The sequence below is a fragment of the Pasteurella oralis genome (assembly GCF_002850605.1).
Classification (GTDB): domain Bacteria; phylum Pseudomonadota; class Gammaproteobacteria; order Enterobacterales; family Pasteurellaceae; genus Pasteurella; species Pasteurella oralis.
Genome location: NZ_NXGB01000005.1, coordinates 1 through 57,671, shown reverse-complemented (window position 1 = coordinate 57,671; position 57,671 = coordinate 1). Strand labels below are relative to the sequence as shown.

The window sequence follows — 57,671 nt, the reverse complement described above, 5'->3', positions numbered from 1 at the left end:
AAGTTTATACGTTACAAGGACAAAATATCAATTTAGCCATGGTCAATGCTGGTATGGCATGGGTATATGAAAAATACAATACCAAGCCAATTTATTTACAAGCGCAACATAAAGCTAAACAACAAAATTTAGGCCTTTGGCAAGAACACCACCCCATTCCACCAGCACAATGGCGTAATAAACAAAAGAGAATATCACAATGACATTTAATTCAACGGCATTTCAGCAACATTTTCCTTATTTGCAACAAATTGATGCGGTCACTTATTTAGACAGCGCAGCAACTTCGTTAAAGCCGCATGTCTTGATCGATGCTACAGTAGATTTCTATCAATCGGCTGGTTCAGTGCATCGTAGTCAATATGATGAAAAACAGACCGCACTTTATGAACAAGCTCGTGAGCAAGTAAAAAAGCTTGTCAATGCAGAATCTTCTTCTGCTATCATTTGGACTTCAGGCACTACCCAAGCAATTAATCTAGTTGCACAAGGGCTTGCTGCCCAATTTACCACACAAGATGAAATCATTATCAGTGAAGCAGATCATCATGCTAGCTTTGTAACTTGGCATCAAATTGCACAAAAGTGCGGTGCAAAATTACGTATTTTACCACTCACAGAACAGTGGCTGATTGATGAAACTGCACTGCTCAATGCATTAAATAGCCATACGAAATTAGTCGCCCTAAATTTTGTGTCCAATGTCACGGGGACACAACAGCCTATTCAAAAATTGATTCAACTTATCCGCCAACATAGTCGTGCTCTTGTGTTAGTTGATGCAGCTCAAGCAATTAGCCATATTAAAATTGATCTAGCAACATTAGATGCAGATTTCCTAGCCTTCTCAGCACACAAACTTTACGGGCCAAATGGGTTAGGAGTATTAACAGGTAAATTAAGCGCGCTTGAGCAACTTCAACCTTATCAATATGGCGGTAAAATGGTCGATCGTGTATCAAAACAACAAATTACGTTTACTGAATTACCTTATCGACTAGAAGCAGGTACACCGAATATTGCCGCTGTCATTGGTTTTAATGCGGTCCTCACATGGTTACAACAGTGGGATTTTATACAAGCCGAACAATATACAGTTCAGCTAGCGAAACAATGTAAAGCACGTTTAATGCATTATCCAAACTGCCAATTGTTTCACTCCGCACAACCAAGTTCAATTGTCTGTTTTATTTTTAACAATGTTGCAACTATTGATTTAGCTACTTTATTAGCTGAACAAAATATCGCCTTGCGCGCAGGAGAGCATTGTGCACAACCTTACTTAGCGCGTTTGGGACAATCATCTACTTTACGTTTATCTTTTGCACCTTATAATCAGCAAACTGATTTAGATATTTTTTTCAACGCGTTAGATAACGCCTTAGACTTATTAGCTTAAATGATCAAACAACAATTAATACATAGTAAAACTTGGGAAGAACGTTACCGTTTAATTATTCAAGCGGGAAAAAATCTTGCTCCGCCCACAGAGCAGCAATTAGCTCAAATGCAGTTTATTTCAGGTTGTGAAGCTAAAGTGTGGTTTCAAATTTTTGAAAAAAACGACCGCACTTTTCATTTTGCGGCGTTTAGCGAAGCGCGTATTATCAATGGATTACTGTGGATTTTATTACAAGAGATCAATGGTAAAACCGCTATACAGCTACAACAGTTTGATTTACAAGCCTATTTTTCAGCGCTAGGTATTGCACAACGTTTAAGTTCAACAAGATTGAATGGACTAAAACAAATCGAAAATCAATTACACCAACTAAAAAATACGGTTTAATTTGTGCTAACAGCATAGATTAAATTTCATAGCATAAATAACTAATCGGTCCCAGTGAATATTCACTAATGGAAAGCCTCCTTACTACATGAACTCTTAAAATAAGCAGTTTATCTCACTATCATTTGAAACCAGTTTCCATTGTTAGCTCACTTGCATTACTTTCTTCTTTCAATGGCAAACAATGCACTATAATGAGTAGTCAAATTTGTCTCACAAAAAAGGGCAGACCCTTGTCTGCCCTATAATCATCATTATGATATAAATTTAAACTTCATGTTATAACACAAAAAATTAATCTTTTAACTGCTTAATCTTGCTAATTACATTGGTTGTCGAACATCCATTTTCAAAGTTAAGCACGCGTACATCCCCACCATTTGCCCACACTTCTTTACTACCAGCAATGTCTTCTGGTTTATAGTCACCACCTTTCACTAATAAATCAGGCAATACTTCAGCAATTAAACGTTGAGGTGTATCTTCATTAAATTCTACTAGCCAATCTACAGAGGCTAAACCCGCGAGTACTGCCATACGGGCAGATAAATCATTAATTGGGCGAGTTTCACCTTTTAAGCGTTTAACTGACGCATCGCTATTTACTGCAACAATTAAACGATCACCTAATTTACGTGCATTTTCTAAATAAGAAACATGACCTGGATGTAAAATATCAAAACAACCATTAGTCATCACTATTTTTTCGCCACGGGCCTTTGCTTGTGCAACAACCGCTTTCAATTCCGTTTCACTCATAATACCAAACCCTGTATTTGAACGCCCATGAATCGCATTTTCTAATTCCACAGTAGATACTGTTGATGTCCCTAATTTGCCAACGACAATACCTGCTGCCACATTTGCTAAATAACAAGCTTCCTCAAAAGTACGCCCATCTGCTAATGCCGTCGCTAATACACTAATTACAGTATCACCCGCCCCTGTCACATCAAATACTTCTTTTGCTTCTGTAGCTAAATGGAACGCAGGTTGATTTGGTCGTAATAATGTCATCCCTTTTTCTGAACGAGTGACTAATAACGCCGTTAGCTCAAAATCCGCTATTAGTTTTAACCCTTTTTCAATAATCTCATCTTCAGAATGGCAAGCACCAACAACAGCTTCAAACTCTGACATATTTGGCGTTAATAATGTTGCACCACGATAACGTTCAAAATCTGTCCCTTTAGGATCAATCAGGACAGGAACCTTGGCTTGACGTGCAATTTGAATCATTTGTTGGACTTGATTTAATGTCCCTTTACCATAATCAGACAATACTAAAGCACCATAATGTTTAACCGCATTCTTAAGTTTTTCAAGCAATACATCGCTCGTCACATTTTGGAAATCTTCTTCAAAGTCTAAACGTAATAGTTGCTGATGACGTGATAAGATACGAAGCTTAGTAATGGTTGGATGTGTATTTAATTGAACAAAATCACAATCAATACGATTATTAGCTAATAAATGCGTTAATGCACTACCAGCTTCATCTTGTCCAGTTAGACCTAATAATTGTACAGGCACATTTAACGCTGCAATATTCATCGCCACGTTAGCAGCTCCCCCTGCACGTTCTTCATTTTCCTGCACACGAACTACAGGTACCGGCGCTTCAGGCGAAATACGATTAGTTGCGCCAAACCAATAGCGATCAAGCATTACATCACCTAATACTAGCACTTTGGCATTATGAAATTCTGCTGAATATTGAAACATTTGATTTCTCTCTATGTGAAAAAATTTTGTTAATTTTAGCATAGGAAAACAACTATTTCCCCTTTAAATTCCATTAAATAATATGAGATTTTTTATAAGATGACTTTCCTAATTAGGCGAGAACTAGTAATATGCATGCCCTATTTATGTGATAATTTGTCATACTACGGAAGATTCGAGTAATATGTTTTTTCATACTCAATTTCTCACTCAAGATACTAAAACGATTTTATGGTGAACAACAAACTCCCTACATTTCAGCAAGCATTTTTAAAACCAAAACACTGGGGATTTTGGCTTGGCGTTGGTCTCTGGCGCTTAATTTTATTGCTACCTTACCCGATTTTACTCAAAATTGGGCATGCTCTCGGCTGGCTATTGACCAAACTAAATGTTGGAAAACGTAGGACTAATATCGCTCGTCGTAATTTACAACTTTGCTTTCCACATTATTCATCAACACAAATAGAACATATTCTAACGGAAAACTTAAAAGCGACAGGCATGGCAATTATCGAAACAGGTATGGCGTGGTTCTGGTCTGATGCACGTATTAAAAAGTGGTCAAAAATTGAAGGATTAGAATATTTAAAACAATATCAACAAGATGGTATTATCCTCGTTGGTGTTCATTTCCTTACTTTGGAATTAGGAGCAAGAATTATAGGCTTACATCAACCAGGTATTGGTGTTTATCGTCCAAATGATAATCCATTGATGGACTGGTTACAGGTACGTGGGCGGCTACGTTCTAATAAAGACATGCTCGATCGTAAAGATCTGCGTGGTATGATTAAAGCAATTCGGCATGGTGAAATTATCTGGTATGCACCAGATCATGATTATGGACGTAAAAATGCGGTATTCGTGCCTTTTTTTGCCGTACCTGACGCAGCCACAACAACAGGCAGTTACTATTTATTAAAATCATCACCGAACAGTAAAGTGATTCCTTTTTCTCCGCTACGTAATGCTGATGGCTCAGGCTATACTGTAAAAATTTCAGCACCAGTTGACTTTTCTGATATCTGCGACGAAACCAGTATCGCAATACGCATGAACCAAGTAGTTGAAAAAGAAATCATGCAAGGTGTCGAACAATACATGTGGTTACACCGTCGTTTCAAAACTCGACCAGATGATAATCAACCGAGTTTATATGATGATGAATAAAAAAGTGTGGTAAAAAAAGCAGACTTTTTAAGATCTGCTTTTTGACTGCATAGTGTTGAGTAGTTACACTTCGTCTAATTCATCTGCCATTGCAGCAAGAATATCTTTGCACAACAGAGCTAACGCTTTATAAAAAGGCAAACTGGCTTTTGTTTGCACTTGTGCCAAAAACTGACTTGCACAAGGTAATAAAAAATACTCAAAAAATTCTCGTTGGGCAGCAACTGAATCTAAATTATCTTCAATCCAAGAGGCGCTAAGTAAAAGCAATGCAAAATGATCCGCATTTTCCACTTCTGGCATACCACGCATTTGACGAAAGTTGACGAATTCAACCACATCGACTTCATAAGCTGAAATTTGCGTTTTGACTAACGCATTCTCACCGATAAATAACTTTTGATACTCTTTATCCAGTGCATTCAAATCCAATGGCATTTGTAAGCTAGCTAGTGCTCGTTCGCTTTGTGTATCGGTAGACAATGCCCAGAGCTGAGTTAAGCCATTTTGCTGTAGCCAAGTAAATACATTCGCTAAAATAGGATCAGTTGGTGAACGATACCATAAATTACCAAATAGGCGGCTAATCATCGAAAAATTACTCAGTTGATTTTCTGTTGTCATGCTTTTTTCTCTAAAAGTGCGGTCAAATTTTGCTGAGTTTTAGTAACGGCACTCTGCAACATTTGCTGGCGAGCCTGATCATCAATAATATGGATATCACCAAATAGCTCATGCTGAATATCGCTAATACCGCAATAGTTAAATAAACCATCAACTAAACAATCTTTTAATGAACCAGCAAAACCTATTTCTTGATAGCGCGCAACATTATTACCAATTGTAATAAATTGTTGCATCTTTTTGTTTTGCAACAAACCGACTGATTCATCATTTTCGGTTTTATAAGCAAAACCATAGCTTAATACTCGATCTAAATAACCTTTCAATATGGCAGGAAATCCCATCCACCAAAGTGGATAAATGAGGGTAATCAAATCGGCATGAGTAATCAGTTTTTGTTCATGCTTCAATTCAGCTGGCACAATATCTTGATATATAGCTTGCATTTCTTCCCATGATAAAACGGGGTTGAAATTTAGAGTATAAAGATCACGTACAACAGTTTCTGCTCCTGCATTTTGGCTAGCTTGCACCACAGCATCTAAAATCGCGCGATTAAAGCTATTTTGTGTATTAGGATGCGCAAAAATAATCAGATGATTCATCGTATTCCTTAATTTACTTTGTTGACTAATAAGGTAATACCTTCCACACCAATCACTTCGACTAAATCACCTACTTGCAATTGATTGCCTTGAATTCGCCAAGTCGTATCACCAAAATGTCCACGTCCAATACCATTACGAGCCATTTCTTTGACAGTACCTTTTGCACCAAGCATCGCGTGATCACGCTGATTTAATGAAGAATGAGATTGATCACTTTTATCCTTACTGTGTTGATATTTCCACCAAACCACACTAAAAATCAATGCTAAAATGGCATAGCTAATTACCAGTACAGTTAAAGATAAACTTGGAATTAACGCCATAATCCCCGCAGTTACTAATGCTGCAAGTCCCCACCAAAGCAAAAACACGCCAGGAATGACAATTTCTGCAATAAGTAGCACAAAACCTAAAATAAGCCAGTGCCAAACATTCCAAGTGGAAAACCATTCCATAATCAACCTCACTTTCTGACTTTAATTACGCTTGTTTATCGTTTTTCAATAATTCTGCGATACCTGCGATTGAACCAATCAAGTTACCCGCTTCTAATGGCATTAACACCACTTTACTGTTTTCTGAACCGCCAATTTCTTTTAAAGCTTCAGTATATTTTTGGGCAATAAAGTAATTAATTGCTTTGGTATCACCACTTGCGATCGCTTCAGACACCATTTGTGTTGCACGAGCTTCCGCTTCTGCCGCACGCTCACGCGCTTCTGCTTGCAAAAATGCTTCTTGACGTTCACCTTCTGCTTTCAAAATACGTGCTTGTTTATCACCTTCTGCACGTAAAATTTCTGCTTGACGCACCCCTTCTGCTTCTAAAATATCTGCACGTTTATTACGTTCAGCTTTCATCTGCGCGTTCATTGCCGCAATCAATTCTTGTGGCGGGCGTACATCACGGATTTCAATACGAGTAACTTTAATCCCCCATGGGTTAGTGGCTTCATCAACAATAGACAATAAACGACTGTTGATTGAATCACGTTGCGACAACATTTCATCTAACTCCATTGAACCTAATACCGTACGAATATTTGTCATAGTTAAATTGATAATCGCCTGCTCTAAATGATTCACTTCATAAGCTGCATTACGCGCATCAATAACTTGTACGAAGCACACAGCATCAATTGAAACGTTTGCATTATCTTTTGAAATGACTTCTTGTGAAGGAATGTCTAATACTTGCTCCATCATGTTAATTCGACGACCAACACGATCAATAAAAGGGACCACAAAATTTAGACCTGGTGTTAACGTATGGGTATAACGACCAAAACGTTCAATTGTCCAATGATAACCTTGCGGAACCGTTTTCAATGTGGAATATAAAACAACAACAACTAATACAATAAAGAAAATTGTTGCAATGGGTAAACCGTTAATAAAGCTCATTCTTATTCTCCTAAATGAATTAAATTCACACAAAAGTCTAGCAAATTAGACCGCACTTTGTATATAAGAATATTGTCCAGATTCTGCAACAAATTCAAATATATGAGTAATACAATTTGGCGCATCCTGATCTTGATGAGAAACAAAAAGTAACTGCGTTTGACTATTATTCACTAATTGCTCAATAAAGTGCTTAACTAACTTTCTATTCAAACCATCAAGCCCTTGAAAAGGCTCATCTAAAATTAAAATAGGTGGATGTTTTACCATCGCTCTTGTAATTAAGAGGAGGCGCTGCTGTCCCCAAGAAAGTGAACGAAATGGTTTTTTCGCCACATTCGCCAAATGTAAACGTTGCAACCATTGCATTGCTTTTAGTTTTAACATTTCAGGTACCTGTTGATAGACGCCAATACTATCAAAAAAACCCGAAATAATCACATCCAGCACGCTACAGTTAACGCGGTAGTCCATATGTAATTGACTGCTGACATAACCAATCTTCTGTTTAATCTGCCAAATAGTTTCACCGCTACCACGTTGTTTACCGAAAAGCACAACATGATTGACATAAGCTTGTGGGTGATCACCAGTTAAAATAGATAATAATGTCGATTTGCCTGCACCATTAGGTCCTTTTATCCACCAATGTTGCTGCGGTGCGACTGTCCAACTTAAATCATGTAAAATCTTCTTATCCGCATATTGAATATTCACATGTTTTAGTTCAAAAGGATTAATCCCTGCTGCTAATGTCATAGGCTCGCCAACTACTTCTGGCAAAGGAACATTAAGTGATGTTTCTGCTTGGCAAAGCTGTTGATACACTAAGTGTTGCTCAATTTGTTGTTTTGTCCCTTGTAAAATCAATTCGCAACGATCTAATAGTGCAATATGGCTCACCCTATCTGGAATGTCAGCAAAACGGTTTACAATTAACATTAACGCCATATTATTTTGCAATTGGCTTAATAATGCTAACCAATCTTGTACTGACTTTTTATCTAATCCCTCAAAAGGTTCATCTAAAATCAATAAATCAGGTTCACTAACCAAAGCTTGGCACAATAACACTTTTCGGCTTTCCCCCGTTGAAAGCTGAATAAATGGACATGTTAATAATGCAGTAATATTCAATACTTCTGCATATTGTTGGCAAAGGGCATATTTATTCAAACCATTTAAAATAATGTCTTGCGCCGTTTTACCAAAATCATCTGGACTTACTGTATCACTATTACGATCCTTAAACGTGGCCTCAACAATATCTTGCTGCTTTTCAAAAGAAAGCACAGCAATACGCTGAAAATGGTTTTGATATTCACCACAATCTAACACTAATTTATTTTGCAATGCCAAAGAAAATGCACTTTTCCCACTCCCATTACTACCAACTACTACCCAAAATTCGCCTTGTTTTAAAACAAAATTGGCAATATTTAAACGTTGATGTTGTATTAATTTAAAAGTTGCGTGCTCAAGCTGTAATTGACTCATGACCATTGACCTATTTTTAGGTTGATTATAAAAAAAGCGGATATAACATCCGCTTTTTATACATCACTATTACATTATGCTTGGTTATTTTCTTCAGCAATACAAGCTGCCGCAGTAAACAAGACATCCGTCGATGAGTTTAGCGCAGTCTCTGTTGAATCTTGTAAAATACCAATAATAAAACCGACACCAATCATCTGTGCTGCCACATCATCAGAAATACCAAATAAACTACAAGCTAGTGGAATTAACAATAATGAACCACCAGCAACACCAGAAGCACCACAAGCACACACACTGGCAACGACACTTAATAATAATGCACTGAAGAATGATACCTCGATACCTAACGTATGTACTGCAGCTAAAGTTAAAATTGTTACTGTAATCGCCGCACCTGCCATATTAATGGTTGCACCTAATGGAATAGAAACAGAATAAGTTTCTTCATCTAAATTTAAACGTTTTGCCAAATTAATATTCACTGGAATATTCGCAGCCGAGCTACGCGTAAAGAACGCTGTCACCCCACTTTCACGCACACAAGTCCAAACTAATGGGTATGGATTACGACGAATTTTCCAATACACTAAAATTGGATTGACCACAAAAGCAACAAATAGCATTGAACCAACTAAAACTACTAATAAATGGACATACCCACCTAGTGCAGCTAACCCCTTATCAGCCAAGGTTTCGCTCACTAAACCAAATACCCCAATTGGTGCAAATGCAATAATCACATACACAATTTTTGATACTGCTTCAGCTAAATCTGAAATCATGACTTTAGTTGTTTCAGAAGCATGGCGCAACGCTAGACCTAAACCAATAGACCATGCTAATACACCAACGAAATTTGCTTTAAATAACGCATTTAAAGGATTATCTACAACGTTAAACACTAAAGTGAGTAATACTTGTCCAACACCTTGTGGAGCAGATGTCATGTCTTCTTTTGTTGCTAAAGCCACTTCACTTGGGAATAAGAAACCAGCTATTACTGCAGTTAACGCCGCTAAGAAAGTCCCTAAAAGATATAAAATCACAATAGATTTCATATTACTTTTAGTCCCAATTTTTTTATTTGCAATCGCAGCCATAACAAGCACAAAAATCAAAATCGGGGCAACTGCGCGTAATGAACGAACAAAAATTGTCCCTAACACACCGACTTTTTCTGCTAAGTTAAAACCTAATACACCTTGTAATGTAGGTGTGATTAATGCCACGATAAGACCTAAGATAAGACCAATAAAAATGCGTTTAACCAAATTACCTTGGAAAAACAAACTAAATAAACGAGATGTATTCATAATTAAATCACGCACGTGCTCATACACTTGTTATTAATATTTAGATCAAATATTTGATCCCCCTAACAATGACTAAAGATAGCCTACTTTTTAATTAAAGAAAATATCAATTCTTATATTTTTGATAAATTACCAATCCTCTATTAAAAATAGCCTAATTCTGATTAGAAAAAATCTCATTTTTAGGTCAATTTTTTAGATGAAACTTATTCTACTAAAGGATTAAAAAACAGCAACTTGATTAGATTACATACAGAAAAAGTGTAAATTTTTTTCAATAAACACAAAATACCCTCTTGACAACCTGTATATAACAACAGTATATTTCACCTGTATAAATAACCAGTTTAATTTAAAGAGGTATATGATGAATTACGCAAATAATACTGTGGCACAAAATGATAACGCCTTGTCCTATCGTCCTATGCCACTTTATGATGATATCCAGCATTCACGTTTTAACTTTAGCAAGAAACTTGATTTGAATCTTTACTGCGTAAAACGCCCACAGCAAACTTGTTTTATCCGTGTGACAAATCCAAATATGTTAGCTTGGGGAATAGAAGTAGATGACATGCTCGTAGTAGAGAAAAATGAAAGTTTATCATTAGGTGATTTAGTCGTATTAGAAGTAGAAAATCAATTTCACATTTATGAATTTATCGCTCATCAACATGCTGAATTTGTTTTTCTTTCCCTTGATTCAAAACAAGCTAATATTAAAACAGAAAATTGGTTATCTTTACCTATTGTAGGGACTGTCACTAACACCATTCACCAAATTAAACCTCGAAGTAAAATGCGTTTTGCCGCCTAGGGGCTAAATTCAATAAAGTGCGGTCAATATGTTAAAAATTTTAACCGCACTTTACTCGGCTTTAAAAAACACCAGACTCACCATACAAAATAGATTGTGCTTTGCTATATAGCATATAAAAAAATACCGCACTTTAGATAAGTGCGGTAAAAAGTTACTCTTTGTAATCCAATAACAAATTATTTTTTCTTCGCTTTTGGATTCGGTAAGTCAGTAATTGAACCTTCAAACACTTCTGCTGCTAAACCAACAGACTCATGTAAAGTTGGGTGAGCATGGATCGTTAGCGCTAAATCTTCTGCATCACAACCCATTTCGATTGCAAGGCCAATTTCACCTAACAATTCGCCGCCATTCGTCCCCACAATAGCACCACCGATGACGCGATGAGTATCTTTATCGAAGATTAATTTAGTCATACCGTCTGCACAATCAGACGCAATTGCACGACCAGAAGCAGCCCAAGGGAACTTCGCCACTTCGTAGTTAATACCTTCTGCTTTACATTCTTTCTCTGTTTTACCAACCCAAGCTACTTCAGGTTCAGTATAGGCAATTGAAGGAATCACTTTTGGATCGAAGTAATGTTTCATACCTGCAATCACTTCCGCTGCAACATGCCCTTCATGTACGCCTTTATGCGCGAGCATTGGTTGACCGACAATATCACCAATCGCAAAAATGTGCGGTACATTCGTACGCATTTGTTTATCTGTGCGAATGAAACCACGATCATCCACTTCAACACCAGCTACACCGGCATCAATTAATTTACCATTCGGTACACGACCAATCGCGACTAATACAGCATCATAACGACATGTCTCGTTTGCTGCTTTGCCTTCCATTGATACATAAATACCATCTTCTTTCGCTTCAACCGCTGTCACTTTCGTTTCTAATAATAAATTGAATTTTTTAGAAACACGTTTAGTATAAATTTGAACCATATCTTTATCCGCTGCTGGAATAACTTGGTCAAACATTTCTACTACATCAATTTTTGAACCTAATGCGTGGTAAACTGTCCCCATTTCAAGACCAATAATCCCTCCCCCCATAATTAATAGGTTTTCAGGCACTTCTTTTAATTTAAGTGCATCTGTGGAGTCCCAAATACGCGGATCTTCATGTGGAATAAACGGTAATTGAATTGGACGTGAACCTGCTGCAATAATCGCATTATCAAATTTAATAGTAGTTTCACCTTCTTCACCAGCAACAATAATTGTATTTGGACCAGAGAATTTACCATAGCCATTTACAACTTGTACTTTACGTTGTTTAGCCATACCCGCTAAACCGCCAGTAAGTTGATTAATGACTTTTTCCTTCCAACCACGGATTTTATTCACATCGGTACTTGGTTCACCAAACACGATTCCATGTTCTGCTAATGCTTTTGCTTCTTCAATAACTTTAGCAACGTGTAACAATGCTTTTGATGGGATACAACCTACGTTTAAACACACACCACCTAAGGTTGAATAACGCTCGACGATAACAGTTTCTAAACCTAAATCTGCACAACGGAATGCTGCTGAATAACCCGCTGGTCCCGCACCTAATACCACAACCTGAGTTTTAATTTCTTTATTCATTTTAACCTCGTTAAACGATGTGATGAACTTGTTTAAAATTTCACGATTTTTGACCGCACTTTATCATCACATTTGGCTAATAAATACTTATCCGTTCAACATAATGCTGAACGGATAAAGCAATTACATCACTAAACGACGAAGATCAGATAATACGCCATTAATATAACTAATAAAACGTGCACCATCTGCACCATCAATAACACGGTGATCGAAAGATAATGATAATGGCAACATAAGACGCGGGGTAAACTCTTTACCATTCCAAACTGGCGCCATTTCAGATTTAGACACACCCAAAATAGCCACTTCTGGTGCATTTACAATTGGGGCGAAATGAGTTGTACCAAGACCACCCAAGCTAGAAATAGTAAAACAGCCACCTTGCATATCTGCTGCAGTCAATTTACCTTCACGCGCTTTTTTCGACACTTCCATTAATTCACGAGAAAGCTCAATAATGCCTTTTTTATTAACATCTTTGAATACAGGCACGACCAAGCCGTTTGGTGTATCCACAGCAACCCCAATATTGACATATTTTTTCAAGGTTAAACGCTGACCATCTTCTGAAATAGAACTATTGAAACGAGGATAAGCTTCTAAAGCTTTCGCAGCGGCTTTCATAATGAATACCACTGGAGTGATTTTCACACCAAGTTTTTGTTTCTCTGCAAGTACGTTTTGTTCTTTACGGAATTGCTCTAAATCTGTGATATCAGCACGATCGAAATGAGTAACATGTGGGATCATTACCCAGTTACGATGTAAGTTTGCACCTGAGATTTTATTGATACGAGTTAACTCAACTTCTTCAATTTCACCAAACTTACTGAAATCAACTTTCGGCCATGGCAATAAACCTAAGCCTGCTCCATTTGCAGCACCACTTGCTGGTGCGGCTGGCACTGAGCCTGATTCAACAGCTTTAATAGCCGCTTTAACATATGCTTGAACATCTTCTTTTAAGATACGTCCTTTACGACCAGTACCTTTAACTTTATCTAAGTTAACTCCAAATTCACGTGCTAAACGACGAACCACTGGTGTTGCATACGCGAAAACTGAACTACCTGTCACTTCAGCATCACCTGCTGGTGCACTTACAACAGGTGCACTCGCTTGTGCTGGTGCAGCTTGAGGCGCAGGTGCAGGTTGCACAGACGCTGCAACAGACTCAGATACCGCACCTACTACTTCAAAGCGCATAATTAATGAACCAGTAGATACTTTATCACCTGACTTCACTAAAATTTCTTTTACTACGCCTGCAAATGGTGCAGGTACCTCCATTGAGGCTTTATCACCTTCCACAGTGATCAATGATTGTTCTTCAGTGACAGTATCGCCCACTTTGACCATGATTTCAGTCACATTCACTTCATCACCACCAATATCAGGCACATTCACATCTTTCACCGCACTTTGTGCTGGTGCGGTCGAGGCGGCAGCTTGCACTGGCGCAGATTCACTAGCGGGAGCTGAACCTGTTTCAAATTTCATAATTAATGAACCGGTTGAAACTTTATCACCAACTTTAATTAAAATTTCTTTTACTACACCCGCAATTGGTGCCGGGACTTCCATTGAAGCTTTATCACCTTCCACATTGATGATAGATTGCTCAACTTCAACCTTATCACCAACTTTAACCATAATGTCAGTTACGTTAACTTCATCACCACCAATATCTGGTACATGAACTTCTACCATAGCATTTGCCACTGATGCAACAGATACAGCTTCTACTTTTGGCGCTTCTGTAGGTTTCGCATCGCCAGCTTCTAATACAAACATCGGTGAGCCTGTAGAGACCTTATCACCAACTTTGACTAAAACTTCTTTAATGACACCAGCTTCTGGGGAAGGCACTTCCATTGAAGCTTTATCACCTTCTACATTAATTACGCTTTGATCTACTGCAACCGTATCGCCTGCTTTCACCATGACCTCAGTAACAGTAACTTCATCACCACCAATATCTGGTACTTGAATTTGTTTTGACATGTTCTTTTATCCTCCAATCATTCCATAAAACGCTCCCTTTTTTCATTTTCAGGGAGCAGGAATGTTAATCGTAAATTAGGCGTAAAGTGGATTCACTTTATCTGTATCAATACCGTATTTTTGAATTGCTTCTGCAACCACGTTCTTATCGATAGTGCCCTGTTTCGCAAGCTCAGTTAATGCCGCAATAGCAACATAACGCGCATCAACTTCAAAATGCTCACGTAAGTTTTCACGGCTATCTGAACGACCGAAACCATCTGTGCCTAATACACGATAGCTTGCAGCTGGTACATATGCACGTACTTGTTCTGCAAACAATTTCATATAATCTGTTGCTGCAACTGCTGGCGCATCATTCATCACTTGAGCAATATATGGCACTCGTGCTTGCGCTTCTGGGTGTAATAAATTCCAACGATCAACATCAGCACCTTCACGCGCAACTTCTGTGAATGATGGCACACTATACACATCAGAAGTCACACCAAAGTCATTTGCCAATAATTGTGCTGCTTCACGAACATGACGTAAAATCGCACCAGAACCTAATAATTGAACTTTACCTTTACCTTGACCCGTTACAGTTTCAAATTTATAGATACCTTTACGAATACCTTCTTCCGCCCCTTTTGGCATTGCTGGCTGATCGTAAGTTTCATTTAAAGTCGTAATGTAATAATAAATGTTTTCTTGCTCTGGACCATACATACGACGTACACCATCTTGCATAATTACAGCAACTTCAAAAGCAAACGCTGGATCATAAGAGATACAGTTAGGAATTGTTAACGATTGAATATGGCTGTGACCATCTTCGTGTTGTAAACCTTCACCGTTTAATGTTGTACGACCCGATGTACCACCGATCATGAAACCACGTGCTTGTTGGTCACCCGCAGCCCACATTAAGTCACCAATACGTTGGAAACCAAACATAGAGTAGTACACATAGAATGGTATCATTGGGAAATCATTGGTAGAATAAGACGTTGCTGCAGCCAACCAAGATGCCGTTGCTCCTTGCTCATTAATCCCTTCCTGTAATACTTGACCATCAATTGCTTCACGATAATAAGAAACTTGCTCACGATCTTGTGGGGTATAATTCTGACCATATGGGTTGTAGATACCAATTTGACGGAATAAACCTTCCATACCAAAAGTACGCGCTTCATCTGCTAGAATAGGTACAATACGTTGTCCTACAGATTTGTTTTTCAATAATACGTTCAACGAACGCACAAATGCCATAGTAGTTGAAATAGGACGCGCTTGCGCTTCAAACAATTGTGCAAATTCTTCTAATTCTGGCACTTCTAATTGTTCCGTAAAACGCGGTAAGCGAGTTGGTAAATAACCTTGTAACGCTTGGCGACGCTCATGAAGATATTTATATTCCTCTGAACCCTCTGCAAACTTGATATAAGGTAAGTTTTCAACCTCAGCATCTGCAATATCAATGTTAAAACGATCACGAACATGTCTTACACCTGACATATCCATTTTTTTCACTTGGTGAGCAATATTTTTACCTTCTGCAGCATCACCCATACCATAGCCTTTGATCGTTTTCACAAGTAATACAACTGGCTTACCTTTCACTTGTTTTGCTTTATTAAATGCAGCAAAGATCTTTAATGGATCATGTCCACCACGATTTAATGCCCAAATTTCATCATCTGTCATTTCTGCCACTAATGCTTCTGTTTCTGGGTAACGACCGAAGAAGTGTTTACGGACATAAGCACCATCTTTTGATTTCATTGTTTGGTAATCACCATCAACAACTTCCATCATTAATTGCAATAATTTACCTGAAGTATCACGTTGTAATAAGCGATCCCAACGGCGACCCCAGATAACCTTAATTACTTCCCAGCCCGCACCGTTAAATAAACCTTCTAATTCTTGAATGATTTTACCATTTCCTGTGACAGGTCCATCTAAGCGCTGTAAGTTACAGTTAATGACGAACACCAAGTTATCTAATTTTTCACGCGCAGCAACTGAAATTGCACCACGTGATTCAACTTCGTCCATCTCACCATCACCTAAGAACGCATAAACTGTTTGATCTGCAGTATCTTTTAAGCCACGGTTATGTAAATATTTTAAGAAGCGAGCTTGATAGATTGCATTCAATGGTCCAAGCCCCATTGACACTGTTGGGAATTGCCAGAACTCAGGCATTAATTTAGGATGAGGATAAGAAGAAAGACCTTTACCGTGTACTTCTTGGCGGAAGTTATCCATTTGTTCTTCAGTTAAACGACCTTCTAAGAATGCACGTGCGTAAATGCCCGGAGAAATATGACCTTGGAAGAAAACTAAATCGCCTCCGTTTTTCGCAGAACGCGCTTTAAAGAAGTGGTTAAAACAAACTTCATAAATAGTTGCTGAGGATTGGAAAGAAGACATATGTCCACCTAACTCCAAATCTTTTTTCGAAGCACGCAATACCATCATAATTGCATTCCAACGAATAGCACCGCGAATACGTCTTTCTAAATCTAGGTTGCCTGGATAATTAGGTTCTTCAGAAGCTGGAATGGTGTTAATATAGTCAGTAGTGATACCTGTTGGTAAAGAAACATTGTTTGCACGAGCATGTTGCATTAATTGTTCAATAATGAACTGTGCTCTTTCAACACCCTCTTCGCGAATGACCGCATCAATAGCTAACAACCAATCATTAGTTTCGACTGGATCTACGTCATTCTTTAACATATCTGACATAGTCTTTTCCTTATTTTGTTAAGTTAAAAGTAAGCTCAATCTTAATTAAGATTAAACGATGAATTAATAACTAAATTGATAAAATTGAATACAATTTGTGCAAGATTTGCTTAAACAAAAGCACTTCACAAATTTTTAACAAATTTTATAAATATTATTAGATTTTTTTAGAGAAAGATAGTGATTTCTCTCACAAAACGCAAAAAAGAATACTTTTTAGGTAGCTGTTTTCTTCCCAAGATCTATTCCTTTCAAACCGTCAAAAAAAAGTCAAAATATATCTATTTGCATGTAATAAAAGCAAATGAAAACTATTTTTATATTATAACCTTCATTTTAAAGAATAAGTAGAAATTGTATCAAAAACGACCAAACGAATCTTAATTGACTCAAATCACAATGACAATAAAAGAGCGGTCAATAATGTTCAAATATTCTAATGTCTATATGCTGTTCAGAAAAAGCTGGAATATATGATTTGCTGATTTGTGATACGAGTTAAACAGAGTCTTACCGCAAGCAAGTAAAATTGACTTTCAAAAAGGAGCGTTGACATTTCCCAAAAGAGTGTAAGTTATGTATCTAAAAATTATGTCTATAAATTAAGAAACCATTTATCATACTGTGAATCAGACGTTGAAGAAAAAACCTAACTACTAAAAAATTGTCTATTTACATTTTAAAAACAAAGTCTAAAAGCAATAAGTACATTCAAAAGAAAGGGATGTTAATGGGTAGCAGAAATTCACCTTTATAGCAGGTAGTTTTTAGTCAACAATAAAAGGACAAAAATTTTCGTCCTTTTATTTGAATTCAGTATGTATATAGTTTAATTAACTTTGCTTAAATGCTTTGATCTTTTGTAAGTGATGAGAAATTTTCTTAAATTTATGGGTTTCTACTTCGTCCCATACAATTTCATAGAATGGTGATAACACATCAGCACTACGCTGTGAATCAAGAATACCATCTTCTTTTGATAAAAAGACTAAACAATTACCCCGATTTTTTTCCCGAAAGTTTTCAACACATTTCGTTGCAATATCTTCATATTCTTCTGGGCGATCTATCTTGCCCTGCATGTTCTCATAAGGGAATAAATTAGGATTAAAAATAGCCTGCTTAATGTCACATAAAAAACCTATCCGTTCAGACCAATAACCGCCTAAACCTACACCACAAATTAAAGGCACCGGATCTTTACTTTCAGCAATTAATTTATGTACTTCTTTTAATAAAAACTGCATATCATGACGTGGGTGTAAAGTACTATAATTAATAAAACGTACATCATCGTCAACAAACTTTAATTGCATTACTTTTTCATAATTGCCCGGGCTACTTGAATCAAACCCATGTAAATAAATAATCATTTATGGCTCCTACATATTAAAATCATTGAATTTTATACCGCACTTTGCGCTACTTTGCATTTCTTTTCAAGATAAACTATCATCTGCAACGCAATATCAATACCACTCGTTTTCTCGATCATTTCTAAACCGGGACTCGCATTCACTTCCAATACTAATGGACCACGTTTTGAACGAATTAAATCAACACCCGCCACTTCCAAGCCTAATGCTTGTGTTGCTTGTACTGCAATCGCCCTTTCTTGTTCAGATAAAGTTATTTTTTCAGCTAAGCCACCACGATGAAAATTAGCACGAAATTCGCCATTCTGTCCAATTCGTTGCATACAAGCCACAACACGTTCACCAATCACAAAACAACGCACATCACTACCATTCGCTTCTTCAATAAATTCTTGGGTGAGAACGGGCACATCTGCTTGCTTTAATGTTTCTAAAATACTCACCGCACTTTGTTTTTTCTCCGCTAAAATTACGCCAATGCCCTGTGCACCAGATAGCGTCTTTAAAATTGTTGGCGACGCAATTTGTGCTATCGCACAACTTGCGTGAAATTCGGAACCTGATAACAATGATGTCGGAACATGAATGCCACTTTCAGCTAAAATTTGCAAACTTAACCATTTATCTCTTGCTTTCAAAAATGCCTGTGCCGAATTCAAACAGGGTACCTTCTTTGCTGCAAAATGGCGTAATACTGCACATCCCATTTTAGTACTTAATGTACCAAAACGAGGAATAACAGCATCATATTGCGGTAATAGTACAGGTTCGACCTCCATATTTGTTTGATAATACAATTCAAAGTGCGGTCGATTTTCTGTTAATTTCAATAAACAACGATTTGGATCAAAAATATCCATTTGATGCCCACTACTCTCGGCAGCTTCTTTTAAACGCTGGCAGCTATAGAGGCGAGGCTCACGGCATAACATTAATAATTTCATAACCATTCAATAGCAAGAAAAAGCCACATAACAAATTGTTATATTATACTCATCAAGCTTATGCTGAAAAATAGTTTATTCTTTTTCTTTGCATAAGGTAGAATAGTCCGATTTAAACGAAACTAAATTGTTTGTTTTCAACTCAAAAGAGGAAATAATATGTTTGTTGTTATCTTTGGTCGCTCAGGCTGTCCATATTGCGTACGTGCTAAAAATTTAGCAGAAAAATTAAAAGAAACGATGACTGACTTTGATTATCGCTACGTTGATATCGTAGCTGAAGGTATTACCAAAGCGGATTTATCTAAATCCGTTGGTAAACCAGTAGAAACTGTGCCACAAATTTTTATTGATGAAAAACCAATTGGTGGCTGTACCGATTTTGAAGCGTTAATGAAAGCACAATTTAATGTGATTACCTAAACTGTAGCGACATAAAATGCGATGAAAATTCATCGCATTTTTTATGTGTATCAATTTCTACTTGCACATTTATACAAATGAATATAAATTCAATTTAAATGAATAATTATTAAAAGAGATACAACATGCGTAGCACAGAATTAGTTCATTGGTTTAGACAATCTACACCTTATGTCAATATGCATAGAGGGAAAACCTTTGTTATCATGCTTGATGGCGATACAATTGCTTGTCCCAATTTTGTCAATATTATTAACGATATCAGCTTATTACATAGCTTAGGTATTAAACTAGTTCTCGTATTCGGTGCTCGCTATCAAATTAATCAACTGCTACAGCAACACCAAATCGAATCGCTTTATCACAAAAATATTCGAGTGACTGATTTAGCTTGCTTAGAATTGGTTAAACAGGCTGTAGGGAAACTAAACTATGATATTAATTCACGATTATCATTACGCTTACCTCACTCACCATTAATTGATGTTGTCACTGGTAATTTTATTTTAGCGCAACCAATTGGCGTTGATGATGGCATTGACTATCAACTCAGTGGCAAGATTCGTCGTGTGAATATTGAAAGTATCCAACAACAATTAGAGCGAGATGCAATTGTCTTAATTGGTCCAATCGCGCCCTCTGTCACAGGCGAAAGCTTTAATCTGCCTTTTGAAGATATCGCGACACAAGTTGCAATAAAATTAAAAGCAGAGAAACTCATTGGTTTTACTGTTGAACAAGGTATCTTAGATCCCGAAAAACAACGGATTAGCGATCTCTTGCCACAAGAAGCAGAAAACCATCTCAACCAATTAATTACCCAAAACCAATATCACAGTTCACAAGCCAGATTCTTACAAGCGGCAATTGAAGTATGTCGCAACGGTGTTAAACGTGCTCATTTAATCAGCTATGAAGAAGACGGGGCGTTATTACAAGAATTATTTACTCGTGATGGTGTTGGTACACAACTTTCTATTGAGCTTTCAGAAACGATTCGTTGTGCAACAGTAGCAGATATTCCCGCTTTACTTGAACTCATCCGCCCACTCGAACAACAAGGCATTTTAGTAAAACGTTCACGTGAGCAATTAGAAATGGAAATTGATAATTACACTATCATTGATCGCGACGGCGTTGTGATTGCCTGTGCAGCCTTAAATAGTTACCCAACAGAGAAAATGGCAGAAATGGCATGTGTTGCTGTTCACCCTGATTACCGTAATTCATCTCGTGGTGATATTTTATTTGCAGCAATTCAAAAACGAGCAAAGCAACTGGGGATTGAAAAACTTTTCGTACTCACTACACGAACTGTACATTGGTTTCAAGAACGTGGTTTTCAACTTGCTCAGCTCGAAGATTTGCCACTCAAAAAACGCCAACATTACAATTATCAGCGTCGCTCAAAGATATTAATACTCAAATTGCACTAGGCAAAATAAAAGGCTAACATCGTTGTCCCTATCAGATGTTAGCCCTTTTATGACTAATTGATTAAGGTAGCTTAGCAATCACACAATAGCCTTCATCTATCCCTTCAATGTGATATTCACTATCACTTTCAATGAATACTGACTCACCCTTCTTCACATTAAGTGCGGTCGATTTTTGCGAAATTTTCAATTCTCCTTGCATGACAAACAAAATTTCAGCGCTTCGCGCCTGACATTGATGAATTTCGCCTTGCACATAACGAACATTTGTCAAAGCAAAATCTTGTGCTGGCGTTGAGTAAGTAAATACTCGCGCTTGCTCTGGTGCAATTGGAATAATATTAGGCTCCACTTCACGGCAATCAATGATTGCTAACAGCGCAGGAATATCCACATGCTTTGGCGTTAAACCACCACGAATAACATTATCTGAACATGCCATTAATTCAATATTTTGCCCACGTAGATATGCATGAGGAATACCCGCATCTTGAAAAATCCCTTCTCCTTTTCTTAAATGCACAATATTAAATAAATAGAAGCACACTAAACCAGCATCTAATTTTTCTAATGGAATGTCCATGGCTTCCATAGTATACAATAACCAATAATCTGGATTATTAAGTTCAAGTTTATTTGCCTGATATTTGGCTTTATTCTCCTCAATAATAGGTAATAACCATTGTACCAATTGGATTTGATCTGCTTGCATAATATCGGCATAAAAATCATGTAAATCCTGCTGTTCAAGCTTTGTCGCAAGTACATGTAATGAAGGACGCGCTTTTAATGTTTTTAAAATTTTTGTTTTTGCCTTAAAACCATGCAGCAACCAAAAATCCGATAACGCAATCATCATTTCAGGCTTATGATTATTATCTTTATAAGTTCGTTTCGGATCAGCTAAATCCACGCCATTTGTATTTTCTTGCGCAAACCCCAGTTCAGCCTGTTGCTTCGTAGGATGTAATTGGATAGAAAGCGGTTTAGCTACATCAAGAATTTTTAATAAATATGGTAACTCTTGACCAAACTTGGTAATACTCTGCTGACCAAGTGCGGTCGGTTTTTGTGCTAAAAATGTAATCAATGATTGTTTCTGACCTGTAACTTCAATTAATGAAGGAGAAGAGACATGCGCACCAAGCCACCACTCTGCATAATGTTGTTTAGGATTTGGAGCTAAATTAAGTAACTGTGGAATATAGCTTTTCCCACCCCAAGCATAATGTTGTACATTACCCGTTAACTGATAAATCCCCATTTTTACTCCCTATTCTTATAACCACCAAAAAATTGTATGACTTGTTCACGATCAAATTCTGTTAACAAACGCACTAATAAACGCTTACCACTTTTCATATCAATAACTAAAATATTGTCTTCTGCTAAATTTATTTGATGAATGTTCTGATATAAAAAGTAAATATTACCGAAGAAAAAGCCGTTCTCTTTTAGCATCAATACAGGTGAGCGCATAAAAGCAGCATAAACAGTAAGGATAATTAAGGTGGCAAGTAAATATAAACTCAACGCAGATAGACTTGTTTTTGCTTGATAAACAATCAAAATAATCAAAACAATAAAAATAACAGCATCTTTTTTGGCTTGCTTTTGCAAACGCACTTTTAATAATGTCTTACCTTTATAGCGATCCATACCAAATTGATCATAAAGTGCATAAAAAAAGAACAAAAGAATACCAGTAAGAAGTAATGTATTAATCATAATCAATAAGGAAGTAATCATCGCCCAAAAATAGTAACAAACTTACTCACTAAAGTAAATTTTGTACAAATAAAAGGGATGACCCTGCGTTCATCCCTCTTAAAAGCGCACTCTAACAAAATAATAGTACAAACAGACTAGGCTAAAATACCAGTCCAAGCACCAAAGATACCGATTGCAAAGAAGCCAATGATAATCCACAGTGCATTGACACGATTACGAAGTAACCACATGCAAGCAAAAGTTAATAATAATGGTAATAAACCAGGCATTAAGCTATCCAGAATAGTTTGTACGGTTTCGACACGCATTGTACCATCTTGCATCTGAATTTCTGCAACTACAAATGGCACATTAATACTCGTCCATTTTTGGACTAACGCCCCCATAATAAACAAACCAAGAATTGACGCACCTTCCGTTAACTTTTGCAGTAAACCACCGCTCATATCACCAACAACATCAAGTCCTTTCTTATAACCATAAGTTACACCAAAATAACGTGTTGCTAAACGAACGAGGTTGAAAAGCACAAAGAATAAAATTGGTCCTAAAATGTTACCATTTACAGCTAAACCCGCGCCTAATGCTGCAAATACTGGACGAGCAGTTCCCCAATAAATTGGATCACCTACACCTGCTAAAGGTCCCATAAGACCTACTTTAATCCCGTTAATCGCCGCATCATCAATTGGCTTACCATTAGCTCGCTCTTCTTCCATAGCGATTGTTACACCTAATACAGGTGCTGCAACAAATGGCTGAGTATTAAAGAATTCTAAATGACGTTTTACAGCATCTTTACGTTCTGGTGAATCTGGATCTGGATATAAACGCTTAATAACAGGTACCATAGAATAAGCAAATCCAAGTGCTTGCATACGTTCAAAGTTCCAAGACCCTTGGAAAAGATTAGAACGACGTACTACTGCGTTTAAATCGCTTTGCGTTACTTTTTTCATTTCAGTTGTCATTGTTGTAATTCCTATTAATCTAATCTGTTATCAAGCTCATTGTTACCATTACTTACCACTTGCACCACTTGTTTACTTTGATTGTATTTTGGGTGAAGTTGGATATAAAGTACTGCCATGATCGCACCTAATACCCCTAAAGCAACTAAGTTAAACTCAGTGAAAGCGGCAATAACAAAACCAGCATAGAAGAAAGGCATTAAGTGACCAGCACGCATCATATTAATGACCATCGCATAACCTACAACAGCAATAAAGCCACCTGCAATTTTTAGACCTGTTGTCACAACAGGTGGAATCGCATTTAGCATAGCTTGTACAGTATCTGTACCCGCAGTCATCGCAACGATTAAGGCAGGAATCGCAATACGCATTGCTTGTAATAACAATGCTGAACGATGAATCCAATCTAATTTATTTAAATCACCTGTTTCCACTACATTATCTGCCGCATGTTGAAAACCAACTGTAATCGCACGTACCACATAAGTTAATACTTGACCAGCCGCAGCCAATGGAATCGCAATAGCAATCCCCGTTGAGATGTCTTGTCCACCAACAATAACAAGAATCGTTGACACAACAGAAGCTAACGCTGCATCTGGTGCAAGAGCGGCACCAATGTTCATCCAGCCCAATGCTAATAATTCAAGTGTACCACCAACAATGATGCCAGTTTTAATATCACCAAGCACTAACCCAATTAATGTGCAAGCAATTAATGGACGGTGCGTTTGCCACTCATCAAGAATTGAGCCCATACCGGACATACAGGCAACGAGGAAAACCAATATGATTTGTAAAGTTGAAATTTCCATTCTAATTTCCTTTCATGAACATCTTTATTTAAATAAGGTTATTTTTCTTCAGTAAATCCATCATATACTGACGGCTATCATTTGATACTTTACGAACATCCAGCTCAATATTTTTAGCATCAAGTACCTTGAACGCCTCAATATCTTTATCATCAACAGCAACTGCGCTGGTAATCATTTTCTTGCCATCTTTATATGCCATACCACCAATATTAATTGATTTAAACTCAACACCAGCTTCTGCTAAACGCACAACATCCGTTGGATTAGTAAACAACAACATCATACGTTCACCAGCATATTCAGGGTTGTTATATACACGAATCATTTTTTCTACATTCACAACATGTGCTGTTACACCTGGTGGTACAACACTTTTCAACATAGTGGAACGAACACTATCTTTTGCTACATCATCATTCACTACAACAATTCGTGTCACTTTACTTTCTTTTGTCCAACGCGTCGCAACTTGACCATGGATCAGGCGATCATCAATACGCGCTAAGCCAATTTCTAAATGACCAACACCATTCGCTGTTACTACAGCAGGCTCAACAGGTTTAGCAGCTGATACAGTTTCTTGAGCAGGTGCGTCTTCCTCTTCCTGATAACGCAGTGCACGAACACCAGTACGTCCAGTTTCAAGAGCAATCGCAACAAGCTCTTGTAAACTTGGTTCATCATCACGTGCCATGAAAGTTTCAACTAGCATAGGAATGTTGACACCAGTCACAATATCCATATTATCCTGACCTTCTGCTACACGATTAGCCGCATTAAATGGGCTGCCTCCCCAAGTATCCACTAAAAACAACACTTGATCACAATGTGATAAAGTAGTCGCCAGCTTCTCTTGGTATTTAGTCATAATCGTTTCAGCATTTTCCCCAGGAACAAAATCGATAGTCGCAACATTTTCTTGCTCTCCGATTAACATTTCTGTGGTTTTCAGTAACTGCTCTGCCGCAACACCATGAGTCGCTATAATAATAGCAATAGTCATTGTTTGACTCCTTTATAAAATTAAAAATCAAATAGAGTTATTTGAATCGCGGATTATAGAGTAAAGGTCAATACAATGATGTGACTTAGATCACAATTCCAAGCTATAACTAAGAAAAAAAGACAACAATCGTCACATTTTTAAACAAAAATATGGAGTATCACTTCAAAATTCATGAAGATAAAATGCTTCATTTGCCTATTTAAAAAATTAATCAAAATTTTTAACATTTTACTAACAAATCTATCTCATTGAGTCAAAACAAGGTTTTCATTCTTTTTATTGTTGCAAAGTGTTAAAAAATCCGTAAACTACGCGCCAATTTCTTAATCGAAGAAATTCTCTCTCCAAACTTTAAAGGGCTACCTGAGAGTAGCAAAAGGATCAATAATGAATGACAACGTCAATAAAGATGGCTGGAAAGCCTTACTAGGATCTGCCGTAGGTTATGCTATGGATGGATTCGATCTTCTTATCCTCGGCTTCATGTTATCAGCAATTTCAGCTGATCTTGCTTTAACACCCGCACAATCCGGTTCATTAGTCACTTGGACATTAATTGGTGCAGTTGCTGGCGGTATCATTTTTGGTGCATTAAGCGATAAATATGGTCGTATTCGTGTCTTAACTTGGACTATCGTGCTATTTGCACTTTTCACGGGTCTTTGTGCTTTCGCACAAGGCTATTGGGATCTACTCATTTACCGTACAATTGCAGGCATTGGGCTTGGTGGCGAATTTGGCATTGGTATGGCGCTAGCAGCAGAAGCTTGGCCTGCTCGCCACCGTGCAAAAGCCTCATCCTATGTTGCATTAGGTTGGCAAGTAGGTGTATTAGGCGCGGCATTATTAACGCCTTTGTTACTGCCATATATTGGCTGGCGAGGCATGTTCTTAGTTGGTATTTTCCCTGCTTTTGTCGCTTGGTATTTGCGTGCGAAATTACATGAGCCTGAGATTTTTGTCCAAAAACAGACCGCACTTGAAAATCAGAAAACGTCTCGTCTAGAACCCTTTAGATTGTTAGTAAAAGATAAAGCCACTGCCAAAATTAGTCTCGGTATCGTGATTTTAACCTCAGTACAAAACTTTGGTTACTACGGTATCATGATTTGGATGCCAAATTTCTTATCAAAACAATTAGGTTTTAGCTTAACTAAATCAGGGTTATGGACTGCAGTGACTATTTGCGGCATGATGTTTGGTATTTGGTTATTTGGACAGCTTGCCGATCGTATTGGACGCAAACCAAGCTTTTTACTCTTCCAATTTGGTGCTGTCATCAGCATTTTCACTTATTCACAAATGAGTGATCCCACTTATATGCTATTCGCTGGCGCAATATTAGGTATGTTCGTAAATGGCATGATGGGCGGATATGGTGCATTAATGTCTGAAGCTTATCCTACCCAAGCGCGTGCAACCGCGCAAAATGTACTATTTAATTTAGGACGAGCAGTTGGTGGATTTGGACCAATTGTTGTTGGTGCATTAGTTTCGACTTACTCGTTCCAATTAGCAATTGCTTTCTTAGCGAGTATTTACATCATTGATATGATTGCAACTATCTTCTTGATTCCTGAATTAAAAGGAAAACAATTAGACTAAAATGAAACCAAAAGCGGCTTTTAAGCCGCTTTTACTTTTTTGTATTACTCTTTTTTCATTAACGCTTCGTGCGCTTGTTTCTGTTCTTTCATTTTTTCACGAATATCTCGGCGTTGTTGTGAGATTTCCGCATTTCTAATCATATAATCATCTACTCGTTTTTCATAATCATCACGCATGTTTTCAATAATCGCGCGTACATCAGCAATAGACATATCATCACGGATATATTGATTTAAGTTATCTAATAACAATACACGTTTTTGGTTATCGCGAATTTTGCGATTATTATCTTCACGATCACGCGCTAATTTATTTTTTAAACGATACATACGCACATACTCTAATACTTCTTGAAATGACTGTTTATTAACATTTTCCATAATACGACTCTCTTATAATAAATAAAAATTAACCGTCCTTAATTTATCCATTTTTCTTGTCCCCGTCAAAGCGTTCATTCGGTTTTTAAAAATTAAATCTGAAAATAACAAAAATTCAACAAAATACCGTTGCTTAGAACCAACTGAGGTGATAAAAATATCGAATTGTTTTTTTGTTTACTTAAGGAAGTGAAAATGTCAAAAGTGTTTAACTTTAGTGCAGGTCCCGCCATGATACCAAGTGCAGTGTTGGCACAAGCACAAACAGAACTATTAAACTGGCAAAACCAACACACTTCTGTTATGGAAGTTAGCCACCGTGGTAAATTGTTTATGGAATTAGCAACACAATCCGTCAATGATTTACGTCAACTTTATAACATACCAGATAACTACCAAATCTTGTTCCTACAAGGTGGTGCCCGTGGTCAATTTGCCGCAATTCCAATGAACCTGCTCAAAGAAAAGGGTAAAGCTTTGTATCTCACTAGTGGTCATTGGTCGGCGACCGCAGCTAAAGAAGCACGCTTATTTGGCGAGATTGATGAAATCAATATTCTTGAGCAAGGCGACGAATTAAAAGTGAGTAATTTAGACTTTAGTGATATTGCTCCGCAATATGATTATGTGCACTACTGCCCAAATGAAACGATTAGTGGTGTCGAAATTTTTGATATACCCAACGTGGGGAATGCCGTATTAGTGGCAGATATGTCATCCAATATTCTTTCACGCGAAATTGATATTAGTCAGTTTGGTCTCATTTACGCTGGCGCACAGAAAAATCTTGGTCCTGCGGGGATTACGATTGTCATCGTACGTGATGATTTAATCGGTCATGCACGTAAAACTACGCCAACAATTTGGAATTATGAAATACAAAAAAATGCAGATTCCATGATCAATACGCCTCCTACTTTTGCTTGGTATTTATGTGCATTAGTGTTTAAACACTTGCTCTCACAGGGAGGTATTAAAACGATAGAAAAGCACAATCAAAACAAAGCCAAATTACTTTATGATTATTTAGATCAAAGCACTTTCTATCATAATACCGTCGCAAAACAAAATCGTTCTCTGATGAATGTCACCTTTACTACAAGCAGTGATGAATTAAATGCTAAATTTGTCACCCAAGCTACTGCCGCAGGTTTACATGCACTTAAAGGACATAAAGTGTTAGGCGGTATGCGTGCGTCAATTTATAACGCAATGCCAATTGAAGGTGTTGAAGCATTGATTGCGTTTATGCAGCAATTCGCTGCAGAAAACAGTTAAAGTGCGGTCAATTTTTAAAAAATTTTCTGGGCAGACTCAGACAATCGCTCTGCCCCATCAATAAAAGGGAAAATATGCAATATATCAATATCGCGAATGAAGGCGTAAAACAACTTCAACCTTACCAAGCAGGTAAACCCATCGAAGAATTAGAACGTGAATTAGGCATTTCAAATATCATTAAACTCGCCTCAAATGAAAACCCATTTGGCTTACCAGAAAGTGCCAAACAAGCAATACAAGCTGAACTCAATAATTTGACCCGCTATCCTGATAGTAATGGCTTTTATTTTAAACAAGCCATCGCCAAAAAGTTTGGCTTAACACCTGAGCAAATTACTTTAGGTAATGGCTCAAACGATTTATTAGAGCTCATCGCACATACTTTTGCTTCCGAACATGATGAAATCATGTTTTCACAATATGCATTTATCGTCTATCCATTAGTAACACAAGCAATTAATGCCCAAAAAATCGAAATTCCAGCAAAAGACTATGGCACTGACTTAAATGCTTTTTTAAACGCAATCAGTGCTAAAACTAAACTGATTTATATTGCAAATCCAAATAATCCAACGGGTACATTTTTAAGTGCGGTCGAAATTTCTGAATTTTTGGACAAAGTACCAAACCATGTCATTGTCGTATTAGACGAAGCTTATACCGAATTTACTTTACCAGAAGAAAGAATCGACTCTTTCCAACTATTAGCAAAACACCCAAATCTTGTGATCTGTCGCACGCTATCTAAAGCCTATGGTTTAGCGGGTTTGCGTATTGGTTATGCGGTTTCTTCAACAGAAATTGCCGATTTATTTAATCGTGTTCGCCAACCATTTAATTGTAACAGCTTAGCGCTTGCTGCTGCCACAGCCGTCATTAATGACGAGGCATTCATTGCTAAAGTCGCAGAGAACAACTGTCAAGGTTTAACTCTATTAGAAGATTTCTTTATTGCCAAAGGATTGAAATATGTAGCTTCAAAAGGCAATTTTGTCCTGCTAGATTTACAACAACCTGCTTTACCTATTTATCAAGCCTTATTGCGTAAAGGAATAATTGTTCGCCCAGTTGGTGGGTACGGATTACCAAATCATTTACGTATCAGTATAGGTTTACCAGAAGAAAATCAGCGCTTTATTCAGGCGTTAAGTGAAATTCTAAAAATTTAACCGCACTTTTAATGCAAGGAATTGAACAAGTTATGCAACAAGCCACATCCATTACATTAAATCCAATTAGCTTGATTGAAGGTGAAGTGAACTTACCAGGTTCAAAAAGCTTATCTAATCGTGCTTTACTCTTAGCAGCACTTGCCCATGGCAAAACCACGTTAACCAATTTATTAGATAGCGATGATGTACGGCACATGCTTAATGCACTAAAACAATTAGGTGTCAGCTATCAACTTTCAGAAGATAAATCCGTTTGTGAAGTCGAAGGTCTAGGTGGTGCATTACAATGGCAAAATGGTTTAGCATTATTTTTAGGTAATGCAGGTACTGCAATGCGCCCGCTCGCTGCTGCATTATGTTTATCTCACCCAGAAACGGAAGGCAAAAATGAAATTGTCCTCACTGGTGAACCTCGCATGAAAGAACGTCCAATTCAACATTTAGTTGATGCATTAAGACAAGCAGGTGCAGATATCCAATATTTAGAGCAAGAGGGCTATCCTCCTATCGCAATTCGTAATACGGGTTTAAAAGGCGGAATAATTAAGATCGATGGTTCCGTTTCTTCTCAATTTTTGACCGCACTTTTAATGGCATCGCCACTGGCAACGGCAGATACGGAAATTGAAATCATTGGTGAATTAGTATCCAAACCTTATATCGATATGACATTGAACATGATGCAAACTTTTGGTGTAAACGTTGAAAATCAACATTATCAGCGTTTTTTTGTTAAAGGGAATCAACAATATCGTTCACCAACAACATTTTTAGTGGAAGGCGATGCTTCTTCTGCCTCTTACTTCCTCGCCGCTGCCGCAATTAAAGGTAAAGTCAAAGTGACTGGCGTCGGTCAAAATAGTATTCAAGGTGATCGTCTATTTGCTGATGTATTAGCAAAAATGGGGGCAAAAATCACTTGGGGTGAGGATTTCATTCAAGTAGAAAAAGGTGAACTAAAAGGCATTGATATGGATATGAACCATATTCCAGATGCTGCAATGACTATTGCTACAACAGCGCTCTTTGCTGAAGGTGAAACAGTCATTCGTAATATTCACAATTGGCGTGTTAAAGAAACTGATCGCTTAACAGCAATGGCAACCGAGCTGCGCAAAATTGGTGCAGAAGTGGAAGAAGGTGAAGATTTTATTCGCATTCAACCTCTAGAATTAACCAAATTTCAACATGCACAAATTGAAACCTATAATGATCATCGCATGGCAATGTGCTTTGCTTTAGTGGCATTATCCAATACTGCTGTGACTATCTTAGATCCAAGTTGTACCGCAAAAACATTCCCAACCTTTTTCGTAGAATTTCTAAAATTAGCAAAAACTGACAATATATAACAAAAAAGCTAAGGTTAATCCCTTAGCTTTTGCAATACAAAATTTGGTAAAAATCGACCGCACTTTTATGGCTTATAGATAATTTCAACCCCTTCTTCATCTTCCTCTGGCCAATCATCCCAATCCTCATCATCTTCATTAGATTGATATTCAGCCAACTGCGCTTGATGATAGTCATCCCACTTAAATTTCACTTCTGTGTTTTGTTCAACATCTTGCACTTCTTGACGAGGGTTCGCTTCAATGAAATCCATAATCTCACGACAAAGTGGTTGGACATTTTTGCCAGTAACAGCAGAAATCAAATAGTAATCTTCTTCCCAACCTAAACGCGCAGCAATTTCTTTTGTACGCTCATGCGCCTCTTCATCGCTCATTGTGTCAATTTTATTAAACACCAACCAGCGTGGTTTATCCGCTAACGCTTCGCTATATTGAAATAACTCAGATTCAATGATCGAAATATTATCTACAGGATCACTTTCATCAATCGGTGCAATATCCACTAAATGAATCAAGACACGGCAGCGTTCTAAATGCTTCAAAAAGCGAACACCTAATCCGGTCCCTTCAGCAGCACCTTCAATTAGCCCTGGAATATCTGCCACAACAAAGCTATGGTTTTCATCAACACGTACCACGCCTAAACTCGGCACTAATGTCGTAAAAGGATAATCAGCTACTTTAGGTTTAGCCGCTGATACTGCTCGAATAAAAGTTGATTTACCTGCATTGGGTAAGCCTAACATCCCCACATCAGCAAGCAACATCAATTCCAATTGAAGATCTCGCTTTTCACCCGGTGTGCCATTCGTTTTTTGGCGCGGTGTACGATTAACCGAAGATTTAAAACGTGTATTGCCTAACCCATGGTAACCTCCTTTTGCCACTAACATTTTGGCACCATGTTTAGTCAAATCACCTAACACTTCTTTAGTATCATTATCAATTGCACGCGTCCCCACAGGTACTCTCAAAGTAATATCATTACCACGATGACCAGTGCAACCTGCACTACGTCCATTTTCTCCACGACCCGCAGCAAAACGCTTTTCAAAACGATAGTCAATTAAAGTATTTAAATTCTCATCTGCAATTAAATAAACATCGCCACCATCGCCACCATCACCACCATCAGGTCCACCTTTTGGAATATATTTTTCACGTCGGAAGCTCACACAGCCATTACCGCCATCGCCAGCTTCTACACGAATTAGTGCTTCATCAATAAATTTCATTCGTTCTCCTAACGCTTAATAAACTTGTGCCCAATCGCAGAGGTAATTGCCCCGAATACAACGACCAATGCGCCAATATAACTAATTGAATTTAAATCTGGTTTTGCAAAACTTTGAGGATAAAAGAGATACAGTAAATAAGAAAATAAAATCGTGAATAAAGGCATTAATGTAATCACGACACTAACTTTAGAGACATCCCAACGATTAAGCGCTTCTGCATAAGCACCATAACCAACCAGCGTATTTAAGCAACAATAAATAAAACAAAATAATGTCCACCCACTTAACACACTGACTTGTCCAACTTCGGCAAATGGTGTGAATACTAACGCACAACCAATATAAATCACAAATAAAATTTGCTGTGAGTTGAATTCACGTAACATTAATTTTTGTGCAATACCATAAATACTCCAAATTAATGCAGCCGATGCGGCTAAAAAGATTCCCGTTGAGTAGGCATTTACACTGAAAAAAAGTATAAAACGATCATTAAAAAATAACATTAAACCAACAATTAACAGTATCAAACCAATTTTCTGATTTAAACGCAATTTTTCCTTAAAGAAAAACACACCAAATATCATCATTGTAAAAGAAGATAGCTGCCCAAAAATTTGTGCAATTGAAGGCTCAATATACTTTAATGAAGTATTAAATAACACAAAGTTACCCGCTAAACCAATTACGCCAATAACAGCTAATAAACGGTAACGCGGTAAAAACTGTGATACTTTAGGCAATTTCTTTGTAAGTCCTAAAATAATAAATAAACCTAACGCGGCAACTAAAAAACGATACCACACAATCGTTTGTGGGGTCATCACCGCCACTACTCGTTGTAATGCAATTGGCAAAGAACCCCATGCCATTGCTGTAATTAATGCAAACAAAAATCCCATTAAAGGTTGCTGTTGTTTCATATTATGGCTTCCTATTTGTGATTTTTCCTAAGATTCGATGCCCTGTTGCAGAAAATAATGCGCCAGAAACAACAAGTAAAGCACCGATATAACTTATCCAATTTAAGTCCTCATACATAAAATGTGCTGGTACAATCCAATGCGAAATTTCAGAAAATATTAAAGTTAATATAGGAATTTGCGTCACTATTGCACTCACTTTAGCTACATCCCAATGATTTAATGCTTCAGCATAAGCACCATAAGCAACCAAAGTATTCAAACAACAATAAATCAAACAAGCAATTTGTACTATGTTTAAATTTGTCACTTGCGATATTGTGGCTATAGGTAAAAAGACAATGCTACAACCAATATAAATTGGTAATAAAACTTGTTGAGCAGTTAGACGAGTAGACATCAGCTTTTGGCAAACACCATAAGCCACCCAAACTAAACTCGCGCTAATACAAATTATGATACCTTTCACATACAAACTGAAATGCAAAAAGTCGGCAAATCGCTCATTAAAGAAAAAAACTAATCCTAAAATTAATAACAATAACCCAATCTTTTGGTGAATCGCGAATTGTTCTTTAAATAACCACACGCCTGCCAATAACATACCAAAAGACGTTAACGGGCTAAATACTTGACTTGTTGTTGGAGGTATATATTGCAAAGCAACATTATATAAGAAGAAATTTGCTGACAATCCAATAATACCTAAAAGAATTAATAACCAATGCTGAAGTCGTAGCACAGTCAAATTAGGTAATTTTTTAGTTACATTTAAGATGAAAAACAATCCTACTGCTGCTACTGAAAATCGAAACCACACTATCGTTTGTGCATCCATGACTTTCAATATTTGCTGCAAAGCAATTGGCAGAGATCCCCACATACAAGCTGCAATAAATGCAAAAAGAAATCCCAGCAGAGGTTGCTGCTTCATATAAAATGCTCCTACAAAAAAGCCCCGCAACTTGTGCGAGGCGTTTTTAATTTAGGAATTTGAAATTACTCAGTAACAATACTGACGTATTTACGGTTTTTCTCGCCTTTCACTTCAAATTTAACTTTACCATCTGCAGTCGCAAATAGAGTGTGGTCACGACCCATACCAACGTTTGTACCAGCGTGGAATTTAGTACCACGTTGACGAACGATAATGCTGCCTGCTAATACAGACTCACCACCAAAACGTTTAACACCAAGGCGTTTAGCTTCAGAATCACGACCGTTACGAGTTGAACCACCAGCTTTTTTAGTTGCCATCTACTTGATCTCCTCTGAAATTATGCTTGAATCCCAGTGATTTTCACTTCTGTGAACCACTGACGATGACCTTGTTGTTTACGGCTATGTTTACGACGACGGAATTTAACGATTTTTACTTTTTCGCCACGACCGTGTGCAACCACTTCTGCCACTACTTTACCACCATTAACTAATGGCGCACCAATTTTAACATCTTCACCGTTAACGATCATTAACACTGAGTCAAACTCAACTGTTTCACCAGTTGCTACTTCAAGTTTTTCTAAACGAACTACTTGACCTTCGCTTACTCGGTGTTGTTTACCGCCACTTTGAAAAACTGCGTACATATATACTCCGCTACTCTAGTGCTTTAATGTTTTGTTCATTTAGCACTGCAAAAATTCATATAAATAGGTCGCAAATTCTACGCAAAAAATAACTTAAGAGCAAGCGCTTATTTATAATAAAATAAAAAAATTGTGAATTTGTGTGATTTGATTTCAGAAATGACAGAAAATTCGGTACAATCTCTTGCACATTTGGTCTTAAATCAATTATTACAATGATAAATCAACATAATTTAATGAATATTGATGCAATCCAACGCTTAGTGCATAGCGATATGCAAAAGACAAACGAAACGATTTTAGCACAGCTTAAATCTGATGTTGCGTTGATTAATCAGCTTGGATATTACATTATTCAAAGTGGCGGTAAACGTATTCGTCCAATGATAGCCATTCTAGCTGCTCGTGCTTTGGGTTTTCATGGGCACGAACCTATCACTTGCGCCACATTTATTGAATTTATCCACACGGCAACATTACTACATGACGATGTTGTCGATGAATCTCAAGTGCGCCGCGGCAATCCAACTGCTAATGCTGAATTTGGTAATGCAGCAAGTGTGTTAGTTGGTGATTTTATTTATACGCGTGCGTTCCAATTAATGACTCAGTTGGACTCCTTGCCTATTCTGAAAGTCATGTCTGATGCCACAAATGTTATTGCTGAAGGGGAAGTTCAACAATTAATGAACGTCAATGACCCTGATACGACGGAAGAAAACTATATGAATGTCATCTATGGAAAAACTGCCCGTCTATTTGAAGCTGCAACTCACTGTGCTGCTATTCTGGCACAAGCGACTGAACAACAAGAAAAAGCATTACAAGACTATGGACGTTATCTAGGCACTGCATTTCAATTAATTGATGATATTTTAGACTATAGTGCAAATGCACAAGAATTAGGTAAAAATGTAGGCGATGATTTGGCAGAAGGTAAGCCTACCTTGCCTTTACTACATGCTATGCACAACGGCACTCCTGCTCAATCTGCACTCATTCGCAATGCGATTAAACAAGGTGGTAAACGCGATATATTAGATGATGTATTAGCGATTATGGCTGAACACAAATCTTTAGATTATGCGATGTTACGCGCTAAACAAGAGGCACAAAAAGCCGTTGATGCGATTAAGATTTTACCTGATAGTGATTATAAGCAAGCATTAATCTCATTAGCATATTTATCAGTAGATCGAAACTATTAAGATGATCAATATCTTAAACCACAATATTCAAATCAATTTATTTTAAATCTGACTACGATAGTATTGATTTTAATATTTCGCTATTGTTATAGATACGTTGTACTCACTTGAGATGAGCAAAAACATTTATAATGTAATGTGTTTTTTTTACGATATACCTGAATTTGCACCTGATGAAAATAGTTTTTTATTTGAAAAATTTTATGATTTACTGGAGAAAACTTATTAAAGGTTTATCTATTGATTTTAGCCTGAGCAACGATGATTTTTATCCTATTTCCCCAAACGATATACAACAATTTAACTATTTAAAAAATGACTAATCAAACTCTCACGAAAAAAACAAGTAAAAGTAAAGATCCAAATGCGCCTTTCATCCGCCCTAAATTAGAATTACCAAATGGACATAACAAATTGTTATTACATTCTTGCTGTGCTCCCTGTTCTGGCGAAGTTATGGAAGCCATTCATGCTTCAGGCATTGAATTTACAATTTATTTCTATAACCCCAATATTCACCCATTAAAGGAATATTTAATTCGTAAAGAAGAGAATATCCGTTTTGCTGAAAAATGGGGCATTCCATTTATTGATGCGGATTATGATCGCCAAAATTGGTTTGATCGAGCAAAAGGCATGGAAGATGAACCAGAACGCGGTATTCGTTGTACTATGTGTTTTGATATGCGTTTTGAAAAAGCTGCTGAGTATGCGCATAACAATGGTTTTCCAGTATTTACAAGTTGTTTAGGTATTTCCCGTTGGAAAGATATGAACCAAATTAATGGTTGTGGACATCGTGCAGCAGAAAAATATGATGATGTGATTTATTGGGATTACAATTGGCGCAAAGGCGGTGGTTCACAGCGTATGATTGAAATCAGTAAGCGTGAACGCTTCTATCAGCAAGAATATTGTGGTTGTGTTTATTCTTTACGTGACACGAATAAATGGCGTGAAGCGAATGGGCGTCAAAAAATCGAAATTGGTAAGCTCTATTACTCTGCCGACTAATTCAATTGAAGCTTTCTTTTAAACGTCAGTTATATGAATGCCCACTTTTTGAGTCTAGCAAGACTTTTTAAATTGATAACCACCTTGTAAACAAGGTGGTTTTTAATTAGCAACAAAAAGTACAATAAATTCCGTAAGAATTGACCGCACTTTTTTACCCTCCTACTTAGCTCATCAAGCTGTTAGCTAATCTTACAAGCCCTAATTCTAATTCTTGTTCTGTAATATTCAAGGCTGGGGTAAAACGTAATACATTCGGACCTGCAACCAAAATCATTAAACCATTATTCGCTGCTTTTTTCACAAACTCACTTGCTTGACCATGATATTTGTCAATTAATTCTGCTCCAATTAATAAACCTTCTCCACGAATATTTTTAAACAACTGATATTGCTGATTAATTTGTTCTAATCCTTTTATCAATCGCGCTGAAATTTGTCTTACATTCTCTAAAAATTTTGCTTCTGAAATAGTATCAACAACTTTGGCAGCGACCGCGCAAGCCAATGGATTTCCACCAAAAGTCGTGCCATGCACACCTGGCGCAAAACTTCTTGCAATGATATCAGTGGTTAATATTGCTCCAATTGGAAAACCATTACCTAAGGCTTTTGCTGAAGTCAAAATATCAGGCACAACATCATACTTCATATAAGCATAAAAGTGCCCTATGCGCCCAACACCCGTTTGAACTTCATCAAAAATTAACAATGCATTATATTGAGAACACAACTCACGTAGCCCTAGTAAAAACGCTTTATTTGCTGGAATAACTCCACTTTCCCCTTGAATAGGCTCTATGATGACAGCACAAGTCTGCTCATCAATCACTGCTTTTGCTGCATTTAAATCGTTAAAAGGAATATGGATAATATCTGCGGGCTTTGGACCAAAACCATCAGAATATTTAGTCTGTCCCCCTACACTCACCGTAAAAAAAGTACGTCCATGAAAACTTTGTTTAAATGAAATAATTTTACTTTTCTGATAACCAAAATGATCTACAGCATAACGGCGCGCTAGTTTCAACGCGGCTTCATTCGCTTCTGCACCTGAATTGACAAACATCACTCGCTCAGCGAAGGTTTTTTCAACTAATTTACTTGCTAATGCTAAGGTAGGTTCACTGGTAAACCAATTACTTGAATGCCATAACTTTTGTCCTTGTCGTTGCAATATTTCCACAATCTCATCGGGACAATGCCCTAAACTGGTTACAGCAATGCCACTAGTAAAATCAATATATTCCTTACCATTCTGATCCCAAATTCGACAGCCTTTGCCTTTGACTGGAATAAAATCCGCAGGTGTATAGTTCTGAATCACGACCTGATCAAATAGTTCACGTGTATATTGCGTCATTAGCTTACCCTTTCTATTATCTTTTCTTTATTAAAGCATAGTTAAATAAAAATATTTAGTCAATATTAATGAATAAATATTCATTAATGTACATAAAAAATCCAGATAAAGTTATCTGGATTTTGTTGTTTTAATTCGTTCCACCAACTGTGATTTTTTCAATCTTCAATGCAGGTTGACCAACACCGACTGGTACGCTTTGTCCTTCTTTACCACAAACACCGATACCATGATCAATTTCAACTTGATCAGCAACCATTGAAATATTTTGCATTACTTCAATACCGCTACCAATCAAAGTTGCACCTTTAACTGGCTGAGTAATTTTCCCTTTTTCAATCAGATAAGCTTCTGATGTAGAGAATACAAATTTACCAGAAGTAATATCTACTTGCCCACCACCAAAATGCGATGCAAAAATGCCATGATCCACAGAAGCAATCAAATCATCAAACTGACTTTGCCCTGCCAACATATAAGTATTTGTCATACGTGGCATTGGTAAATGAGCATAAGATTCACGACGACCATTGCCTGTCGGCGCGACACCCATTAAACGAGCATTCATTTTATCCTGCATGTAACCTTGCAAAATTCCGTCTTTAATTAATACATTATATTGACCTGGTACACCTTCATCATCGACTGTAATTGAACCTCGACGATTTTGTAATGTACCATCATCAACAATAGTACATAATGGTGAAGTAACAAGTTCTCCGATTTTGCCTGTAAATAAGGAACTTTCTTTACGGTTAAAATCACCTTCTAAACCATGTCCAACAGCTTCGTGCAATAGTACACCCGGCCAACCAGCAGCCAGCACTACAGGCATCATTCCTGCTGGTGCTTCAATAGTATTCAAATTGACTAATGCTTGGCGCACAGCTTCTTTAGCAAAATAGGCTGCTCTTATTTCACCTTGTTCGCTCTCTAAAAACCAATCTAAACCGAAACGCCCTCCTGCACCAGCACTACCACGTTCACGTTTCCCCTCTTGTTCGACTAATACAGCAATCGATAAACGAACTAAAGGACGAATATCCGCAGCTAAAGTACCATCTGTTGCAACAATTAAGACTTCTTCATACACAGAACTTAAACTTGCAGAAACCTGTATAACGCGAGAATCTTCATGACGCGCGCTACGATCAACTAAATGTAACAGCGCAATTTTTTTCTCTTTACTTAAGCTATCTAATGGGTTAATTGCTTGATAACGTAAAATAGGTTCAACGGGATTAAATGCACTTGGTACTATAATATTACCTTGTTTTAACTGCGCGATGCCTTTCACTGCATTAGCACATTGCTGCAAACTCGCTAAATTGATTTGATCAGAATAAGCAAAGCCAGTTTTTTCACCACTTACGGCTCGAACACCAACCCCACGATCAATATGAAAACCGCCTTCCTTAATAATGCCATCTTCTAATACCCAACTTTCATCTTGGCTTAATTGGAAATAAAGATCTGCATAATCAATATGGCGATGTGACAATAAATCAAATGTGTTTTGCAAATCATTTAATGACAGGCTAGTTGGAGTGAGTAATGTATTACTGACAGTTTTAATCATAAATTTATATATTCATTAATAATAGAAAAAGTGCGGTGTATTTTATGTCATTTTTTGTAATGATGAAAGGAAGTAAATCAATGTTGATACTTTTGTACAATGTAGATTAAAAGAGTTATCAGATAGGCTTTAGCCTATCATTTTCATACAATCACAATCGATTATTTTTTATTGATAAGCTAAAGCTAATCCGACTAAAAACTACATCACTACTACATCAAACTGCTCTTGGTTGTAATATACTTCCGTTTTAATTTGTACTTGTTTACCGATAAAGACTTCTAATTCTGCCAGCAAACCATGCGATTCTTCATTAATTAAATAATCTGCTACTGCTCTTGAAGCGTATACCAAAAACTGTTCACTAGAGAATAAATGATGAACTCGAATAATCTCACGCATGATTTCGTAACAAACTGTTTCCACTGTTTTTACTCGCCCACGCCCTTGGCAAGAAGGACAATCACCACATAAAACATGTTCAAGGCTTTCTCTCGTTCGCTTACGAGTCATTTCAACTAAACCTAACTGTGTAAAACCATTTACACTGGTTTTTACGCGATCTTTTGCTAAAGCTTCTTGTAGTGATTCTAAGACACGATTGCGATGTTCATCTGTTTGCATATCAATAAAATCAATAATGATAATGCCACCAAGATTACGTAACTGTAGCTGTTGCGCAATCGCTTTTGTAGCTTCAATATTTGTGTTAAAAATTGTTTCTTCAAGATTACGATGTCCTACAAACGCCCCAGTATTAATATCAATAGTCGTCATCGCTTCAGTTTGTTCAATAATCAAATAACCGCCTGATTTTAAATTCACGCGCTTATTTAATGCTGTTTGGATTGCAGTTTCAACGCCATACACATCAAATAATGGCTGATTGCCTGAATAAAGCACTAACTTATCCACTAAAGTTGGCATAAATTCTTCTGTAAACTGTTTTACTTCTGTAAAACATAATTTAGAGTCAATTCTAATCTTCTCTAAACCAGCGCCAATGAAGTCACGTAAAATACGTTGTGTTAATGCCAATTCACCATATAGCATAGATTTGGTTGGATATTTAGCTCGACGTTCTAATACTTTACGCCATAAACGTTTTAAAAAATCAGCGTCTTGTTTCAGTTCCTCTTCGGTTGTACCTTCTGCCGCAGTGCGAATAATAAAGCCCCCTAGCTCATCACAAAATGGCAAGACCAATTCTTTTAACCTCGCTCGTTCTTCTTCACTTTCAATACGTTGAGAAACACCAACATGACTATTTTCTGGCATAAATACGAGATAACGCGAAGGTAAAGTAATATCCGTTGTTAAACGTGCACCTTTAGTACCAAGTGGATCTTTCACAACTTGTACAACAATATCTTGTCCTTCACGTACAAGTTCAGCAATATCTTTGACAACAAACTGTTTCTGCTCACTTTCTTCAACGCATTCTGTATGTGAAACAATATCTGATGCATGTAAGAATGCCGCTTTTTCTAAGCCAATATCAACAAAAGCAGATTGCATACCAGGTAATACTCGGGTCACACGTCCTTTATAAATATTGCCGACAATCCCACGTTTAGCTTGCCGTTCAATATGCACTTCTTTCAAAATGCCCATATCAACTAATGCAATACGGGTTTCATTGGGGGTAACGTTGACTAATAATTCAACAGAATCCATAACTCTACCTAACTTAATAATTTTTAAAAATAAATTGCCAATTAGTCTAACGAAAAGGGAAATAGAATAATAGTGCCAAATAAGGTAAAATGTGAGCTTTCTCAAATTTTGGCACATAAAAATAATACTTTTAGCATGTCTGTGAGGTTAGCATGTTTGGATTAGATCCAACAATAATTACATTTACTATTTATATTTTCGGTATGTTACTGATTGGCGTATTAGCCTATCATTATACCAATAATTTATCCGATTATATTTTGGGTGGTCGCCGCTTAGGTAGCTTTGTAACGGCAATGTCAGCCGGCGCATCTGATATGTCTGGTTGGCTACTGATGGGATTACCGGGCGCAATTTATGTAGCAGGTTTAATCGAAGGCTGGATAGCCATTGGACTCACTATCGGAGCTTATCTAAACTGGCTATTTGTTGCAGGTAGACTACGTGTTTATACTGAATTTAATAATAATGCATTAACGCTACCAGAATACTTCCATAATCGTTTTGGTACTTCACATAACATACTAAAAATTGTTTCTGCTAGTATTATTCTCGTTTTTTTCACAATTTACTGTGCTTCTGGCGTAGTTGCTGGCGCAAAATTATTCCAAAACTTATTTTCTGTCGAATATTCAACCGCACTTTGGTATGGCGCACTCGCAACAATTGCTTATACCTTCATTGGCGGTTTTCTAGCAGTTAGTTGGACTGATACTATTCAAGCTACTTTAATGATCTTCGCTTTAATTTTAACACCTATTTTTGTACTGCTTCATCTTGGCGGTCTTGACAATTTCACTTTGGTCCTTCAGCAAGCAGAGAATGCAATGCACAAAAACTTTACTGATATTTTCAGTAGTACAGCACCACTTGGTTTATTAAGCCTAGCCGCTTGGGGCTTAGGCTATTTCGGGCAACCACATATTCTTGCACGTTTTATGGCTGCTGATTCCGTCAAATCACTCAACAACGCACGTAAAATCAGCATGACTTGGATGATCCTGTGTTTATTAGGCGCAATAGGTATCGGTTTCTTCGGTATTGCCTACTTTTATGCAAATCCACAAGTCGCCAATTTAGTGAATAAAGAACCTGAACAAGTCTTTATAGAATTATCAAAATTACTGTTTAACCCATGGATTGCAGGGGTGCTACTATCTGCTATTTTAGCTGCAGTCATGAGTACATTAAGTGCACAATTATTAATTTCTTCTAGTGCTATTACAGAAGATTTTTATAAAGGTTTTATCCGTCCAAAGGCTTCTGATAAAGAATTAGTCTGGCTAGGTCGTGCGATGGTACTCACTATTGCAGCTATTGCAATTTGGATTGCACAAGATGAACACAGTAAGGTATTAAAGCTTGTCGAATTTGCTTGGGCAGGCTTTGGTAGCGCATTCGGTCCCGTTGTGTTATTTTCACTTTTTTGGAAACGCATGACATCATCTGCCGCATTATGCGGAATGTTAACTGGTACCATTGTTGTCTTTGGTTGGAAACACTGGACACTTGAGGGTTCCCAGTTACATCAACTGTATGAAATGATTCCGGGATTTTTGCTCGCTAGTTTGGTGATTATTATTGTGTCGCAACTGTCAGCCAAGCCAGAACAACATGTTATTGATACTTTTGAACAAGCAAAAAATGCTTATAAAAACGCACTATGATTGATTTTCGTCCTTTTTATCAACAAATTGCCACGACTCATCTATCTGCATGGTTAGAAACATTACCTTTGCAACTAAAGCAATGGGAAAAGCAAACTCATGGTGATTATGCCAAGTGGGCAAAAGTAGTCAATTTCTTACCACACTTACATGCCGATCATATTGATCTTAAAAGTGCGGTCAAATCTGAACAAATTTCACCTTTATCACAAGGCGAACAACAACGCCTTGTTTATCATCTAAGACAATTGATGCCTTGGCGAAAAGGGCCATACCATTTATATGGTGTACATATTGATTGTGAATGGCGTTCTGATTTTAAATGGGATCGAGTTTTACCTCACCTCGCCTCGCTCAAAGGACGTACTATCTTAGATGTGGGTTGTGGTAGTGGCTATCATATGTGGCGCATGCTAGGCGAAGGTGCCAAAATGGTGGTTGGTATCGACCCAACCGAGTTATTTTTATGTCAATTTGAAGCTGTACGTAAATTATTAAATAATGATCGTCGAGCAAATTTAATTCCTTTAGGTATTGAAGAAATGCAACCGCTCGCCGCTTTTGATACAGTATTTTCTATGGGAGTACTTTACCATCGTAAATCACCATTAGATCACTTAACCCAGCTGAAGAATCAACTTGTGCAAGGAGGTGAATTAGTTCTTGAAACGTTAGTTGTCGATGGTGATATCAACACAGTACTCGTCCCTGCTGATCGCTACGCTAAAATGAAAAACGTTTACTTTATTCCTTCTGTACCAGCTTTAATTCATTGGTTAGAAAAAGTAGGTTTTAAAAATGTTCGTTGTGTCGATATTGCAGCAACAACGCTAACAGAACAACGTAAAACAGATTGGTTAGAAAATGAATCTTTAGTTGATTTCTTAGACCCTCACGATCATTCTAAAACCATCGAGGGCTACCAAGCACCAACTCGCGCCGTCATTCTTGCTAATAAATAATGATACGAACAACAAAAAAGCTGACAACTCGTCAGCTTTTTTAATAAAACATAAAGGCAGATATGCTATCTGCCTTCGTTAAATTAGCCATGATATTTTTTGAAAATTAACGCTGCGTTTGTTCCACCAAAACCAAAGCTATTCGACATCACTGTTTGTAATCCCGCATTTTCAACCGTTTCCGTTACGATATTACAGCCTTGAGCCTGTTCATCTAAAGTTTCAATATTAATACTTGGTGCAATGAAATCATTATCTAACATTAATAAAGTATAAATTGCTTCATGCGCGCCAGCCGCACCTAAAGAGTGACCTGTCATTGATTTAGTTGATGAAATTGCTGGGATGTTATCACCAAACACATTTTTAATCGCACCTAACTCTTTCACATCACCGACTGGTGTTGAAGTACCATGCACATTGATATAATCAATTGGTGTATCTACAGTTGCCATTGCTTGTTTCATACAGCGCTCTGCACCTTCGCCACTTGGCGCGACCATGTCATAACCATCGGAAGTCGCCCCATAACCTACAATTTCAGCATAGATTTTCGCACCACGCGCAAGTGCATGTTCTAATTCTTCGACAACCACAACTGCACCGCCACCAGCAATCACAAAGCCATCACGGTTTGCATCATAAGCTCGTGACGCTTTTTCAGGGGTTTCATTGTATTTGGTTGACACTGCCCCCATGGCATCAAATTCAGTTGCACATTCCCAAGAAAGCTCTTCTGCCCCACCAGCAAAAACAATATCTTGTTTGCCAAGTTGAATTAATTCAAGTGCGTGACCAATACAATGTGCTGATGTGGCACAAGCTGAACTAATACTATAGTTCACACCACGAATTTTATATGGTGTTGCTAAACAAGCAGAAACACTTGATGCCATCGTTTTTGTGACTGCATAAGGCCCCACTGCTTTTACTCCACGTGGACCACGTACCGCATCACAAGCAATTAACTGGTTATGTGCAGAGCCTGTCCCCGCACCAATCACTAACCCAGTACGATCATTTGACACTTGTTCTTCAGTTAAGCCTGCATCTTCAATCGCTTCTTTCATTGACAGATAAGCATAAGCCGCAGCATCCCCCATGAAACGATAAATTTTACGATCGATTAATTCGCTTGGATTTAATTTAATGGTGCCTGCAACATGGCTGCGCATGCCAATTTCTACAAAATCAGGCACCACTTCGATACCTGATTTACCTGCTTTTAATGACGCCAATACTTCTTCTTTATTGTTACCAATACTCGAAATAATACCAAAACCAGTAATAACCGCTCTTTTCATAGAGTATTCCTTTTATTCAAAAAATGAAAATATGGTCGATAAAATAGCCTTCAAACTACAAGATTTCAAGTAGTAATTCGATCATTCGACCAGTATAGAAAATTTCGTTATTATAGTACGATTCAGCTTTTCTATAAAGGAATAAAAGGTCATGAATAAAGTTCAGTTTGCAGAAGTCCATTTCAACCAAGAAAATACACTCGTCTCTGCAAAATTTGACGATGTCTATTTTTCTAACCAAGATGGGCTCGCCGAAAGCCGCTATGTTTTTCAGCAAGGCAATCAGTTATGGCAACGTTGGCAAGATTATCCTGCAAGCCATTTTGTCATTGCAGAAACAGGATTTGGGACAGGGTTAAATTTTTTTGCGGTAACAACATTATTTCGTGAATTTCGCCAACAATATCCAGAGACACCGCTTAAGCGCTTGTTTTTCATTTCATTTGAAAAATATCCCATTCCACTTGAACAATTAATTCTCGCTCACCAAGCCTATCCCGAATTTATACAACTGGCTCAACAATTACAGCAATATTGGCTTGAACCTATCGAAGGTTGCTATCGCTTTCATTTTGCTGAAACTACGCTCGATCTTTGGTTTGGTGATCTGAATGATAACCTCCCTCAGCTTGGCGATTATATGTGTAATAAGATAGACGCTTGGTTTCTTGATGGTTTTTCGCCAAGTAAAAATCCACAAATGTGGAATGATACGCTGTATCAACATATGTATCGTTACTGCAAAGAACATGGCACTTTTGCGACTTTTACTGCAGCAAGTACAGTACGAAAAGGGTTAGAACAAGCAGGTTTTGCCGTCAACAAACGCAAAGGCTATGGCAAAAAACGAGAATGTCTACAAGGTAGTAAACTTCATGCAAGTCAAGCACACATTCACTTTCCATGGTATCTCGCACAACCTGCCCAATTTAAACGACAAGCTGATGTTGCAATTATTGGTGGGGGGATTGCTTCATTATTCTGTGCATTATCTTTATTAGAACGTCAAGCTAAAGTCACTCTCTATTGTGAAGATGAAGCGGTTGCCCTTAATGCATCAGGTAATAAACAAGGCGCATTCTATCCACAACTGAGCGATGATGATTTGCTTAATATTCGCTTTTATATTCATGCCTTCGCTTACGGACAACAACGCTTACAACAAGCAATTCAACAAGGTATTGCGTTTGAATATGATTTCTGTGGTGTAGCGCTTTGTGGCTATGATCATAAAAGTGCGGTCAAATTAGATAAAATTTCACATTATCAATGGTACCAAAGCTTATATCAAACGCTTTCACAAACGCAATTAAGTGAAAAAGTTGGCTTACCCTTACCTTGTTCAGGTGGGTTCATTCCGCAAGGTGCATGGCTTGCACCACGCCAGTTTGTACAAAACATGTTTGCTTATTTAGTTGAACGTGGACTTGAAATCAAAACTCGACAAAAAGTGACCGCACTTGAACAACAAGATAGTAGTTGGCAATTAAAGAATGCACAAGGAGAGCAATTTAAACATCAAGTTGTGATATTAGCAAATGGACATAAAATCACCGAGTTCGCTCAAACTGCACATTTACCTTTATATCCTGTACGCGGACAAGTCAGTGAAATTCCTACAGGCAAATATCTGCAGCAACTTAACACTGTGGTGTGCTATGACGGCTACCTCACACCAATGGCACAAAGTAACACACATTGTGTGGGTGCAAGCCATGTGCGTGATTGTGATACACGTAAATTTAGCCTAGCAGAACAACACCAAAATCAGCAAAAAATCCAAACTAATCTAAAAGTCAATTGGGTAAAAGAAGTTGATACATCAGGCAATCAAGCACGTGTTGGTATCCGCTGTGCCGTACGTGATCGTATTCCCATGTTGGGAAACGTCCCCCATTTTGAACAACAATTAGTAGATTACCAAAATCTTTACAACCTTCGCCGCCGTAAGCAACCGATAAAAAGTGCGGTCAATTTTGACAACTTATTCTTAATCGCAGCGCTAGGTTCAAGAGGACTTACTTCTGCGGCATTGTTAGGTGAAACCCTTGCTTCACTCATCTACCAAGAACCATTGCCATTAAGCCAAGATATTGTCCATCAACTCAATGCGAATCGTAGCTGGATACGCAAACTATTAAAAGGTAGCACGGTAAAAAAATGACAAAATTTATCCATCACGAACAACATTCATACTAAAAAATTATTAATTAATTTAATTAGTTAACTCATTTCATTCGTTAAAGACAATATTTTTAATATTGTCCTTTTCATTTCTAAATTCCATCTCTATAATTGCGAATAATTTTCATAATCAATATTAATAATAACCTAAGAGGTCCCTATGCAATTAAACAAGCAGTCTGCACTGATGCTAACCGCTTTAGCTTTAAGCCAACCCCTACTTGCGGAAGAAATTGAGCAAGTTGAACAACTCGATACGATTGTTGTTTCTGGTGCGAGTGGCGCTGAAGATATCAATATCCAAGAAAAGAAAGTGGGTGAAACTCAAATTAGTGCACAAAAAATTAGCAAACAACAAGTATCAGATAGCCGAGATTTAGTTCGTTACGAAACTGGCATCACTGTCGTTGAAACTGGACGTACAGGCGCTAGTGGTTATGCAGTACGTGGGGTTGATGAAAACCGTGTTGGTATTATGATTGATGGGCTGCGTCAAGCTGAAACTTTAAGTTCACAGGGATTTAAAGAATTATTTGAGGGCTATGGTAATTTTAATAACACGCGTAACGGTGTTGAAGTAGAGAATGTCAAAGTCGCGACCATTACTAAAGGAGCCGATTCAATTAAATCAGGCAGTGGAGCACTCGGCGGTTCAGTGATGTTTGAAACAAAGGATGCGCGTGATTATCTGATCGATAAAAATTATCATATTGGTGTCAAACGCGGTTATCAAAGCATGAATAATGAAGATATGACATCTGTTACTGTGGCTGGAAAATATAAATGGTTTGATGTGTTATTTATTAATACGCGTCGTGAAGGTCATGAAATCGAAAACTATTTTTATGATATTTATAAAACGAAAGAAGAAGACAAAGCTGCTGTAGGTAAGACGCGTGAAAAAACCGATCCTTATGATATTACTCGAGATAGCACTTTAATTAAATTTGGTTTCCAACCACATGAAGAACATCGTTTTACTGTGGCATTAGATGATTCCAAATTGCGATCACGTGGTGAAGATTTATCTTATACTTTGCGCCCAAGTAGCTATGTTGATACCGAAATCTATGGTGAAAGAAAGACTAACGATAGCTCTCATCGTAAAAATATTCAATTTGTTTATGAAAACTTTACGCAAACTGCACTTTGGGATCATTTCAAAGTGTCATTTTCTTCCCAAAAAATCAAAAATAATGCCAGAACAGATGAATATTGTAGTGGACCAAAATGTGTTTCTGTCTTAAATGAGCAAGGTTTAACGCTTGATAGCAGTACAAATGTTAATAAAATTGTAGATAAACATGGAGGCGAAATTACTGCTGATGTAGTCGATGGACGTTGGAGTAAAGAAGTGAAATATAAAAACTCTAAAGGCGAAGTGATTTCAGGGTTTGATTACCGTGAATACTCGCCACAAACAACGTTGATTGACTGTTCTAAAATTGATTGTAAGAAAAAATTTAAAGTATTTGTCAAAAAAGATGAGAACTATAATGACGTTTATAAATTTCAGGATAGAGATATCACGATTAAAACCCTTGCTGATGGTCGTCAATATGGTGAAATTGAATTGAAATCAATAGCAAACAGCTGGGGCGGTAAACAATACGAAGACGTCAAATTTATTCTTCCCTTCTCAACTGGTTATAGCCGCAATGACTACAATGATCGCGATCTGAATACGGATACGAAACAAATCAATTTAGATTTTGATAAAGAGTTCTCGACTTGGGGAATAGCACATCAACTGAAATATGGTGGTCTATACGGTAAAACAACCAAAAGTATGGTAAACAAAGACGGTTATAAAGGTGGTAATGTTCAATGGTGGGCAGATGCATTTTTCTGTAATCAACGTAAACCTGGTACATTTCCACCAGTCTATGAACCACGCCCAGATTACTGGCCTAGTGGTACTTGCACGGGTAATTTAAGAGAAAATGTGAATGGTCGTTATAGTTATTTGATTCCAGTAAAAACGAAAAACCAAGCAATCTATCTTGGTGATAAAATTACGCTTACTAATTGGCTTAATCTAGATCTCAATTATCGCTATGACAAAGTCGAACACCGCCCAAGTTATGATCCAAGTGTTCCTGTACCAAAAGGACTCATTGCGGGTATTTTTATTCCATTACCCGGTAATTCTTATGGTATTGGTGCAGAATGTGGCTATAACACTGAATGTATGAACAAAAATGTTGCACAAAACTTGGCAATTATGCTGCAAAATAAAACATATAAACATCATTCTTATAATCTAGGCGTAAACTTAGATCCCTTAGATTGGCTGCGTGTACAATTAAAATACTCAAATGGGTTTAGAGCACCAACTTCTGATGAAATGTTCATGACATTTAAACATCCAAGTTTCTCAATTACACCGAATGTAAATTTGAAACCCGAAATTGCTAAAACAAAAGAGGCGGCACTGACTTTATATAAGAATCAAAGCTTCTTAACATTAAGCGCATTCCAAACCAATTATGATAATTTCATTGATTTAGTTTATGTAGGACAACGTGCAGTAGATGAAGGAAGTTCACTCACCTACCCATTCTATCAAAATCGCAATAGAGATCATGCTAAAGTTACGGGAGTTGAAGTCAGTGCACGTTTAGAATTAGCAGAACTTTATAGCAAATTAAAAGGCTTCAGAGTAGGTTATAAATTGACACATCAAAAAGGCAAAATCGAAGGAAAAATTCCGATGAATGCGATTCAGCCGACTACCGCGGTGTATAATATTGGTTATTCAACGGAAGATGACAAATATGGAATTGACTTCTTCATCACCGATGTCGCGGAGAAAAAACGCAGTGAAACTTATAACATGTATTGGGAAGGTCAAAAGAAAAATGGCACGTTAATTCAAGGTCAGAAAGTCACTGACAGCACATTAGCATGGCGTAATAATCACTATACGACAATTGATGCTATTCTTTATGCCAAACCAATTAAAAATCTGATGTTAACCGCAGGTCTATATAATATGACTAATAAAAAGTATATTACTTGGGATTCGGCTCGCTCAATTCGTTCAATTGGAACAATTAATCTCATTGACCAAAATACTGGTGCAGGGATTAAACGTTTCTATGCACCGGGCAGAAACTTTAGATTATCTGCGGAATTAACCTTCTAAGTTATCAACTAAAAGTAAAAGAGATAGCACTACGCTATCTCTTTTTTACTGTTCTATTTACTCATAATGAGGCGTTTAATTACTTTTACCTAATATTTGATTCGTCACCGTACCTGCGACCATTGCGCCATTGACATTCAATGCGGTACGTCCCATATCAATTAAAGGCTCAATAGAAATTAATAACCCTACCAATGCAAGTGGTAAATTCAACGTAGAAAGTACCACGATGGCAGCAAAAGTCGCTCCGCCGCCAACACCTGCAATGCCTAATGATGAAATCGTGACAACTAAAATCAATGTTGCTAAATAAGTGAAACTAAAAGGGTCAAGTCCAACTGTTGGTGCCACCATGACCGCTAGCATTGCAGGATAAATGCCTGCACAGCCATTTTGCCCAATTGTTGCCCCAAAAGTTGCAGCAAAATTCGCAATCACACTGTTATTCCCCAATTTATTCGTTTGTGTTTCAATGTTCAGTGGCAATGTGGCGGCACTAGAACGAGAAGTAAAAGCAAAACTTAATGTGGGTAACACTTTTTTAAAGTAGCTCACTGGATTCACTTTAAAAAGTACCAATATCAGTGCATGTACCACGAACATGAATAAAATGGCTAAATAAGAGGCAACGATAAATGAACCTAAATTGACAATATCTGCCCATTTTGATGTTGTTGCCATTTTAATCATGAGTGCAAATACACCATAAGGCGTTAAACGAATCACCATACGCACTAAACGCATGATTAATTTATTCAATGTATCTACCCCTTGTGCAATACGTTCGCCTAATGCCTGATCTTCTTTACTTAAACTTAATGCTGCAACGCCTAACAGTGCAGAAAATAACACGACACTAATAATAGAGGTTGGATTCGCTCCTGTTAATTCTAAAAACGGATTTTTAGGAATAAATGAAAGTAACATAGCAGGAATCGTCAAACCGCTAACTTTTTCCATTCTTCCTTCGACACGGCTCTGAGCAGCTAATTCACGTTCACCAGCAACTAATCCCTCTGCACTCAGATCAAATACATAAGCCATAGCAATACCAATTGCTGCAGCAATTGCAGTAGTCACTAATAACACGGAAATCACACTGAAACTGATTTTCCCTAAAGCACTTGCCTGATTTAAACGGGTAATCGCAGATAAAATTGAAATAAAAACTAATGGCATGACAATCATTTGTAGTAAGCGTACATAGCCATTACCCACTAAGTTAACCCAGTCTAAAGTATGATTAATTACCTCTTGACTCGCTAGCTGTAATAATGCACCACCAACTAAACCCAATATCAAACCAATAAACACGGTAGTACCAAGTTTCTGTGTACGTTTAAAAATCCATGCCAATAGCACGAGTAATGCGACAAAAATAATAAGATTTATCACGGTCATAATTTGCTCTCAATACGAATAAAAAAACTACATATGATTAAATGGGAATTTCTAATAAACTACAACTACTTTTTTGCTATGGGTTATAATCTTTTATTATATAAACCCGCCTAAAATTGAATAAAAAAAGACCGCACTTTTGCTTTAAAAATAAAGTGCGGTCTATTTTGGTAAAATTTCCGGTATTATGTAGCAGTTGCACAAAGCCAAAAAATCAAACAGTTAATCTCAAAAAGAAAGCCTTTGGCTCAATAAAGCTAAAGGCTTTTTAATTCACAGAAAATCTTCCATTACAAGTAGATAGGCGATATTTACTCTTGCGGTAAGAGATATTTCTTTATGCATGCGAAGCATTGCGGGAGATTTTATGCATATTCCGTATAAAGCAAAGCCACCATAAACATTTTAAATTACCCATAAGATATTTGAGTAAGGTGTACATTGGTTTTTGTTTATGCTGCATTCATGTAGTGTAAGTCGTTTGAAGCGGTTAGACTTGCTAAGCCAAACAATGCTTCAGCTTTTTTATTGCCTTGCCAGTAACCTGTAAAATCTCGTGAAGGTAAGGTGTTTAAGCAACATTTTAGTAATTGCTCAAATTTCTCTTTGACACTTTTTCGGCGGTTATCTTCTCGCCATACAATTTCATTTGCATAGAACATCAGATATTTATTGTTCATCTTGTGATAGATACCTGTAATGGCTCGTCGTAGTCGTGCGAAAAAGGATTCAGCAAGATTATTCGTTATACCATCAATCGAACGATACTCTTGAGAATGATTTACTCGCCATAAATCATAATAAAAGGTAAGGCAGTCATAGGCAGGATTTTCATCAGCATGAATCGTGCTGCTTGGCTTGACTAATCGTTGCGTTAAATGAAGTATATCTTGCGTATTTTCTTCCTTTACTAAAGCAACGATACTTCTATCAGCCCCTTTCATGACTTCTTGATTAGCTGCACGTTGACGGAATACCAACACACAAGACTTATCTGCACGTTGATAGCGTTTCTTCCGTCTATCAATACGTTTATGGCGAAAGTTTTTAGGGCGAATGTAGTAGTTCGTGTAAGCCCCATCAATATGAACCTCGCCATGTAGCGGAGTTAAATCTTTGGCTTTATCAAGGGATTCACGAAATTTATGTAGCAACACCCATGCAGTTTTGTATTGTACATTGAGTTTATGTGATAACGTAATGGCGGATAAGCCTTTACTTTCGGTCGCAAAATAGAAAATGGCTAACATAATTTTACGTAAAGAAAGTTTTGCACCTTGAAAAATCGTGCCTGCTGTAATAGAAAAACGATGCTGGCAATGTTTGCACTGCCATTGTTTACGAGTAGAAATGAAATAGGCGTGGTGGTGAGCATGACAATGCGGACAAATAACATCGTTCATTTCATCTACATTACCCCATCGAGCTTGTTTCAATAGTTGAAAAATTTCGGCATCAGATAAGCTCGCTAAGCTATCTACCGATAGCTGGCGTGCTGCCGCTGATAACCGAAAATGTTGTGCCATAGAAACAAAAATCCCTTCATTAAAACTTTGAAATTTCCAAGCCTTTTTAGGCTTAAAAAACAAAGTCATAATGAAGGGACTATTCTCTGTGGGCAGAAATGTATTATTTTATAGGGTGTTTTTCAAGTTCTTTCTTTTGTCAAGTAATTTTTGAAAATTTCGGTATTTTTGAAACTATCCAGTTGGAGAAAGGGCTGGATTATGTCAAGAAAAATTTTTTGATGAGTTTAATTGCTGATATGTTGAACAATATTTAATGTGACAGCCATAAATCAATCATCCCATAATTTGAGCATACCATTCCTAAATGAAATGCTATATGGAAACCCCAGATTTTATTACATAACTTCCCACTACATATTCAATACTAGCATGCAGCAGACACAGTAATAAAACCCAAAGGGGCTGCTTTAAAGTGCGGTATAAAATTCGCTGATTTTCTTTTGTATCAAACAAAAGAAACCTTGTTAGACTATACCTAACGAGATTTCTAATCTGTCAAAAAAATGAGCAATTTATCAATTCAAAGACTTATATAGTTCAATATTGTTTCAAGAAATTTCTACTGAGCAGATGATGAAATCTGTGTTTCAACCTTTTCCAGATGAGCTATTGAATAGAAGGTCTGAGAATAAACCTAAGACTGAGAATGAGGTAAGGGTTAATCCAATCAAGATGAGGATTAGATAAAAATAGCGAGCCTTTTGGCTCGCTATTTTTCAAAGAATAGATAATATATCTTTATTCATATTATTTTTGACCTCATTTAACCTATCAATAGCATTATGATATTCCGCCATATGAGTTTTAACATATTGCTTCTGTATGTTAATAGGTATATGTTCAATCAAATATTCTTTAAAAATTTTCTTATCTATTGTTAATTTAGATGTTCCATCAGCAAGATCTGCAACAATATTATTCCTTATAGCTGAAAAATATATATTATAGAATTGCATATCCACAGGATAATCCTTGTTATTTTGGGATGTCAAAATATAACAAAGGTTGCTTGCAATAAATTTTCCGTTTACATAATGTGTTCTACCTAACGAACCACCAGCTTTAGCAGCATAAATAATAGATTCACATTCATGGGTATATTCAATATGCTTCTTTTTTTCTTCCGATGCTGTAATAAAATCATATTCGCCACTCTCATCAGCATCACTACTAGCTAATATTCCATCATCCACATGGAACAAATCTCCTATTCTCACTAAAGGATAATTACTATTTTTCTGCTTTCTGAACCCTGCAGGATTTAAAACCCCTTTGCTATCATATATTTTTCTTTTTTCACAGATTCCTCTTACTTCTTCCAAATTATTAATGCAATCAATGATTGCATTTTCTATATCATTCCATCTATTATTTTTATCTAGCCTTCCTTTATGTTGGACACTAACAAAGCCATCATCTTGTAAGTTATAGAATAATACATTATCACTTTTTTGATGAGGTGTCTTGGTGAAGCCAAATATAGATGTATTAACAATCCTTTTCTGCTCTGAAAATATATTCAATGGCATTTTGATTACAAAATCCAATTTTGCAATTTTTAATATTTCCTCAAGCAGTCCATCTTTATTTTTATTCAAAGTTGGAGTAGGCATAATGATAATAAGTTTTCCATTCGCTTCGATGAACTTTAATGCCTGAAGAGTAAATTTAATAGATTGATTCTTTTCATATGGGGGATTTATTATACATTTTGTAGGTTTTAATCCTTTAATATATTCTAATAGTACAGAATCGTAATTATTGACTATTTTCTTATTATCATCCAATAAACTTGATCTAAATAATAAGTTAGAACGCCCATCTCCATGTAAAAACATGTTAGAACAAGCTAAAGAGAATAATACAGAATCTAATTCAAATCCAATAAGCTGATTACTTTTTATGTGATCTATTTTTTCATCATTCTCTTCGGCTAGGTTAATCAATCTCTCCATTGCCTCCATTAAAAATCCACCAGTTCCCATACAAGTATCAATCACAACGTCATCAACACTTAATCTAGCTAGCTTCAGCATTAATCCTTTTATATGATCAGGAGTTAAAATAATGTTCTTACTCTCTGCACTTCCTGCTCTCGAAAGAAAGATTTTATATGCTTTTCCTAATATATCTTGCTTCTCATCTAAAAGATATGAGGTATATATTTTATTCTCTATCTTTTTGATAATCTCTTTGTACTCTTTAAGACCAAAATCTATATTTTTAATAAATGAAAATTTATCACCCCAACTATATTCTTTTGATAGGTTGTTTATTTTTGACTCTAATTGAATTTCTATTGCATCAACAATAGATTTATTTAAGTAATGAGCTTGTAATAGCGTTACTGATGTCTTAGATATGTCTTCTTTAGAAGGGGCAGATATATTTTTATATGTATTTCTAAAGTTTTGGTTGGTTAAAGCAATCATTAACCCTGAGAAAAATAAGCTTCTTTCGGTTTCTCTGATATTTCCTTTATGAAAATCTTCATTGAGTCCCTTTATAACAGTTATCAATTCATCTTCTGATATAACCTCTCCATATTTATGTCTTAGGAATTTTTTGTATAATGACTCTAATTTTAATAGAGAGTCTTTTACTTTTAATTTTTTTATTTCTCCATCTTCAAGCAGCTTATAAAAATAGGTTACTTTGATTTGTTCTAAGTTTTGTCCTGATACTGCAATACCTATAATGTCTGTATCTATGTTATTTTCAGACATATAAAATTTTACTTCATCTTCAGCATCTGAATGTTTTATTGCCTTAACCTCAACGATTATTGAGTAGTTATTATTGGTATCTTTAAAAAAATCAGGATACCCTTTATATCCTGTTCCTTTCTTTGATTTAAATCCGTAATAATTTGGTATTGCTGATTTCTCAATAAAACCATCATCCTTATAAAAATTACGAAATATATTTTCGGTAATAGACTCACTAATATTCAGAGATTGTTTAGACATTAACAACCTCCCAAAAAAGTGTTGAGATATAATTCTTTATAGGATAGCCTATTTATAGGCTTGTAGGCTTGTAGGCTTGTAGGCTTGTAGGCTTGTAGGCTTGTAGGCTTGT

At 37.0% G+C, this 57,671-nt stretch carries 46 protein-coding genes and 1 pseudogene (1 of these 47 running past the window's edge); 17 read left to right on the top strand and 30 right to left on the bottom strand.

What is annotated here, in order from left to right; all coding sequences use genetic code 11:
- The 3 genes in view from C0975_RS07555 to C0975_RS07545 are tightly spaced (each overlapping or abutting the next) and all read left to right on the top strand, a layout consistent with a single transcriptional unit that may run on beyond the window.
- Positions 1–203, top strand: partial view of a thermonuclease family protein gene (locus C0975_RS07555; protein ID WP_101775788.1) — the 3' portion only. The gene continues 289 nt to the left of window position 1, outside the view; 203 of the gene's 492 nt are visible here — the last part of the coding sequence; its start codon lies off the left edge, out of view; it ends in the stop codon at positions 201–203.
- Entirely contained in the window at positions 200–1,399 is a 1,200-nt protein-coding gene (locus C0975_RS07550; RefSeq protein ID WP_101775787.1) for a cysteine desulfurase, read from the top strand. The genes C0975_RS07555 and C0975_RS07550 overlap by 4 nt, the downstream gene beginning before the upstream one ends.
- Positions 1,400–1,789, top strand: a complete 390-nt coding sequence (locus C0975_RS07545) for a SufE family protein (protein ID WP_174674049.1) — start codon at positions 1,400–1,402, stop codon at positions 1,787–1,789.
- A 294-nt stretch (positions 1,790–2,083) separates the two neighbouring features.
- On the opposite strand, the gene hldE is transcribed toward C0975_RS07545, so the two are convergent.
- Positions 2,084–3,514 carry a bifunctional D-glycero-beta-D-manno-heptose-7-phosphate kinase/D-glycero-beta-D-manno-heptose 1-phosphate adenylyltransferase HldE gene (gene hldE, locus C0975_RS07540; protein ID WP_101775786.1) on the bottom strand — a complete coding sequence of 477 codons (1,431 nt, stop codon included), beginning with the start codon at positions 3,512–3,514 and terminating at the stop codon, positions 2,084–2,086.
- Between the two features lie 231 nt (positions 3,515–3,745).
- Here hldE and C0975_RS07535 point away from each other — a divergent pair, with 231 nt between their 5' ends.
- Positions 3,746–4,687, top strand: coding sequence for a Kdo(2)-lipid IV(A) acyltransferase (locus C0975_RS07535; RefSeq protein WP_101775785.1), 942 nt, complete (start codon positions 3,746–3,748; stop codon positions 4,685–4,687).
- Between the two features lie 63 nt (positions 4,688–4,750).
- Here the strand turns inward: C0975_RS07535 and C0975_RS07530 are convergent, their stop codons facing one another.
- From C0975_RS07530 to sstT, 6 genes are all read right to left on the bottom strand, one after another.
- Positions 4,751–5,311, bottom strand: coding sequence for a TorD/DmsD family molecular chaperone (locus C0975_RS07530; RefSeq protein ID WP_101775784.1), 561 nt, complete (start codon positions 5,309–5,311; stop codon positions 4,751–4,753).
- A complete protein-coding gene (locus tag C0975_RS07525; protein ID WP_101775783.1) occupies positions 5,308–5,916 on the bottom strand; it encodes an NAD(P)H-dependent oxidoreductase in 609 nt (202 codons plus the stop codon). The genes C0975_RS07530 and C0975_RS07525 overlap by 4 nt, the downstream gene beginning before the upstream one ends.
- Before the next feature lie 8 nt (positions 5,917–5,924).
- Positions 5,925–6,374, bottom strand: coding sequence for an NfeD family protein (locus C0975_RS07520; protein WP_101775782.1), 450 nt, complete (start codon positions 6,372–6,374; stop codon positions 5,925–5,927).
- A gap of 25 nt (positions 6,375–6,399) precedes the next feature.
- Complete coding sequence (locus C0975_RS07515) at positions 6,400–7,323, bottom strand: SPFH domain-containing protein (RefSeq protein WP_101775781.1); 924 nt, start codon at positions 7,321–7,323, stop codon at positions 6,400–6,402.
- 45 nt (positions 7,324–7,368) lie between these two features.
- Entirely contained in the window at positions 7,369–8,820 is a 1,452-nt protein-coding gene (modF, locus tag C0975_RS07510) for a molybdate ABC transporter ATP-binding protein ModF (protein ID WP_101775780.1), read from the bottom strand.
- A 74-nt stretch (positions 8,821–8,894) separates the two neighbouring features.
- The gene (sstT, locus tag C0975_RS07505; protein ID WP_101775892.1) at positions 8,895–10,136 is read right to left on the bottom strand and encodes a serine/threonine transporter SstT; all 1,242 of its coding nucleotides are present in this window, start codon (positions 10,134–10,136) and stop codon (positions 8,895–8,897) included.
- Between the two features lie 367 nt (positions 10,137–10,503).
- On the opposite strand from sstT, the gene C0975_RS07500 reads away from it, so the two are divergent.
- On the top strand, positions 10,504–10,953 hold the full coding sequence (locus C0975_RS07500; RefSeq protein ID WP_101775779.1) for a LexA family protein: 450 nt from the start codon (positions 10,504–10,506) through the stop codon (positions 10,951–10,953).
- A 179-nt stretch (positions 10,954–11,132) separates the two neighbouring features.
- Here C0975_RS07500 and lpdA read toward each other — a convergent pair whose 3' ends face one another.
- From lpdA to C0975_RS07475, 5 genes are all read right to left on the bottom strand, one after another.
- Positions 11,133–12,554 (bottom strand): dihydrolipoyl dehydrogenase, encoded by a 1,422-nt coding sequence (gene lpdA, locus C0975_RS07495; RefSeq protein ID WP_101775778.1) that lies wholly within the window; start codon positions 12,552–12,554, stop codon positions 11,133–11,135.
- Between the two features lie 123 nt (positions 12,555–12,677).
- Positions 12,678–14,561, bottom strand: coding sequence for a pyruvate dehydrogenase complex dihydrolipoyllysine-residue acetyltransferase (gene aceF, locus C0975_RS07490; protein WP_101775777.1), 1,884 nt, complete (start codon positions 14,559–14,561; stop codon positions 12,678–12,680).
- 75 nt (positions 14,562–14,636) lie between these two features.
- Positions 14,637–17,300 carry a pyruvate dehydrogenase (acetyl-transferring), homodimeric type gene (gene aceE / locus C0975_RS07485; RefSeq protein ID WP_101775776.1) on the bottom strand — a complete coding sequence of 888 codons (2,664 nt, stop codon included), beginning with the start codon at positions 17,298–17,300 and terminating at the stop codon, positions 14,637–14,639.
- An 833-nt stretch (positions 17,301–18,133) separates the two neighbouring features.
- On the bottom strand, positions 18,134–18,673 hold the full coding sequence (gene ycfP, locus C0975_RS07480; RefSeq protein WP_101775775.1) for an alpha/beta hydrolase YcfP: 540 nt from the start codon (positions 18,671–18,673) through the stop codon (positions 18,134–18,136).
- A 32-nt stretch (positions 18,674–18,705) separates the two neighbouring features.
- Positions 18,706–19,620: an ATP-grasp domain-containing protein gene (locus C0975_RS07475; RefSeq protein ID WP_101775774.1), complete on the bottom strand. Its 915-nt coding sequence runs from the start codon at positions 19,618–19,620 to the stop codon at positions 18,706–18,708.
- Positions 19,621–19,779: 159 nt separating this feature from the next.
- On the opposite strand from C0975_RS07475, the gene C0975_RS07470 reads away from it, so the two are divergent.
- Positions 19,780–20,043: a GrxA family glutaredoxin gene (locus C0975_RS07470; protein ID WP_101775773.1), complete on the top strand. Its 264-nt coding sequence runs from the start codon at positions 19,780–19,782 to the stop codon at positions 20,041–20,043.
- A 125-nt stretch (positions 20,044–20,168) separates the two neighbouring features.
- Entirely contained in the window at positions 20,169–21,479 is a 1,311-nt protein-coding gene (argA, locus tag C0975_RS07465; RefSeq protein WP_101775772.1) for an amino-acid N-acetyltransferase, read from the top strand.
- A gap of 61 nt (positions 21,480–21,540) precedes the next feature.
- Here the strand turns inward: argA and manA are convergent, their stop codons facing one another.
- The 5 genes from manA to manX form a co-directional block, all read right to left on the bottom strand.
- A complete protein-coding gene (gene manA / locus C0975_RS07460) occupies positions 21,541–22,743 on the bottom strand; it encodes a mannose-6-phosphate isomerase, class I (protein ID WP_101775771.1) in 1,203 nt (400 codons plus the stop codon).
- A gap of 2 nt (positions 22,744–22,745) precedes the next feature.
- Complete coding sequence (locus tag C0975_RS07455; protein ID WP_101775891.1) at positions 22,746–23,207, bottom strand: DUF986 family protein; 462 nt, start codon at positions 23,205–23,207, stop codon at positions 22,746–22,748.
- Between the two features lie 137 nt (positions 23,208–23,344).
- Complete coding sequence (locus C0975_RS07450) at positions 23,345–24,181, bottom strand: PTS mannose transporter subunit IID (RefSeq protein ID WP_101775770.1); 837 nt, start codon at positions 24,179–24,181, stop codon at positions 23,345–23,347.
- A gap of 14 nt (positions 24,182–24,195) precedes the next feature.
- Entirely contained in the window at positions 24,196–24,999 is an 804-nt protein-coding gene (locus tag C0975_RS07445; RefSeq protein ID WP_101775769.1) for a PTS mannose/fructose/sorbose transporter subunit IIC, read from the bottom strand.
- 28 nt (positions 25,000–25,027) lie between these two features.
- Entirely contained in the window at positions 25,028–26,005 is a 978-nt protein-coding gene (gene manX, locus C0975_RS07440; RefSeq protein ID WP_101775768.1) for a PTS mannose transporter subunit IIAB, read from the bottom strand.
- 390 nt (positions 26,006–26,395) lie between these two features.
- Between manX and C0975_RS07435 the strand changes: the two genes are divergently transcribed.
- Positions 26,396–27,613 (top strand): MFS transporter, encoded by a 1,218-nt coding sequence (locus tag C0975_RS07435; protein WP_101775767.1) that lies wholly within the window; start codon positions 26,396–26,398, stop codon positions 27,611–27,613.
- 44 nt (positions 27,614–27,657) lie between these two features.
- Here C0975_RS07435 and C0975_RS07430 read toward each other — a convergent pair whose 3' ends face one another.
- Positions 27,658–27,996 carry a DUF496 family protein gene (locus C0975_RS07430; RefSeq protein WP_101775766.1) on the bottom strand — a complete coding sequence of 113 codons (339 nt, stop codon included), beginning with the start codon at positions 27,994–27,996 and terminating at the stop codon, positions 27,658–27,660.
- Positions 27,997–28,191: 195 nt separating this feature from the next.
- Here C0975_RS07430 and serC point away from each other — a divergent pair, with 195 nt between their 5' ends.
- The 3 genes from serC (at position 28,192) to aroA (ending at position 31,801) form a co-directional block, all read left to right on the top strand.
- Positions 28,192–29,274, top strand: a complete 1,083-nt coding sequence (serC, locus tag C0975_RS07425) for a 3-phosphoserine/phosphohydroxythreonine transaminase (protein ID WP_101775765.1) — start codon at positions 28,192–28,194, stop codon at positions 29,272–29,274.
- Between the two features lie 74 nt (positions 29,275–29,348).
- The gene (gene hisC / locus C0975_RS07420; RefSeq protein WP_101775764.1) at positions 29,349–30,446 is read left to right on the top strand and encodes a histidinol-phosphate transaminase; all 1,098 of its coding nucleotides are present in this window, start codon (positions 29,349–29,351) and stop codon (positions 30,444–30,446) included.
- A 32-nt stretch (positions 30,447–30,478) separates the two neighbouring features.
- Positions 30,479–31,801 carry a 3-phosphoshikimate 1-carboxyvinyltransferase gene (gene aroA, locus C0975_RS07415; RefSeq protein ID WP_101775763.1) on the top strand — a complete coding sequence of 441 codons (1,323 nt, stop codon included), beginning with the start codon at positions 30,479–30,481 and terminating at the stop codon, positions 31,799–31,801.
- A gap of 65 nt (positions 31,802–31,866) precedes the next feature.
- Here aroA and cgtA read toward each other — a convergent pair whose 3' ends face one another.
- The 5 genes from cgtA to rplU all read right to left on the bottom strand — a co-directional run bounded on the left by cgtA (position 31,867) and on the right by rplU (position 35,554).
- Complete coding sequence (gene cgtA / locus C0975_RS07410; protein ID WP_101775762.1) at positions 31,867–33,039, bottom strand: Obg family GTPase CgtA; 1,173 nt, start codon at positions 33,037–33,039, stop codon at positions 31,867–31,869.
- An 8-nt stretch (positions 33,040–33,047) separates the two neighbouring features.
- Positions 33,048–33,965, bottom strand: coding sequence for a DMT family transporter (locus C0975_RS07405; RefSeq protein WP_101775761.1), 918 nt, complete (start codon positions 33,963–33,965; stop codon positions 33,048–33,050).
- A gap of 1 nt (position 33,966) precedes the next feature.
- Positions 33,967–34,899, bottom strand: a complete 933-nt coding sequence (locus C0975_RS07400) for a DMT family transporter (protein WP_101775760.1) — start codon at positions 34,897–34,899, stop codon at positions 33,967–33,969.
- A 65-nt stretch (positions 34,900–34,964) separates the two neighbouring features.
- Complete coding sequence (gene rpmA / locus C0975_RS07395) at positions 34,965–35,222, bottom strand: 50S ribosomal protein L27 (protein WP_101775759.1); 258 nt, start codon at positions 35,220–35,222, stop codon at positions 34,965–34,967.
- 20 nt (positions 35,223–35,242) lie between these two features.
- Positions 35,243–35,554 carry a 50S ribosomal protein L21 gene (gene rplU / locus C0975_RS07390; protein ID WP_101775758.1) on the bottom strand — a complete coding sequence of 104 codons (312 nt, stop codon included), beginning with the start codon at positions 35,552–35,554 and terminating at the stop codon, positions 35,243–35,245.
- Between the two features lie 236 nt (positions 35,555–35,790).
- On the opposite strand from rplU, the gene ispB reads away from it, so the two are divergent.
- Both ispB and C0975_RS07380 read left to right on the top strand, forming a co-directional pair.
- Positions 35,791–36,762: an octaprenyl diphosphate synthase gene (gene ispB, locus C0975_RS07385; RefSeq protein ID WP_101775757.1), complete on the top strand. Its 972-nt coding sequence runs from the start codon at positions 35,791–35,793 to the stop codon at positions 36,760–36,762.
- A 348-nt stretch (positions 36,763–37,110) separates the two neighbouring features.
- Positions 37,111–37,776, top strand: a pseudogene (locus tag C0975_RS07380) (epoxyqueuosine reductase QueH); the annotation flags it as partial.
- Between the two features lie 166 nt (positions 37,777–37,942).
- Here the strand turns inward: C0975_RS07380 and C0975_RS07375 are convergent.
- From C0975_RS07375 to rng, 3 genes are all read right to left on the bottom strand, one after another.
- Positions 37,943–39,139: an aspartate aminotransferase family protein gene (locus tag C0975_RS07375; RefSeq protein ID WP_101775755.1), complete on the bottom strand. Its 1,197-nt coding sequence runs from the start codon at positions 39,137–39,139 to the stop codon at positions 37,943–37,945.
- A gap of 130 nt (positions 39,140–39,269) precedes the next feature.
- The gene (tldD, locus tag C0975_RS07370) at positions 39,270–40,718 is read right to left on the bottom strand and encodes a metalloprotease TldD (RefSeq protein WP_101775754.1); all 1,449 of its coding nucleotides are present in this window, start codon (positions 40,716–40,718) and stop codon (positions 39,270–39,272) included.
- Positions 40,719–40,919: 201 nt separating this feature from the next.
- Positions 40,920–42,395 (bottom strand): ribonuclease G, encoded by a 1,476-nt coding sequence (gene rng / locus C0975_RS07365; RefSeq protein WP_101775753.1) that lies wholly within the window; start codon positions 42,393–42,395, stop codon positions 40,920–40,922.
- A gap of 152 nt (positions 42,396–42,547) precedes the next feature.
- Between rng and putP the strand changes: the two genes are divergently transcribed.
- Both putP and cmoB read left to right on the top strand, forming a co-directional pair.
- Positions 42,548–44,062 carry a sodium/proline symporter PutP gene (gene putP / locus C0975_RS07360; protein WP_101775752.1) on the top strand — a complete coding sequence of 505 codons (1,515 nt, stop codon included), beginning with the start codon at positions 42,548–42,550 and terminating at the stop codon, positions 44,060–44,062.
- Complete coding sequence (cmoB, locus tag C0975_RS07355) at positions 44,059–45,024, top strand: tRNA 5-methoxyuridine(34)/uridine 5-oxyacetic acid(34) synthase CmoB (protein ID WP_101775751.1); 966 nt, start codon at positions 44,059–44,061, stop codon at positions 45,022–45,024. The genes putP and cmoB overlap by 4 nt, the downstream gene beginning before the upstream one ends.
- Before the next feature lie 83 nt (positions 45,025–45,107).
- On the opposite strand, the gene fabB is transcribed toward cmoB, so the two are convergent.
- Positions 45,108–46,328 (bottom strand): beta-ketoacyl-ACP synthase I, encoded by a 1,221-nt coding sequence (gene fabB, locus C0975_RS07350; RefSeq protein WP_101775750.1) that lies wholly within the window; start codon positions 46,326–46,328, stop codon positions 45,108–45,110.
- A gap of 151 nt (positions 46,329–46,479) precedes the next feature.
- On the opposite strand from fabB, the gene mnmC reads away from it, so the two are divergent.
- Complete coding sequence (mnmC, locus tag C0975_RS07345; RefSeq protein ID WP_101775749.1) at positions 46,480–48,492, top strand: bifunctional tRNA (5-methylaminomethyl-2-thiouridine)(34)-methyltransferase MnmC2/FAD-dependent 5-carboxymethylaminomethyl-2-thiouridine(34) oxidoreductase MnmC1; 2,013 nt, start codon at positions 46,480–46,482, stop codon at positions 48,490–48,492.
- 180 nt (positions 48,493–48,672) lie between these two features.
- Positions 48,673–51,660 carry a TonB-dependent hemoglobin/transferrin/lactoferrin family receptor gene (locus C0975_RS07340; protein ID WP_101775748.1) on the top strand — a complete coding sequence of 996 codons (2,988 nt, stop codon included), beginning with the start codon at positions 48,673–48,675 and terminating at the stop codon, positions 51,658–51,660.
- Between the two features lie 75 nt (positions 51,661–51,735).
- Here the strand turns inward: C0975_RS07340 and C0975_RS07335 are convergent, their stop codons facing one another.
- The 3 genes from C0975_RS07335 to C0975_RS07325 form a co-directional block, all read right to left on the bottom strand.
- On the bottom strand, positions 51,736–53,061 hold the full coding sequence (locus C0975_RS07335) for an L-cystine transporter (RefSeq protein WP_101775747.1): 1,326 nt from the start codon (positions 53,059–53,061) through the stop codon (positions 51,736–51,738).
- A gap of 452 nt (positions 53,062–53,513) precedes the next feature.
- Positions 53,514–54,587, bottom strand: a complete 1,074-nt coding sequence (locus C0975_RS07330; protein ID WP_101775890.1) for an IS1595 family transposase — start codon at positions 54,585–54,587, stop codon at positions 53,514–53,516.
- Positions 54,588–55,306: 719 nt separating this feature from the next.
- Positions 55,307–57,559, bottom strand: a complete 2,253-nt coding sequence (locus tag C0975_RS07325; protein WP_101775746.1) for an N-6 DNA methylase — start codon at positions 57,557–57,559, stop codon at positions 55,307–55,309.
- Positions 57,560–57,671 lie beyond the last annotated feature (112 nt).

Excerpts from the sequence above, each read along its gene's own strand:
- rng (WP_101775753.1), bottom strand. The coding sequence starts at position 42,395 with ATGGATTCTGTTGAATTATTAGTCAACGTTACCCCCAATGAAACCCGT.
- putP (WP_101775752.1), top strand. The coding sequence starts at position 42,548 with ATGTTTGGATTAGATCCAACAATAATTACATTTACTATTTATATTTTC.
- ispB (WP_101775757.1), top strand. The coding sequence starts at position 35,791 with ATGAATATTGATGCAATCCAACGCTTAGTGCATAGCGATATGCAAAAG.
- lpdA (WP_101775778.1), bottom strand. The coding sequence starts at position 12,554 with ATGAATAAAGAAATTAAAACTCAGGTTGTGGTATTAGGTGCGGGACCA.
- C0975_RS07525 (WP_101775783.1), bottom strand. The coding sequence starts at position 5,916 with ATGAATCATCTGATTATTTTTGCGCATCCTAATACACAAAATAGCTTT.
- C0975_RS07550 (WP_101775787.1), top strand. The coding sequence starts at position 200 with ATGACATTTAATTCAACGGCATTTCAGCAACATTTTCCTTATTTGCAA.
- C0975_RS07450 (WP_101775770.1), bottom strand. The coding sequence starts at position 24,181 with ATGACAACTGAAATGAAAAAAGTAACGCAAAGCGATTTAAACGCAGTA.
- C0975_RS07515 (WP_101775781.1), bottom strand. The coding sequence starts at position 7,323 with ATGAGCTTTATTAACGGTTTACCCATTGCAACAATTTTCTTTATTGTA.
- manX (WP_101775768.1), bottom strand. The coding sequence starts at position 26,005 with ATGACTATTGCTATTATTATAGCGACTCATGGTGTTGCGGCAGAGCAG.
- aceF (WP_101775777.1), bottom strand. The coding sequence starts at position 14,561 with ATGTCAAAACAAATTCAAGTACCAGATATTGGTGGTGATGAAGTTACT.
- C0975_RS07325 (WP_101775746.1), bottom strand. The coding sequence starts at position 57,559 with ATGTCTAAACAATCTCTGAATATTAGTGAGTCTATTACCGAAAATATA.
- C0975_RS07530 (WP_101775784.1), bottom strand. The coding sequence starts at position 5,311 with ATGACAACAGAAAATCAACTGAGTAATTTTTCGATGATTAGCCGCCTA.
- modF (WP_101775780.1), bottom strand. The coding sequence starts at position 8,820 with ATGAGTCAATTACAGCTTGAGCACGCAACTTTTAAATTAATACAACAT.
- rpmA (WP_101775759.1), bottom strand. The coding sequence starts at position 35,222 with ATGGCAACTAAAAAAGCTGGTGGTTCAACTCGTAACGGTCGTGATTCT.
- hldE (WP_101775786.1), bottom strand. The coding sequence starts at position 3,514 with ATGTTTCAATATTCAGCAGAATTTCATAATGCCAAAGTGCTAGTATTA.
- fabB (WP_101775750.1), bottom strand. The coding sequence starts at position 46,328 with ATGAAAAGAGCGGTTATTACTGGTTTTGGTATTATTTCGAGTATTGGT.
- C0975_RS07430 (WP_101775766.1), bottom strand. The coding sequence starts at position 27,996 with ATGGAAAATGTTAATAAACAGTCATTTCAAGAAGTATTAGAGTATGTG.
- manA (WP_101775771.1), bottom strand. The coding sequence starts at position 22,743 with ATGGGGATTTATCAGTTAACGGGTAATGTACAACATTATGCTTGGGGT.
- sstT (WP_101775892.1), bottom strand. The coding sequence starts at position 10,136 with ATGAATACATCTCGTTTATTTAGTTTGTTTTTCCAAGGTAATTTGGTT.
- C0975_RS07445 (WP_101775769.1), bottom strand. The coding sequence starts at position 24,999 with ATGGAAATTTCAACTTTACAAATCATATTGGTTTTCCTCGTTGCCTGT.
- C0975_RS07535 (WP_101775785.1), top strand. The coding sequence starts at position 3,746 with ATGGTGAACAACAAACTCCCTACATTTCAGCAAGCATTTTTAAAACCA.
- C0975_RS07520 (WP_101775782.1), bottom strand. The coding sequence starts at position 6,374 with ATGGAATGGTTTTCCACTTGGAATGTTTGGCACTGGCTTATTTTAGGT.
- aroA (WP_101775763.1), top strand. The coding sequence starts at position 30,479 with ATGCAACAAGCCACATCCATTACATTAAATCCAATTAGCTTGATTGAA.
- C0975_RS07400 (WP_101775760.1), bottom strand. The coding sequence starts at position 34,899 with ATGAAGCAGCAACCTCTGCTGGGATTTCTTTTTGCATTTATTGCAGCT.
- C0975_RS07500 (WP_101775779.1), top strand. The coding sequence starts at position 10,504 with ATGAATTACGCAAATAATACTGTGGCACAAAATGATAACGCCTTGTCC.
- C0975_RS07545 (WP_174674049.1), top strand. The coding sequence starts at position 1,400 with ATGATCAAACAACAATTAATACATAGTAAAACTTGGGAAGAACGTTAC.
- C0975_RS07475 (WP_101775774.1), bottom strand. The coding sequence starts at position 19,620 with ATGAAATTATTAATGTTATGCCGTGAGCCTCGCCTCTATAGCTGCCAG.
- hisC (WP_101775764.1), top strand. The coding sequence starts at position 29,349 with ATGCAATATATCAATATCGCGAATGAAGGCGTAAAACAACTTCAACCT.
- tldD (WP_101775754.1), bottom strand. The coding sequence starts at position 40,718 with ATGATTAAAACTGTCAGTAATACATTACTCACTCCAACTAGCCTGTCA.
- aceE (WP_101775776.1), bottom strand. The coding sequence starts at position 17,300 with ATGTCAGATATGTTAAAGAATGACGTAGATCCAGTCGAAACTAATGAT.
- C0975_RS07375 (WP_101775755.1), bottom strand. The coding sequence starts at position 39,139 with ATGACGCAATATACACGTGAACTATTTGATCAGGTCGTGATTCAGAAC.
- serC (WP_101775765.1), top strand. The coding sequence starts at position 28,192 with ATGTCAAAAGTGTTTAACTTTAGTGCAGGTCCCGCCATGATACCAAGT.
- C0975_RS07335 (WP_101775747.1), bottom strand. The coding sequence starts at position 53,061 with ATGACCGTGATAAATCTTATTATTTTTGTCGCATTACTCGTGCTATTG.
- rplU (WP_101775758.1), bottom strand. The coding sequence starts at position 35,554 with ATGTACGCAGTTTTTCAAAGTGGCGGTAAACAACACCGAGTAAGCGAA.
- mnmC (WP_101775749.1), top strand. The coding sequence starts at position 46,480 with ATGAATAAAGTTCAGTTTGCAGAAGTCCATTTCAACCAAGAAAATACA.
- argA (WP_101775772.1), top strand. The coding sequence starts at position 20,169 with ATGCGTAGCACAGAATTAGTTCATTGGTTTAGACAATCTACACCTTAT.
- C0975_RS07330 (WP_101775890.1), bottom strand. The coding sequence starts at position 54,587 with ATGGCACAACATTTTCGGTTATCAGCGGCAGCACGCCAGCTATCGGTA.
- C0975_RS07455 (WP_101775891.1), bottom strand. The coding sequence starts at position 23,207 with ATGATTAATACATTACTTCTTACTGGTATTCTTTTGTTCTTTTTTTAT.
- cmoB (WP_101775751.1), top strand. The coding sequence starts at position 44,059 with ATGATTGATTTTCGTCCTTTTTATCAACAAATTGCCACGACTCATCTA.
- C0975_RS07435 (WP_101775767.1), top strand. The coding sequence starts at position 26,396 with ATGAATGACAACGTCAATAAAGATGGCTGGAAAGCCTTACTAGGATCT.
- ycfP (WP_101775775.1), bottom strand. The coding sequence starts at position 18,673 with ATGATTATTTATTTACATGGGTTTGATTCAAGTAGCCCGGGCAATTAT.
- C0975_RS07470 (WP_101775773.1), top strand. The coding sequence starts at position 19,780 with ATGTTTGTTGTTATCTTTGGTCGCTCAGGCTGTCCATATTGCGTACGT.
- cgtA (WP_101775762.1), bottom strand. The coding sequence starts at position 33,039 with ATGAAATTTATTGATGAAGCACTAATTCGTGTAGAAGCTGGCGATGGC.
- C0975_RS07405 (WP_101775761.1), bottom strand. The coding sequence starts at position 33,965 with ATGAAACAACAGCAACCTTTAATGGGATTTTTGTTTGCATTAATTACA.
- C0975_RS07340 (WP_101775748.1), top strand. The coding sequence starts at position 48,673 with ATGCAATTAAACAAGCAGTCTGCACTGATGCTAACCGCTTTAGCTTTA.